The 45,211-nt window shown below is 67.1% G+C and carries 30 protein-coding genes; 19 read left to right on the top strand and 11 right to left on the bottom strand.

The features are described from left to right. Positions 1 to 336 precede the first annotated feature (336 nt). Positions 337 to 897 carry a hypothetical protein gene (locus tag ENSA7_RS04640; RefSeq protein WP_106087979.1) on the bottom strand — a complete coding sequence of 187 codons (561 nt, stop codon included), beginning with the start codon at positions 895 to 897 and terminating at the stop codon, positions 337 to 339. Positions 898 to 1,045: 148 nt separating this feature from the next. On the opposite strand from ENSA7_RS04640, the gene ENSA7_RS04635 reads away from it, so the two are divergent. Next, a complete protein-coding gene (locus ENSA7_RS04635; RefSeq protein WP_106087978.1) occupies positions 1,046 to 1,990 on the top strand; it encodes an STAS domain-containing protein in 945 nt (314 codons plus the stop codon). Here ENSA7_RS04635 and ENSA7_RS04630 read toward each other — a convergent pair. The 3 genes from ENSA7_RS04630 to ENSA7_RS04620 all read right to left on the bottom strand — a co-directional run bounded on the left by ENSA7_RS04630 (position 1,987) and on the right by ENSA7_RS04620 (position 5,228). Continuing rightward, positions 1,987 to 2,865 (bottom strand): poly-gamma-glutamate hydrolase family protein, encoded by an 879-nt coding sequence (locus ENSA7_RS04630; RefSeq protein WP_181233148.1) that lies wholly within the window; start codon positions 2,863 to 2,865, stop codon positions 1,987 to 1,989. The two genes, ENSA7_RS04635 and ENSA7_RS04630, sit on opposite strands and share 4 nt — an antisense overlap. 407 nt (positions 2,866 to 3,272) lie before the next feature. Continuing rightward, positions 3,273 to 4,106, bottom strand: coding sequence for a poly-gamma-glutamate hydrolase family protein (locus ENSA7_RS04625; RefSeq protein ID WP_106087976.1), 834 nt, complete (start codon positions 4,104 to 4,106; stop codon positions 3,273 to 3,275). Positions 4,107 to 4,712: 606 nt separating this feature from the next. Then, positions 4,713 to 5,228, bottom strand: coding sequence for a hypothetical protein (locus ENSA7_RS04620; RefSeq protein ID WP_181233146.1), 516 nt, complete (start codon positions 5,226 to 5,228; stop codon positions 4,713 to 4,715). Between the two features lie 106 nt (positions 5,229 to 5,334). Between ENSA7_RS04620 and ENSA7_RS04615 the strand changes: the two genes are divergently transcribed. The 3 genes from ENSA7_RS04615 to ENSA7_RS04605 all read left to right on the top strand — a co-directional run bounded on the left by ENSA7_RS04615 (position 5,335) and on the right by ENSA7_RS04605 (position 7,333). Further along, positions 5,335 to 6,063, top strand: coding sequence for a hypothetical protein (locus ENSA7_RS04615; protein ID WP_106087974.1), 729 nt, complete (start codon positions 5,335 to 5,337; stop codon positions 6,061 to 6,063). Between the two features lie 18 nt (positions 6,064 to 6,081). Beyond that, positions 6,082 to 6,450 carry a hypothetical protein gene (locus ENSA7_RS43180; protein ID WP_181233144.1) on the top strand — a complete coding sequence of 123 codons (369 nt, stop codon included), beginning with the start codon at positions 6,082 to 6,084 and terminating at the stop codon, positions 6,448 to 6,450. A 76-nt stretch (positions 6,451 to 6,526) separates the two neighbouring features. Then, positions 6,527 to 7,333, top strand: a complete 807-nt coding sequence (locus tag ENSA7_RS04605; RefSeq protein WP_146157330.1) for a HEAT repeat domain-containing protein — start codon at positions 6,527 to 6,529, stop codon at positions 7,331 to 7,333. A gap of 4 nt (positions 7,334 to 7,337) precedes the next feature. Here ENSA7_RS04605 and ENSA7_RS04600 read toward each other — a convergent pair whose 3' ends face one another. Continuing rightward, the gene (locus tag ENSA7_RS04600; RefSeq protein WP_106087972.1) at positions 7,338 to 7,574 is read right to left on the bottom strand and encodes a hypothetical protein; all 237 of its coding nucleotides are present in this window, start codon (positions 7,572 to 7,574) and stop codon (positions 7,338 to 7,340) included. Continuing rightward, positions 7,571 to 8,308 carry a hypothetical protein gene (locus ENSA7_RS04595; RefSeq protein ID WP_181233142.1) on the bottom strand — a complete coding sequence of 246 codons (738 nt, stop codon included), beginning with the start codon at positions 8,306 to 8,308 and terminating at the stop codon, positions 7,571 to 7,573. The genes ENSA7_RS04600 and ENSA7_RS04595 overlap by 4 nt, the downstream gene beginning before the upstream one ends. Positions 8,309 to 8,460: 152 nt before the next feature. Between ENSA7_RS04595 and ENSA7_RS04590 the strand changes: the two genes are divergently transcribed. Both ENSA7_RS04590 and carB read left to right on the top strand, forming a co-directional pair. Next, positions 8,461 to 11,415 carry a M16 family metallopeptidase gene (locus ENSA7_RS04590; protein ID WP_106087971.1) on the top strand — a complete coding sequence of 985 codons (2,955 nt, stop codon included), beginning with the start codon at positions 8,461 to 8,463 and terminating at the stop codon, positions 11,413 to 11,415. Positions 11,416 to 11,506: 91 nt separating this feature from the next. Further along, positions 11,507 to 14,797: a carbamoyl-phosphate synthase large subunit gene (gene carB, locus ENSA7_RS04585; protein WP_106087970.1), complete on the top strand. Its 3,291-nt coding sequence runs from the start codon at positions 11,507 to 11,509 to the stop codon at positions 14,795 to 14,797. 28 nt (positions 14,798 to 14,825) lie between these two features. Here carB and ENSA7_RS04580 read toward each other — a convergent pair whose 3' ends face one another. Continuing rightward, on the bottom strand, positions 14,826 to 16,157 hold the full coding sequence (locus ENSA7_RS04580) for an NAD(P)/FAD-dependent oxidoreductase (protein WP_181233140.1): 1,332 nt from the start codon (positions 16,155 to 16,157) through the stop codon (positions 14,826 to 14,828). A 378-nt stretch (positions 16,158 to 16,535) separates the two neighbouring features. Between ENSA7_RS04580 and ENSA7_RS04575 the strand changes: the two genes are divergently transcribed. From ENSA7_RS04575 to ENSA7_RS42045, 4 genes are all read left to right on the top strand, one after another. Further along, the gene (locus ENSA7_RS04575) at positions 16,536 to 18,152 is read left to right on the top strand and encodes a hypothetical protein (protein WP_106087968.1); all 1,617 of its coding nucleotides are present in this window, start codon (positions 16,536 to 16,538) and stop codon (positions 18,150 to 18,152) included. A gap of 405 nt (positions 18,153 to 18,557) precedes the next feature. Next, entirely contained in the window at positions 18,558 to 19,058 is a 501-nt protein-coding gene (locus ENSA7_RS04570) for a hypothetical protein (protein ID WP_106087967.1), read from the top strand. An 86-nt stretch (positions 19,059 to 19,144) separates the two neighbouring features. Next, a complete protein-coding gene (locus ENSA7_RS04565) occupies positions 19,145 to 19,966 on the top strand; it encodes a hypothetical protein (protein WP_146157329.1) in 822 nt (273 codons plus the stop codon). An 820-nt stretch (positions 19,967 to 20,786) separates the two neighbouring features. Further along, positions 20,787 to 21,182, top strand: coding sequence for a hypothetical protein (locus tag ENSA7_RS42045; protein WP_146157328.1), 396 nt, complete (start codon positions 20,787 to 20,789; stop codon positions 21,180 to 21,182). A gap of 535 nt (positions 21,183 to 21,717) precedes the next feature. Here ENSA7_RS42045 and ENSA7_RS04560 read toward each other — a convergent pair. Beyond that, entirely contained in the window at positions 21,718 to 23,337 is a 1,620-nt protein-coding gene (locus tag ENSA7_RS04560; protein ID WP_106087965.1) for a phytoene desaturase family protein, read from the bottom strand. Between the two features lie 179 nt (positions 23,338 to 23,516). On the opposite strand from ENSA7_RS04560, the gene ENSA7_RS04555 reads away from it, so the two are divergent. The 3 genes from ENSA7_RS04555 to ENSA7_RS04545 all read left to right on the top strand — a co-directional run bounded on the left by ENSA7_RS04555 (position 23,517) and on the right by ENSA7_RS04545 (position 26,883). Continuing rightward, a complete protein-coding gene (locus tag ENSA7_RS04555) occupies positions 23,517 to 24,155 on the top strand; it encodes a DUF2267 domain-containing protein (RefSeq protein ID WP_146157327.1) in 639 nt (212 codons plus the stop codon). A gap of 198 nt (positions 24,156 to 24,353) precedes the next feature. Next, the gene (locus tag ENSA7_RS04550) at positions 24,354 to 26,075 is read left to right on the top strand and encodes a hypothetical protein (RefSeq protein ID WP_146157326.1); all 1,722 of its coding nucleotides are present in this window, start codon (positions 24,354 to 24,356) and stop codon (positions 26,073 to 26,075) included. A 43-nt stretch (positions 26,076 to 26,118) separates the two neighbouring features. Further along, positions 26,119 to 26,883: a hypothetical protein gene (locus ENSA7_RS04545; protein ID WP_106087962.1), complete on the top strand. Its 765-nt coding sequence runs from the start codon at positions 26,119 to 26,121 to the stop codon at positions 26,881 to 26,883. Positions 26,884 to 26,902: 19 nt separating this feature from the next. Here the strand turns inward: ENSA7_RS04545 and ENSA7_RS04540 are convergent, their stop codons facing one another. Beyond that, positions 26,903 to 29,152 (bottom strand): alkaline phosphatase D family protein, encoded by a 2,250-nt coding sequence (locus ENSA7_RS04540; protein WP_106087961.1) that lies wholly within the window; start codon positions 29,150 to 29,152, stop codon positions 26,903 to 26,905. Between the two features lie 201 nt (positions 29,153 to 29,353). Here ENSA7_RS04540 and ENSA7_RS04535 point away from each other — a divergent pair, with 201 nt between their 5' ends. The 5 genes from ENSA7_RS04535 (at position 29,354) to ENSA7_RS04515 (ending at position 39,964) form a co-directional block, all read left to right on the top strand. Then, positions 29,354 to 31,714, top strand: a complete 2,361-nt coding sequence (locus ENSA7_RS04535; RefSeq protein WP_244923712.1) for an FG-GAP-like repeat-containing protein — start codon at positions 29,354 to 29,356, stop codon at positions 31,712 to 31,714. Between the two features lie 86 nt (positions 31,715 to 31,800). After that, complete coding sequence (locus tag ENSA7_RS04530; RefSeq protein ID WP_181233138.1) at positions 31,801 to 32,688, top strand: ion transporter; 888 nt, start codon at positions 31,801 to 31,803, stop codon at positions 32,686 to 32,688. Positions 32,689 to 32,690: 2 nt separating this feature from the next. After that, positions 32,691 to 34,532, top strand: a complete 1,842-nt coding sequence (locus tag ENSA7_RS04525) for a sacsin N-terminal ATP-binding-like domain-containing protein (protein ID WP_106087959.1) — start codon at positions 32,691 to 32,693, stop codon at positions 34,530 to 34,532. Continuing rightward, a complete protein-coding gene (locus tag ENSA7_RS04520; protein ID WP_106087958.1) occupies positions 34,532 to 38,371 on the top strand; it encodes a hypothetical protein in 3,840 nt (1,279 codons plus the stop codon). Before ENSA7_RS04525 ends, ENSA7_RS04520 begins: the two co-directional genes overlap by 1 nt. Before the next feature lie 105 nt (positions 38,372 to 38,476). Continuing rightward, the gene (locus ENSA7_RS04515; protein WP_106087957.1) at positions 38,477 to 39,964 is read left to right on the top strand and encodes a M23 family metallopeptidase; all 1,488 of its coding nucleotides are present in this window, start codon (positions 38,477 to 38,479) and stop codon (positions 39,962 to 39,964) included. Positions 39,965 to 40,002: 38 nt separating this feature from the next. On the opposite strand, the gene ENSA7_RS04510 is transcribed toward ENSA7_RS04515, so the two are convergent. Both ENSA7_RS04510 and ENSA7_RS04505 read right to left on the bottom strand, forming a co-directional pair. Further along, positions 40,003 to 40,326, bottom strand: coding sequence for a hypothetical protein (locus ENSA7_RS04510; protein ID WP_106087956.1), 324 nt, complete (start codon positions 40,324 to 40,326; stop codon positions 40,003 to 40,005). A gap of 134 nt (positions 40,327 to 40,460) precedes the next feature. Next, the gene (locus tag ENSA7_RS04505; protein ID WP_106087955.1) at positions 40,461 to 42,089 is read right to left on the bottom strand and encodes a type IV pilus twitching motility protein PilT; all 1,629 of its coding nucleotides are present in this window, start codon (positions 42,087 to 42,089) and stop codon (positions 40,461 to 40,463) included. Positions 42,090 to 42,826: 737 nt separating this feature from the next. Here ENSA7_RS04505 and ENSA7_RS04500 point away from each other — a divergent pair. Then, positions 42,827 to 44,929: a S8 family serine peptidase gene (locus ENSA7_RS04500; RefSeq protein WP_181233136.1), complete on the top strand. Its 2,103-nt coding sequence runs from the start codon at positions 42,827 to 42,829 to the stop codon at positions 44,927 to 44,929. Positions 44,930 to 45,211: the final 282 nt, after the last annotated feature.

The following is a 45,211-nucleotide window of genomic DNA, read 5'->3' as shown; positions in this document are numbered from 1 at the left end:
GGGTTGGGTTGAATGGGCGGGTTGATCTGAATGGGTATGACGAGAGCTTTTCGGGGGATCTGTTGATCAAGGTTGGGGGGCCTACGCCGCTGTCGAGCTTTGCTTATGAGCTTCATGTGGAGATTCGGAGCTTTGGTGGGGAGGATGAGTGTGAGTGTTAGGTCGGTCGGGCGGAGGGTGGGGTGGTTGTTCGCGGTGGGTGGGGTGTCCGATGTGGCAACGCGCATGGGCTGGAACCTCGTCCAGCCCGTGCGCGTTGCACCGTCGCAGACGCGGACCCCCGCGAACGAACTCGAAGCGCGGCTACACTCCGGCTCTCAATGCAAACATCAGAGTCTAGCCCTGATCGTTCACGTCAACCTCGACCTCATAGTGCCCATCTCCCGTCGGCGTCACACTCACATTGATCTCCCCCTCGACCCCCTGCGCCCGCAGATCATCAACAATCTTCTGCTCCACGGTCTCCGGGTCATCCCCAGGCTCGATCCCCACGTCACTCGGCGAGGGCGCGTCCGCGCTGCCGAGCGCCGCGACCCCAATCTCCGCGTCGGCCAGGTACGCGAACTCCTGGCGCAGCGCGTCGGCGATGTCATCGCCCGGGAGCGTGCCAGCCCACAGCTCGACCGCGAGCACTTGGCCGCCAGCGTCGTCGGCATTCACGATCACCTTGGCCTTGTGCACGTCCTGGCCCTGGGCCTCGACGAACTGCGCGATCGCGTGGAGCTGGTCCTGGGTCAGGGCGGCGCTGGTGGTGATCTGGTAGCTGGCGCCATCGACCACCGCGGCCGCGCGCGTGTCCGGCACGTCCGGGTCGTGGTCGTCGGCCATCAGGCAGGCTCCGAACAGGGTCGTGGTGGCAAACAGGGCGGTGAAGGTGAGGCGCTGAAGCTCGTGCATGGTCGCGGGGCTCTACGAGCGGCCGGGCAGAGTGTGACAGGATCAGCGTACAGCGGACGATCCTGGGCAACGCGCCAGCGGGCGAGCAGTCATGGCGGCGGCGATTTCAAGCCCCGGACCGGGGACGGTATCCTGAGCCCGCAGGGCCATGGCGACATCGGAGGACCAGGGCGTGGCGACAGGCCAGGGAGAGGGCGAGCTCGAGACGCTGCGGCGAGAGCTCGCGGCGAGTCAGGCCCGCGAGCGCGAGCTGCAGGCCGAGGTCGCGCTGTTCAAGGGGGCGCTCGACGCCATCTCCGACTCGATCAACATTCGAAATCTCGACGCCTCTCATCGCTACGCAAACCCGGTCGCGCTGGCGTGGATGAACGTCGCGCAGATCGGGGAGATCGAGCGGGCCGAGCGAAGCTGGCGGTACCTCAGCGAGGATGAGGCGTCGCAGATACAGCTGGACGACACCCCGAGTCGGCGGGTGTTGAACGGCGAGACCGATCCCGCCGCGCTCACGGCGACAGGGCTGCACATCGACGACGCCACGGGAGCTCGGCGCTGGCTCAACGGTACGGCGGCGCCGATCCGGGATCAGTCGGGGACGATGATCGCGGTCGTCAACGTGGTTCGGGACGTGACGATGCAGCGGGCCCATGAGGACGCGCTGGTCCAGCGGACCGAGCAGCTGCGCGAGCGCGACGCCGAGAAGGCGGCGCTGATCCGCGAGCTCGAGGAGCTGGTGCTCGAGCTGTCGGCCCCGGCGCTGGAGGTGTGGGACGGGGTCCTGGTCGTCCCCGTGGTCGGGGCGCTCGATGCTCGACGTGGGCTCGACCTGCTGGAGAGCACGCTGATCGCGGTCCGGCAGTATCGGAGCCGGGTGGTGATCGTGGACTTGACTGGCGCGACGGTCGACAGCGCCGTCTCGGCCCAGCAGCTGGCGCGGCTGACTCGTGCGCTGGCGCTGCTGGGCGCGGAGTGTGTGCTCGCGGGGATCCGCCCCGCGCTCGCGCAATTCCTGATCGAGCGAGACCTGGCGCCGACCGGGGTGCGGGCCTACAGCAACCTGAAGCACGCGCTGCGCGGGTTGGTCTCGACCGGCTAGACGAGCCCGCGGAACACGTCGGCGACGGCCTGCGCGACCGCGAACCAATACTTGCTGCGGATCAGCGGACCTTGCTCGAGATGTACGCCGCCGACGCCACCTGCGGTGATCCAATTGACGACGTTGTCGGGGGAGGTCCCGCCGTTTGGATCGTCGTCGGCGGCGTGCGCGACAGGGTAGTCGCCGACCGCGTGCTTGATCGCCTGTCGCAGCATCTCTTTGAGCTCGAACGGGGCGCTGCCGCCGATGCGGACGCCCGCGTCATTCATTCCATGAAACGCGACGGCATAGGCAAATCCACGATTGGCGATGGTCGCGAGCCCCGGAAAGCTGACGGGGTGGAGCTCGGTCGAGGCCACGTGCCAGCGGGTGTGGGCGCCGCCTTCGGTCGTCCAGCCCGAGCAAATCCAGCAGCTGACGTCGGCGTTGGGGAGCTCGTCCATCACCCACCTCGCCTGGAGATCGGTCTTGACCTCGATGACGCCGCCGTGGGGAGCGAGCACCACCAAGCCATGATTGTTGGGCGAGTCGGCGATCCGCTCGACGAACTCACCGGCGTTCTTGGCCTGGGTGTCGCTCATCAGCTTGGTCGCCAGCGGGGTGTGTAGCGTACCTGAGAACACGTTGGGCGTGCCCACGCGCTCGCGGGCGACGCTGCCCATGCGGACCCGATTGACGGGATCCTGGTAGCGGACGTCGGTGACGGTGTAGACCGCAAACTGATCAACGCTGCGACGCACGCGGACCTGGCTGCCCAGCCCGAATACGTTGGCGATTGCCCCAGAGACCGAGCACGACCACGGGTCGTTGCTCAGCCCCTGATACTGGTAGGGCGAGGTGACCGAGACGGGGATCGAGACGGGGATCGGGACCATCTGAATCTCGGTGGCAGCGCGCGCGGGCGGGGCGTGACCCGTTGCGACCGCAAATCCAGCGGCGCCGATCAATCTCGCACCGAACCCGCGTCGGCTGATGTGGTGAGGGGAACCTGGTAATCCGGTGTATGCTTCATCTTTCATGTCTGCGCTCACGATGCCGCGAACTCCCGCAGTCAACTCAATAGAGGGAGAGGGCACCGAGAGTGTAGGACGCTCGCCCAGTGAAAACACCCGGCCTGCAAAAACAGGGGTTCATGCGGGGTGGTCACCATGTGCATTGCGCTCTAGTGAGCAACGTACCGCGCCTGCGCCCGCGCCGCTGTTTCAGGCGTCGTTGGGGCGCAGGTGCGGCTCTCCTCGCGCCTGGGCACACTCGAGACGTCGAGGTGGCGGGCGGGGCTCGCTCAGATCAAGTCCGCGAAGACGTCGGCGACGGCTTGCGCGACCGGCTTCCAGTATTTCTCGCGGACCTGTGAGCTCTGCTCGATGTGGACACCGCCGCCGCCGCCCGCGGTGATCCAATTGACAACATTGGTCTCCGAGACGCCCGAGTTCTTGCCACCATTGACGACCGTGACCGGGTTGTTGCCGACCTCGGACTTGATCGCCTGGCGGATCAGCTGCTTGAGCTCGTTGGGGGCGCCACCACCGATCAAGACGCCGTTGGCTTTCATGCCATGAAAGGCGACGGCGTAGGCAAAGCCACGATCGGCGATGGTCGCAAGGCCAGGAAAGCTCGCCGGGCTGATGTCGGTGGTGGACACGTGCCAGCGCGAGTGGGTGTTGCCGTTGTCGGTCCGCCAGCCCGAGCAGCACCAGGTGGAGACGTCGCCCCCCGCGAGGGCCTGCGCGACCCACCGCGCCTGCAGATCCGTGTTGAACTCGATCCGACCGCCGTGGGGCGCCATCACCACCAGACCCTGGTGGTCCTTGGCGTCGGCGAGGCGCTCGACGAACGCGCCGGAGCTCTCGGCTTGCGCGTCGGTCATGAGCTTGGTCGAGAGCGGGGTGTGCAAGGTGCCGGAGAATGTGTCGGAGGTGCCAAGTCGCTGGCGGGCGATGCTGCTCATGCGCACCATGTTGGCCGGGTCCTGCTCGCGAATCTCGGCGACGGTGTAGATCGCCATTTGGTCCTTGTTACGCCGGACGCGGAGCTGAGTGCCCACCCCGAATACGTCGCCGATCGCCGCCGAGACCGAGCATGACCAGGGATCCGAGTTGAGCCCCTGAGCCTTCATTGTCGGGGACACCTCTATTGGAATCGACATTGGCAGCGGGACCATCTGAATCTCGGTGGCAGCCTGTGCCGGACTCGCGCGCATGGCCGATATGGCTGCGACACTGGCGAGACCGGCCAATCCTGCCCCGAAACCTCGTCGGCTAATGTGGTGAGCTTGGCCGGGTGATCGGAGGTACATCTTGTGATTCATCGCTGGCTCCTCGAATGCACCGATCCCCGCAATCGACGCAAGGCGGTCGATCGCTGCAAAAGAAGGGACGGTTGCGCTCGATGTTCATAGTCACGGAATCGACGTATCGTGGCAAGCTCAAAATCGCTCTTTCTTGATATGCGCAATTGGCGAGGCTCAATGGAGGCTCTCTCGATGAATCAGGTGCAATGCGCCGGGGGGCGATTTCAACGAATTAGCTCAATGCTGGCCAAACGATCAAATGCAGTGAGTGTCATGATTGCGTATAGTACGAATGCGCGGGTCTCTCGGCGCTGCGCGAATCACAACTGCGCGGATTATGACATCGACGTGGCGCGATCTCGCGCTAGGGGTATTCATATGTAGGTGTTCGGAGCCGCGAACTTCGAGCGCGCCGCGTCGCGTTGCGTCGCGTCAGAAGTTCTCGCGGACGAAGCTCCACTCGCCGAGCCCCTCGGTCGCGACTCCATACCCAAACGACCCGGTCAGCGCGGTGTCCTCACGGTTGATCAACAACCACCCCTTGCCCCGGCTGCCCAGACCATCTTGCCAGGTGAAGGTGACGCGGTTGCTGGGCACCTCGCCGCCGTCCTCCGTGTCGACGTAGGAGTGCTCGAGCAGCAGCGTGTACTCGGTCGCGTTGTCGTGGGTGACGAACGAGCCGAAGAACGAGCGGTCGTCGAGCTCGCCGATGTTGAGCGTGCCGGGGAGGCCGTCGACGTCACCGTCCCACTCGCCGGCGAACTGCGGATCGATCTCGTAGACCGAGGCCGGTGGGTAGCTGGACCGCGGCCCGTTGCTGGCGCCGCCGTTGCCGGACACGGGACAGCCGAGCGAGGGCATGACGAGCGCGCCAAGCAGGACGAGCAACGACACGCGCGCGCCGGGTTTTGACCGGCGTGGGTGGCTGGCGGTGTGCGCAGCGCTCACGGACAGGGGCATAGCATTTGTCCGCCCGACGGACACCAGCGGTGGATCCCCGCGTCGTAGCGGCGGGCTTTGCTGCGCCGCAGCGGACCGCTATTCTCCCGGCCGCATGCCCGTCGCGCCGACCGTGCTCGCCCAGATGATCGCGCTGGCGCTCGTGATCACGACCGCACCCGCGGCCGCGCCCGCGGGCGGACCAGCCGAGCTCGAGCCGGCCGAGTCCGCTGGGCCAAACGATCAGGTCGAGGGCCCGGGGGACGAGCCGGCGGGCGACCCCCCCAGTGAGACCCCCGAGCTCGAGCCCGAGGTCACCGAGGTCGAGCGCGGCGAGGCCCCGAGCGGTGGTGGCGTCGCTGGAGCGATCGTGGACCCCGACGACCCCAACGCCACACGCGCGCAGTCGGACCTCGAGGGTGAGACCCTCGACGCCAACGTCGCGGGCGTGCCCGAGCGCCTGCCCAAGCTGCAGGCCGCCGGCTGGTGGGCGACCTTCGGGGCCGTCGCGCTCGCGACCACTGGTGGGATCTTCGCTGGCGTCGCCGAGACGCGGCAGGACAGGGCCGAGCGCCTCGCCTATGGCTTCGATCTGGACACCGGTCGCACCAACCTCTACGGGCCGGTCGCCAGCGAGTACGAGCAGCTGCTGCGCCAGGGCGAGACCTACCAGTGGCTCGGCCGCGGCTTCATCATTGCCGGGGCCGCGACGCTGGTCGCGGGTGTCACCATCTTCGCGGTCGACGCCACGCGTCGCCGCCGGGCGGCGCGCTCGGGCAGCGCGCGTGCGCGCCTCGGTCCCCGGCTCGATCCCGGGCTCGGGGGCCTGGCTCTGCGGTTTTGATCTGTTTGGTTGCTCGCCATGCCGACACCACGACTCTCGCGCTATCTGCTGGTGCTGCTGCTGGGCTCTGGCCTTGGCGTCGCTGTGAGCTGCTTCGCGCCCCCGTCCGACGACGTGCTGTTCTCGTGCGAGTTCGATGGCGACGACAAGTGTCCGCCGGACTACGCGTGCGAGGCCGACGACTGCTGCCATCGGGTCGGCTCCGAGGTGAAGGTGAACGAGGGCAACTGGGGCAGTTGCGCGCTCGGCGGGAACTCTGGCGGCACCACGACCGGCCCGGGTACCACCGACGAGACCGGATCTGACACACAGACGGGCACGGACACCAGCACGGACACGGGCAGCGAGACAGACACAGGCACGGACACGGGCACAGACGGCCCGTGAGCCCGCTTGCCGCTCGCGGCACTGCGAGGTAAAAGCCCGGGAAATTCGTGGATCCGATCCACGAAGTGAGGCACGCGTGGGACTCAAAGAAATGTTGTTCGGATCTGGGGGCGGCAAAGGGCGCGGCAAGACCCGGATCGATAAGCTCATCAAGCGCGTCGTCAACCAGTACTCGCAGTCCGTGGATCGCTACGGCGCGATGGAAGATCTGTTCAAGATCGGCGCGCAGACCTGGGAGAAGGGCCAAAAGCACCCCGAGGGCTCGCCCGAGCGTCACGAACTCGAGGAGCAGAGCATCGAGGCCTACGTCGCGCTGCTCATGCGCTTCACGATGAACGCGAGCAAGAGCATCGACGACGAGGAAGAGAAGGGCTGGCTGTACAAGCGGCTCTCGGCGCTCGGCAAGCCGATCCTCGAGCCGATCAAGCGGTTCTGCAAGGACGCCGAGGGCATCGCGTGGGCGCTGCGCATCGTCGAAGACGTCGCCAACGAGACCGAAGAGTGGGACATCCTCGACTCGCTGTTGGAGATCCATCCGCCGGTCTACGAGCGGGACACCAGCGCCAAGCTGCAGATGTTGACGCACATCAAGGAGATCGAGGACCCGCGCGTGGGCCCGATCCTGATGAAGTACCTCGAAGATCCCGACGAGGGGGTCCGGTTCTTCTGCATCGAGGCGCTGATCGACAACGCCGAGGAGCAGGCCAAGGCCACGCTCGTGGGCCAGCTCGACAAGCCCGAGGAAGACTCGGTCCGGCTGCGCTCGCGGATCTTCGACGGGCTCGCGGATCTCGGCTGGGATCTGTCGGAGCACGCGGCGGTGATCCGCCAGCAGCTCGGCGACGAGCACCGCTTCGACGGCAAGCTGCTGACCCGCCGCTAGCGCGCTAGCTGCTCCCGGGGTAGGAGCGGCCGCCGAACCGGGGCGAGGCCATGATCGCGTTGGCGAGCTTGTCGCTCGCGCGGCTGCCGTCGCGCTCGTAGGCCAGCGCCTCGTCTTCGGTCAGCCGCACGCGCACCGAGGACATCGCGATGCCCCCGACCACGACCTCGATCACCAGTCCGTCGCCGTCGCGCAGGATCCGGTACATGAGCGGGCTCTGGTAGATGACCTGTTCCGTCATTGGATCGCTCGGACAGTCGCGAGGGCGACCGGGGCGTTGATGACCATCAGCTCGGGCACGCCGCCCGAAGTGTAGCCGCCGAACTTGAAGCAGTCTTTGTCGGCGTCGCTCTCGCACTTCCAGACGCCGGGATCCTCGTCGACTGGCAGGCGCACGCACGACTTGGAGGCGGTGAGGTCGAGCGTCATCATGCGCAGCGGACCCTCGAAATTCTGGGCCGGCAGCCCGAGCGCTTCGCCGAGCACCGCCGCGTCGTGGGTCTCGCCGGTCACCGCCTTCTCGACCGCCGCTTCGATCACCGAGGTCGGCGCCGCGAACAGATAGCAGCCAGCGTCGCTACACCGACCAAAGTTCGTCGCGTTGGTGTCGACCACATAGGTCTGGAACGGGGCCTCTTTCATCAGCCACGAGACCTTCATGTCGGGGAAGTTGGCCTCGAGGTGGGCGAGGATGTTCCACGGGGTGGCGCGCTCGTCGGCCTGCTTGGAGATCTGTGCTTGCTGCTCGTCGCAGTCACCGGTCGAGATCGCAGGCTCGGGCGGCTCGGGCGCGGGTGTTGGCTCGGGCGCGGGTGTTGGCGCGGGCTCGGGTGTTGGCGGCTCCGCCTGCTCGGCGGGCTCGACTTGCTTGGCGGGCTCAGCTTGCTTGGCGGAGTCGGCTTGCTCGGCCGGCTCCGAGGAGCAGGCGCACACCAGGGAAGTGATCAACAGCAGGCTTGGCAAAGTTCGATGCATGATGTTCAGTCTCGAGAAAGGTCTCTACTGTATTCTCGGCTCGTGTTGCAACCTATCAGTGGTCGGGGGCGAATTGCCTGGTCGAACTGGGGCGCGATCGAGCCTGATCCAAGGCTGATCCGAGCGAGATCGGGCATGGTAGAGCTGGGGTCGTGTTCAGCTCCCTGCTCACCCTCGCGACCGCCGTGATCTTGTTTGCGCCGCCCGAGGTGGCCCCACCGATCGAGCCGGCCGAACAGCCGATCGAGCAGGTCGCTCCACGGCCGCCAAGCGTCGAGTTCGAGACCTTCGAGGGCGACCCGATCGGCGTCGAGCAGATCGTGCTCGACAACGGCCTGACCGTGCTGCTCAGCGAGAACCACGAGCGCCCCGAGGTGTTTGGTGCGGTGGTCGTGCGAACCGGCGGCAAGAACGATCCGGCCGACAACACCGGCATGGCGCACTACCTCGAGCACATGCTGTTCAAGGGCACCAAGTCGCTGGGCACCTCCAACTGGGCCGCCGAGGAGCAACTTCAGGCCCAGATCATCGAGCTCTACGAGCAGCACGAGCGGGCCACCACCGACGCGCAGCGGGCCAGGTTGCAAGCCGACATTGGCAAGACCGTGGAGCAGACCTACGCCTACGTGATCCCCAACGAGCTCGATCGCATGCTCGAGGAGATCGGCGGCTCGGGCGTCAACGCGTTCACCACCGAGGACGAGACCGTCTACTACAACACCTTCCCGACCTCGCAGATCGACACGTGGCTGCAGATTTATGCGCATCGGTTCAGCGAGCCCGTGTTCAGGCTGTTCCCGACCGAGCTCGAGGCTGTCTATGAAGAGAAGAACATCTCGCTCGACCGATTCGAGGTCAGGCTCTACGAGACCTTCATTCGCCGGGCGTTCCCCGACCATCCCTATGGCACCCAGTCGGTGCTCGGGGAGATCGAGCACTTGAAGCAGCCCTCGCTGGTCGCGATGCGGGCCTACTTTGACGAGTACTACGTCGCCAACAACATGGCGTTGGTGCTGTCTGGTGACTTTGACGCCCAGGCGATCATGCCTGTAATCGAGGCGCAGTTTGGCGCCTGGCGCCGCGGCCCCGAGCCCGAACCGCGCGGTGGGACGGTCGCGCCGTTCGAGGGGCGCGAGCTGGTCAAGCTCCGGCTCACGCCGGTCCGGGTCGGCGCCTACGGGTTTCGAACAGTGCCCCCGCGGCACCCCGACTACGCGGCGCTGCAGGTCGTGCGCGAGCTGTTGTTCAACGATCAGGGCTCGGGCTACATCGACAATCTGGTCGACGAGGGCAAGATCCTGATCGCGCTGCCCTTCATGCAGGAGTTCGCCGATCATGGCCTCGACATCGTGTTCTTTGCGCCGCGGATCCTGGGCCAGACCTTCAAGAGCGCCGAGCGACAGATCCTCGAGCAATACCGTCGGATCGCGCGCGGTGAGTTCGACGAGCAGCGGATGCTGGCGATCCGCGACGGGCTGCGCCGGGCCGAGGATCGCAAGTGGGAAGACAACGAAGCGCGCGCGCTGGCGCTGGCCGATAGCTTCATTCGCCGGGACAGCTGGGGCGGCTATTTGGACTACCGCGAGCGCCTGGCCACGCTGACCCGGGAGGACGTGATGCGTGTGGCCGCGACCTTGTTCGGTGACGACTACCTGGCGATGCGATCGCGCCTGGGGTTTCCCAAGAAGACGCGCCTGTCCAAGCCCCACTACCCCGCGGTCTCGCCGGTCGCCGGCGCTCACTCGGCGTTCTACGAGCAGGTCATGGCGCAGACGAGCCCCGCGGCCGAGCTGCGCTACGTCGACTTCGAGGCCGACGTCACGACGACCAGCATCGGCGCGGGCGTGGTCCTGCGCACCAACGAGAACCCCTTCAACGACACCTACACGCTGGATCTCCGGTTTGGCGTGGGCACCGACGAGATCCGCGAGATCGGGGTCGCGACCGAGTACATCGATCGCGTCGGTACCCGCGATCACTCACCGACGGAGTTTCGCGAGGCGCTGTCGCTGCTCGGCACGACCTTCACGACGGGCGCGACCCTGGACGAGACGGTGGTCCGGGTGACGGGGCCCGAGCAGCAGCTTCCGGCCGCGCTCGAGCTGCTCGACGCGATGCTGCGTGAGCCAGTCGCGGATCGAAAGCGCAGCAAGGCGCTGCGGCGCGAGCGAGCGGGGTACGAGCGGGTCCAGCGGCGCGATCCGAGCTACGTCGCGGGGGCGCTGCGCGAGTACGTGATGTACGGCGAGCGCTCCGACTATCTGCGCGACTACGGCCGCAAGGGGCTGCGCAAGCTGTCGGACGAGCAGCTGCTCGCGGCGTGGCAGCGGGCCCAGAGCTACGCGCTGGAGATCCGCTACACCGGGCAGCGGGCGCCCGCCGAGGTCGCCGAGCTGCTCGGCGGCGCCCTGCAGCTAGACGGGCCGCGCGAGCCGGCGGTCGAGCATGTCGTGCGGCCGCGGGTGATGCCCGCCAACGACACGGTGTTCTTCTTGCCCCGACGCAAGGCGATCCAGACTCAGCTGGTCTTCTTGGTCGATGGCGAGGCCGTGTCGCGCGATCAGCTGGCCGCGGCCGACGCCTACGACGAGTACATGGGCGGCAGCATGGCCGGGCTGGTGTTCCAGGAGATCCGCGAATTTCGGGCCCTGGCCTACTCGGCCTCGGGTCGGTTCGCGCGCGACGACAACCCCGCGCAGGCCGGCTACTTCGTCGGCGGGATCGGCTGCCAGGCCGACAAGACCGCCGAGGCGATCGCCGTGATGATGGGGCTGATCCGCGAGATGCCGGCCAAGCCCGAGCGGGTCGAGGCGATGCGCTCGTCGCTGTGCCGCGGGCTCGAGACCCAGAGCCCGGGGTTTCGCGAGCTGCAGCGGACCTTGGTCGAGTGGCGGCGGCGCGGCTACGAGGCCGACCCACGCGAGTGGCTGCTCAAAGAGTACGCGCAGCTGAGCTTCGCCGACATCGAGGCGTTTCACGCGGCGCAGGTGGCTGATCGGCCCGTGATGCTGCTGGTGGTCGGGGATCCGCGGCGGGTCGACACGCGTGACCTCGAGCGCTACGGCGAGGTCGTCGAGGTCCACGAACGTCAGCTGTTCGCAAGGTGAGCGCCGCCCCGTCGTCCGCGTCGCCAGCGCGAGGCCGCATCGTTGCGCGGCCTCCCCCGAGCGGGTAAGTAGCGCGCCGGAGCACCCCGCCATGCCTCGCCGCGATGACATCAAGCGAATCTGTGTGTTGGGTTCCGGGCCGATCGTCATCGGTCAGGCCTGCGAATTCGACTACTCCGGCACCCAGGCGATCAAGGCCCTGCGCGAAGAGGGCTACGAGGTCGTGCTGATCAACTCCAACCCGGCGACGATCATGACCGACCCGGAGCTGGCCGACGAGACCTACGTCCGGCCGCTGACGCCCGACGATCTCGACCAGGTCCTGCGCACGTCCAAGCCCGACGCGGTGCTGCCCACGGTCGGCGGCCAGACGGCGCTGAACCTCGCGCTCGAGGCCGGGCGCCGGGGGATCTTCGAGCACCACGGCGTCGAGCTGCTCGGGGCCCCGCTCGACGTGATCGAGAAGGCCGAGGACCGCGATCGCTTCAAGGCCGCGATGCTGAAGATCGGCCTCGACGTCCCACGCTCGTTCTATGTCCACGACATGCTCGAGTCCCGCGCCGCGCTCGACGAGATCGGGTTCCCGGCGATCATTCGGCCGAGCTTCACGATGGGCGGCTCGGGGGCCGCGATCGCCTACAACCGCGAGGAGTTCGAGCACATGGCCGCGCACGCGCTCTCGGAGTCGCTGCGGTCCGAGGCGCTGATCGAGGAGTCGGTGCTGGGCTGGAAAGAGTACGAGCTCGAGGTCATGCGCGACGCGAAGGACAACTTCGTGGTCATCTGCGCGATCGAGAACCTCGACCCGATGGGCGTGCACACCGGTGACTCGATCACCATGGCCCCGGCGCTGACGCTGACCGACAAGGAGTACCAGCTCATGCGCGACGCGGCGCGGGCGGTCGTCACCGAGATCGGCGTGACCACGGGCGGGTGCAACATCCAGTTTGCGATCGATCCAGAGACCGGTCGGATGATCGTGATCGAGATGAACCCTCGGGTCAGTCGGTCGTCGGCGCTGGCGTCGAAGGCGACCGGGTTCCCGATCGCCAAGTTCGCGGCCAAGCTCGCGGTTGGCTACACCCTCGACGAGCTCGACAACGACATCACCAAGGTCACGCCGGCCAGCTTCGAGCCGAGCATCGACTACATCGTCACCAAGATCCCGCGCTTCGCGTTCGAGAAGTTCAAGGGCGCCGACGACACCCTGACGATCCAGATGAAGTCGGTCGGCGAGGCCATGGCGATCGGGCGTACGGTCCGGGAGTCGCTGGGCAAGGCCATGCGCAGCATGGAGACCGACACCTGGGGGTTTGATCTGGACCTGCCCGAGCGCGACCTGGACCGGCTCGAGGCGCTGATCAGCCGGCCGACGCCGCAGCGGCTGTGGTTGATCGCCGAGGCCTTGCGCCTGGGCATGAGCATCGAGACCGTGCACCAGCGGACCTCGATCGATCCATGGTTTCTGCATCACGTGGCCGCGATCATCGAGCTCGAGCAGCGGCTCGCTGCCGGCAAGCGCGGGCAGGTGTGCAGCGTCAGCCTGCTGCACGAGGCCAAGCGGTCGGGCCTGTCCGACCCGCGGATCGCCGCGCTGTGCAACACCTCCGAAGACGCGGTCCGCGAGCGCCGCCTGCAGGCCGGAATTGTGCCGGTCTACAAGACCATCGACACCTGCGCGGGCGAGTTCGCGACCGACACGCCTTACCTCTATTCGACCTACGAGGAAGAGGACGAGTCCAACGTCTCGGATCGCAAGAAAGTCGTGATCCTGGGCGGCGGCCCCAACCGGATCGGCCAGGGGATCGAGTTTGACTATTGCTGCTGCCACGCCTCGTTTGCGCTGCGCGAGGCCGGGTACGAGACCGTCATGGTCAACTGCAACCCGGAGACGGTCTCGACGGACTACGACACTAGCGACCGCCTATACTTCGAGCCGCTGACCCGCGAGAACGTGCTGGACATCCTCGACATCGAGGCCGCGCGCGGTGAGATCGTCGGCGTGCTCGTGCAGTTTGGCGGGCAGACCCCGCTGAAGCTGGCCTCGGCGATCGAGCGGGCCGGTCACAAGCTGCTGGGCACCGCGGCCGACTCGATTGATCGGGCCGAGGATCGCGGCCGGTTTGGTGAGCTGGTCAACCGCCTGGGCCTGCACGCGCCGCGCTGGGGCGTCGCGCGCTCGAGCGAACAGGCGTTCGAGATCGCCCACCAGATCGGGTATCCGGTCATCGTGCGGCCGAGCTACGTGCTCGGCGGCCGGGCCATGGAGATCGTCTATTCCGACGCCCAGCTGAGCAACTATATGTCGCTGGCGGTGCGGGCCTCACCGGATCACCCGGTGCTGATCGATGAATTCCTGGCCAACGCCGTCGAGTTCGACGTCGACGCGGTCGCCGACGGCAAAGACGTGGTGATCGCCGGGGTCATGGAGCACGTCGAAGAGGCGGGGATTCACTCGGGCGACTCGACCTGCTGCATGCCGCCGGTCTCGATCCCACTTGCGATCATTGATGAGATCCGCCGCACGACCACCGCGCTGGCCCGCGAGCTGGGCGTGGTGGGGCTGATGAATGTCCAGTACGCGCTCAAGGGCGAGCGGCTGTACATCATCGAGGTCAACCCTCGCGGGTCGCGAACCGTGCCGTTCGTGTCAAAGGCGACGGGCACCCCGTTCGCCAAGATCGCCGCGCTGGTCGGGGTCGGCAAGACCTTGAGCGAGCTCGGCGTGCGCGAGCGCGTGCCCGAGCATGTCTCGGTCAAGGTCCCCGTCTTTCCATTCATGAAGTTCCCCGGGATCGACGTGCTGCTGTCGCCCGAGATGCGCAGCACCGGTGAGGTCATGGGCATCGCCCGGGACTTTGGCGCGGCGTTTCATGCGGGCATGAGCGGGGCCGGGGTCGAGCTGCCGCAGTCTGGGGTCGTGTTCGTGAGCGTCAGCGACCTCGAGAAGCAGGCGGTGATCCCCGTGGCCAAGCACCTGCGCCGCATGGGCTTCTCGCTGCTGGCCACGCGCGGGACCGCGGCCACGCTGCGGGCGGCCGGGCTCACGTGTGAGACCGTCAACAAGGTGTTGGAGGGGCGGCCGCATATCGTCGATCGGATGGTCAACGGTGAGGTCGCGCTGGTGATCAACACGAGCTCGGGTGAGCAGGCGATTCGCGACTCACTGTCGATCCGGCGCACCGCATTGGTTCAGCACATTCCGTATTTCACGACGATCGCCGGGGCCCACGCGGGGGTCTACGCGATCGAGTCGGTGCGCGTGCACGGGCGGGTGCTGCCTGCGGTCTCGCTGCAAGAGTATCACAAGCGGCCGCAGTTCTCGGCCGGCGAAGAGCCGAGCGAGCGCGAGATCTACCGACCGGCGCCGGGCTCGAGCTGAGCTCCATTCACGGCCTCCTGCTCACAGCTCATGCTGATAGTGGATCGGTGCGGTCGATCCCACCCCGGGCCCTCGCGCGCAGGCGACTCGCCGCGCCCTTGGCCGCCAGACCCAGCAACACCCCCGGCGTCAGGAAGCCCTCGGGTTCCCGGCGGCGCGTGACCAGCTCGCCGAAGCGCTGGGCGTAGTCGGGGTGGGTCAGCACCCAGCGCAGGATCGTCTTGGCCACGAACGGCGGCGGCTCGTCGTAGACCTCGCGCTTGACCCGATCCATGGTCGCCTCGAACATCGGCGCGAGCGCGGCGTGGGCAGCCGCGCCGTAGCTGGCGATCGCCTGGTCCCAGCTCTGGTCCCCCGCGTGCCAGCGGCGTAGCTCCGCGGCCAGGAGCTTGGCCCCGAGCAGGGCGTCGTAAATCCCCTGGGCGTCGAGCGAGTCCTTTTGGTGGTAGGCGTCGCCGACCAGCGCCCAGCCCGGGCCGGCCGGGGCTCGAAACAAGTTGCCGACCCGCTTCATGCCGCTGAGCTCACTGGCCCGGCGGGCGCCCGCGAGCCGGCGCCAGACCGACGGTCGCGCGCGGAGCAGCCGGTCGTAGATCTGCTCGGGGGAGCCGTCGAGCGCGTCCCAGTAGTCGCTGCGGCCCTGGGCCAGGACCATGACCTGGCCGTCGGCGCTGGGCATGAACACGAACGAGAACCCATCGCAGGACGTGTGGATGTGGGCCACGGTCGGGCCGTCCTGGTAAGGCGCGACGTCGTCCCAGTGCGCGTAGTAGATGGTCGTGTCGACGTCGCGGCGCTCGGCGGTGACCTTGGCGTCGACGCTGCGGGCGACCAGGCTGTGGCGGCCGTCGGCACCGATCACGGCGCGGGCGCGGACGCTGCGGGGTTGGTCCTGGTCGGCCAGCGCGACCCGAACCCCGACCACGCGATCGGCCTCGCGGATCAGCTCGGTCACGCGGGCCCGCTCGATCGCCGTGACCCCGGGGACCCGGTCGAGCTTTCGCCACAAGCAGTGATCGAAGCGAGCCCGGTCGACCGCGTAGACGTAGTCGCGGCCCGCGAGCGGCTCAAAGCCGATCCAGGCCCGAAAGTAGCCGGCGAACTCGAGCACGAACTCGTGCATGCGGGGCGCGTCGGCGGCGTACTCGGCCTCGTCGAGCTCGAGCTCGTCGAGCAGCGCCATCGTGTGCGGCAGCACGAAGGGCGCGGACACGGGCGGGCGGCTGGGGAAGCTCGCCTTGTCGAGGACAAGCACGCGCAGGCCCTGGCTGCCGAGGCGCGCGGCCAGGCTGGCTCCCGCGGGCCGACCTCCGACGATGATGAGGTCGAAGTCTCGATCGAGCTCGCTGGCCTCGCTCACGCGGGGACGATCGCACGCCCTCGACCGCGCTGTCACTCACGCGCGAATCATGAGCCCACAGACCTTGGCGCTGCGCCGACCGCAGCACCTGCTAGATTGGGGCGATGGTGCGTCCTGACGAACGGGGAGCGCGGCTGGCGAAAGCCAGGCGAGTTTGTCGTTCACGCTGCACCGCTCCAGCGGGTTCGAGTCCCGTCTCGGAGAGGCCACTGGTAAGCCGTGTGCGGGAAAATCGCACGCACGGTTTGAACGGGGGCCCTACCGGCATCCCACATTTTTCTGTTGGAGAAAGGTAGGGTCTACCAATGCGGATCGTGGACGGGGGGTCATGGGTGTTGGGGGTGCCTCGTCGCTGCGCTGGCCTGCGGTCCCGAGGGCGTGGCGAGCTCTGGCGGTGACGATGGGAGCGCGAGCGAGACCCACAGCTCAGACGGCGAGACCGGAAAAGACGGAGACGGCGACGCAGCGGGCCCGCCCCGGATCCTGGTCGCCGTCGAGCGTCCTGTCGCGAGCTCGCCCACCCCACCGAGTCAGGTCGACATTTATGCCGTCGACTTCGACGCGCCGGACCCGACAGCGGAGCTGGTCACGGAGCTCGGTTCGGGCTACTGGGTCGGCTACGCGAAGTGGTTCGAGGGCCACGGCCAAGTCCTGCAGGCGGACTCACAGGCGAAGCTCGTGCGCTGGGATGACGGGGAGTTCGTCGCTACCCCGCTCGCGCCAGACAGCGCCTTGGGGCGTGTCAAGAACCTCGCCTTCGCGGATGATGGGAGCGCGGCGTTGATCCAGCTCTCGTCGAACTTCGAGCTCGTCCCCGAGGAGCCCGTGTCCTGCTCGCTGTTGTGGGTCGGCTACGACGACGTCCGTCAACCCGTGGCCTCGGTGGAGCTCCAGCCCGAGCTCGATACTTGCTACGAGACGCAGCGACTGCCCGAGAGCGTGCTCGCGCCGACCGGCGAGCTGGCGGCCTGGCTGGTGCGCTTCAATGATCAAGTGGAGCTTCGGGTGGCCACGATCGAAGGCAGCCCTGGCCCCGTCGAGATCCTCGCCGTCGGTACGTCGGGCGAGGGTCTGTTCCTCGACGCCGACAAGCTCGGCGTGAGCCTCGACCTCGACGACGACGGCAGCACCGAGCTGCTCATCTTCGATCCGGACAACCTCGACGCCGGGCCCACGGTCTACCCCTTCCAGGGCCCGTCGACCTACGCCCGATGGTCTGCCGCGCGAGACTGGGCCGTATACCGCCACGACGCGGGGTCGCTGTACATGGGCTTCGCGGGCGTCGTCGCTTCGGAGCCCGTCCCGCTCGTGGGTCCGGAGGTCGCCGAGGGCTACGGCGAGTGGATCACCGGTGATGGCGACGTTCGAATTGTCTACGCCGCGCCCGCCGTCGAGCCCGGCGGCGACCCGATCCCGAATCGCGGCCTCGCCGACATTGAGATCGGCCCTGACGGGCCGGGGCCCGCGACACCCGTGACCGTCCCGCTCGCCGACGACGACGCGATCCGGAGCGCGACCCACCGCGACGCGACCGCCGCCAGCATCTACGAGCTGCGGCCCGAGCCCCCGTCCACCGGACCCCTCGTCATCGCCGTACTCGACAGCGGCCCCGAGCCCCTCGACGCGCGCGTGTACGAGATCGACTCGCTCCAGCACAACTACGTCGACTGGGCCCCGGGCGCGTCGCGTCGGTTCCTCGTCATCGAGCTTCAGCCCCACTATCGCGTCTCGGTCGTCGACGTCGATGCGGCCGAGCCCTGGGGAGACGTCCTCGCCGAGCTCAGCGTCGATGGGCTCGAGATCACCGGCGCAGGCTGGAGCGCGGGTGGTGAGCATGCCCTGCTGCGGGTTCGGGGACACGCGGGTCCGGGTGGTGGCGGCGGCATGGACTCGATCGCGCGGGTTCCTGTCGGTGGTGGTGAGGCCGAGGTCGTGTTTGGGATCGAGGGGACGTACATTGATAGTTGGTGGACGGTGTACGCGGACGCGCCGTGAGGGGGCGCGCGGTAGCAAAATCCTTCCGCACGTCGTACGTCCCATGGACACGGGAAAGTGTGTTCAGAGCCCCTTCCTACGGGGCCACACATACCCCACGCACAGGGCCGACGAGCCGCACGCGGTCGCTAGCCGACGGCTGGCCCCACGCGCCAACCTGCGCGAACATCTAGGCGTGCCCAAAGCTGAGTTGGTCAAGGGTCGGCAGAACGGGTCGCGTTGAGAGCGCACTCTCGGTGCGCACGCCGAGTTGCTATGCCCACGCGAGGTAGGCTCCGAAGTCCGTCCATCGCTCGCTGCACTCGCTCACTGGCCCAGAATGGGCCGATTTTTCACACATCCCCACTGCTAGCGATCGGGAGCATCGGTTTACCTGCGACGACCATTTCGTGATATCGATGGGTAATGGCGAAGAATAATGCCGTCGTGCTCGCTTGCGGGCTCGCACTGCTGGCGCTACCAAGCCAAGCGCTGGCCGAGAACCACCGAGTCTGTGTGACGTGGGTCTGGCTTGCCGGAGAGTTCGGCTACACGGACGCTTCTCCGCGGCCCGCTGTCGTCGAAGGCAACGGAGACTTCGGTGGTTCGGACGACGGCGTGTTGGAGCCCGACTGGGAAAATTTCGGTGAGACCGAAGGCGTGGATGCCGACGATGCATATGGCCGACGTGATGCCCCCGAAGAGTTCACCGCCAGGGAGATGCTCGTTCGTGTTCGAGCGCCCGCGGGAGTGCTGTGGGGCTGGAAACCGCTAGACGAAGACGGGTGCACCGAAATATTCGATACTTCCGAGGGGACGGTCGCGCTCGACTGGGTTTCGTGGACCGTCGGAAGCGCCCACATCGTTGCGCTGGAGTGTGACACGCTGTTTTTGATTGCAGGCTTCCCACCTCCACAGAGATGCTAACTGTGGAGTTGGGAGTTACAGACATCGAGTACGCTCCAGATCCGCTTCTCCAAACCCATCGATCCGCGATCGCCATGCTCTGGGCGATGACCTTCGCGGAGGGGCGTCGTAGCTACTGGACTGGGGTCACTGCCTATGGTGCCCACTGGAACGAAGCGGTCGAGATCCCCGCCGCCATCACGAATCTCGCCATTGCGAACCGACCCACCGTCAACACCAGGGCGGAGGCTGAACTCCCAAAATACACGATGGCGCACGAGTACGGGCACGTTCAAACGCTCCTGCCGCTCCTACCAATCTGGCAGGAGATAGCTCCATTGTTCAACTACTGTGCGCCGTGCTCATGCGACCAGGAGGTCTCCACGCTCGGTCATGACCGCGATTCGGTGGAGTGGCAAGCGGCGGCGGTCATCGAGGGCTTCGCGCACTTCTACGCGATGTCCGTGTGGAATGAGTTGACCGACGTTGGTGTCCTTGCCCAGCAAGGACCTCAAATTTGGGAGGTCGTCGCTAACAAATCAACAGACACTTACACCAACAGTACGGACACGTACGATAGCCTCCTGCAATTCAAGACCACGGATTCTTGCACGATGATGAATGCGGAACCCTGCCCGGAGTGCGTCTGCGACATGGGTCTGTGGACCAACTGCGACTGTAGTAGCATGGCCATCGAACTCGACTGGAGCTTCTTCCTTTGGGATCTTCTGGGCGGCTCCCCAGCCCTCAGCATCGATACCGTGATGAAGCTTTTGAGCTTGTCGTATACTCTAGACAGTGATTGGCCTGAAGCTGGCGACCCAGACTGGTGGTCCGAGTTCCAGAGTGATGCTCAGACGCAGTTCGGGACGATGACGGAGCAGAGTCGGATCAGTGACGCGGCCGCGAACCGAGGGATCGACCAATGACTCGAGCAAGCTGCCTGGTGGCTCTCGTCCTCGTCGCGTGCGGGCCGGGTGGAGTGGATGATGCAGGTGATTCCATTCCGACGACCACGACAACTGGGGAAGACCCAACAAGCGCGGAGACGACAGCCGAGGTCGAGTGCGAGAAGGGTTGGGAATGGTGCGATGGTGAGTGTCGTGTATTGGGCTGGGATGAGCAGAACTGCGGTGAGTGTCATCACCAATGTGACACGCGAGCGGGTACCGGTGATTGTGTGCAAGGCTACTGCACACCCCTGGCGGGACCATGCCTCAGCGTCGATGATGGCTTTAAGACGTGCGGCGAGTATTGCGCGTCAATTGGCGAGCAATGTGCCGAAGCTCTGGACATCACGGGAAATCAATGCTACGGACGAATTTTGCTAGGGGAAAACTCGACGTGTTTGAATACGACCGGATATGTTCTTGATACGACGGAGATTTGTGATTGGCCGATTCCGTTCGGAGGATCTGTCTACGATGGTCTGTTTCCAGTCAACGGTGTGGTCTGTTGTTGCACACAGGATAGCGGCGGATGAATCGAATTTACAATACACACCTTTGGATTTTTAGCGTCGTATTCACAGGTTGCCAATACCCATCCCCGCCAGGAACGGGAACGGGAACGGGAGACGAAACTGGCATTGTGATCAACGATGACTGCGAGGAGCACTCGGACTGCTACCACCCCGGCTTGGCTCAGTGCATAGCTGGTGAGTGTGTCCCTTGCGATGTAGGCGAGGGTTACTGCCCCACCGGGTATACGTGTGATATGGGTTCGAGCACGTGCGCACTTGCGTGCCCCATGGATGGCGTGGACCCCGGTGACGATCCTGCTGAGGACAATGACTCACCGGGAACTGCGGCGACAATCAGTGAACTCGACGATCTTTCCCTATGGCTGTGTCCAGGTGACGTCGACTACTTCGAGTTCACGGTTCCCGGAGGCGGAGCGTCCGCGTACGTCAGCATCATCACAAATGCAGAACCATATGATGGTGACCTCGATCTCCTACTGACAGGCCCTTCAATTTTCTCGACGATTTCCGACTCCAGGTGGTACGGGCAGCATCACCCTCGGTCAGTTGAGGCGATCCACACCAAGTTGTCTGGCGGAACTTACACACTGAAGGCTCACCTGGTCAACGGAGAGGGCGGTCTTCCCTATCGAATCCAGGTTCGAATTCTCATCGGAAACTGACCTGACCTCGAGGTTGTCAACGCGAAGATCCAGGTACTCGAGAAGCGAGCCGGAATTAAGCTCGCTTTCGCAACTCGATCTTGTTCCACTGCGGCGGCCTCGATCTCTATCCGAGCTCTCTTGCCTCCGTCTGAAGCACGAATCTCGGCGGCGACTGTAGGCTTTCGGTGAGAGCAGATCTCGACAGCTCAGCAGGTCAGGCCGCGCGGTCGGCGGCTCAGCCAGCTACAGAACAGCAAGGAAGCTTGGACTGGACATGCGTCTGAGCGAGATTTTCGTCGAGTACGAGCGCTGAGCACGGGGTCGGCAGCCGTCTCCAGTATGTCTCCAAAAACAGGGCGGAACCCCGCGGACCCAAGAGGACTCCGCCCTCGCCTCAGAACCTGACTTTTCGTGTGCCTGACGAAGATCCGCCGTCATGTCGCGGTGTTGTGGTGTGGGGTCCGAAGGCCAAACGGCCCCGAGGAGCGAAGCGACCAGACGCGCCAGCGGCTGCAGTCGGCGAAGTGCCAAGGTCTCTGTGGGGGTCATTTACCTACCTACCCACGGCCACACGCCGGCGCGCGGGCTCGACATCGGGCGACTCCGCCTGCCAAACCTGCAGCGGGCGCTCGCCCTCGCGGAGCAGCTCGTCGATCGGACACGCCAGCGCCGCGGCGGCGGCCGCCAGCCCCGAGCGGGTCACGGCGTGGATCCCCGGCGCCAGCGTGCTCGAGCCGCACTGAAACAACCCCGGGATGCGGGTCTGAATCGGGAGTCGAAACGGGCCAATGTTGAACAGCGAGAGCTCGGGTCCATACACGGCGCCCCGCGTCGCGCGGGTATAGCGGGCGTTGGTCAATGGCGTGCCGACGGCGCTGAACACGATGTGATCGCGCAGCCCCGGGATCAGGCGTTCGAGCGTGTCCACGATCCGCTGACGCAGCATCTCCTTTTTGGCCTCATACGCGGCCGGCCGTTGGTCGGGGTCGGTGGTTTGCCAGCGCGAGAACGCGTCCCACGAGGCAAAGAAGATCGCCTCGCCGGTGTGCAATTTGTCCTTGCGCAGCGTTGGATCCTTGAGCGTCGTGATGCTCAGGAACAGCCCTGGCAGCGCCCCAACGTCGGCGAATTCGCGCCGCTCCCCCAGCTCATAGGTCGCGTCGATGTTGGGGGTGCGGCTGTACCAAATGTTGCCGGAGTCGAGGCCGGCCGCGCGCAGATCCATGTTGGTGGCAAAGAACAGGCAGGCCGTCGAGTGTGAGAGCGGCAGTGAGCGAATGCGCCGACGGATCAACGGGTGCACGTGCTGCGGGCGGATCATCCGGCCCCACAGCTGGACGGGATCGACGTTGCTCACCACGATGTTGGCCCGAACCTGCACGCCGTCGCTCAGCTCGACGCCGATCGCTCGCCCGTTCTCGATCAGCACCCGCTCGACGGGGGTCCGCAGGTGGACCTCGCCGCGATGAGCCTGAACCTGCTTGCGGAGCGCGTCGGGGATCGCGTGAGCACCACCGCGCGGGTACCAGCCGCCGTCCATGTAGTAGCGCTGCAGCCCCGCGTGCACGATCGCGGGCGCGCGAGACGGCGCCATGCCGTGGTCCCCGGCCTGAATCGTGAGGATCGCCCGCAGCAGCGGATTTTGGGTAAAGCGATCCAGGAAGCGCGAGAGCGGGAGCAGGCCGCAGCGCAAGGTCATGGGCATGCGCGCGACCATCGCGAGCTTGCCGACCAGCGAGTCTGGCATCGTCGGTCGCAGCTCCGCGGCCATGCGATCCACGGTGTCGAGGTAGCCGTCGATCCCCGCCGCCTCGGCCGGAAACCGACTTTTGAGGCGCTCGCGGAGCGGCTCCATGCCCTTGGGCATGTCAAAGCGCTCGTCGCCGATGACGATGTGCTCGAACCCGTCGGGGTTGAGCTCGAAGAAGCCAAGATCGCCGCCGAGGCCCAGACCCTCATACATGCGGCGCAGCCCCCCGCCGGGCCCGAGATCCCCGACATAGTGGACACCCGGGCTGAACCGAAAGCCCTCGAGCGGGAAGGTCTGGCTGTAGCCGCCGATCAGGTAGTGCTGCTCGAACACCACGACTCGCTTGCCTGCGCGGGCGAGCGCAGCGGCGGCGGTCATGCCTCCGGTACCCGAGCCAATCACGATCGCGTCGAAGTCGGACATGAGCGCAAGCTATAGCGCGGCGCATGCACTACCTCGTTCAGCGGCCGCCGATTGCGTCGGCTATGTTTGCCATAGGCCAGTGTCTCTTCGAGCGCCGGCACAATGTGCCGACGTCGCGCTCGCGATTTTTGCGGTCCAAAATGGGCATCGGCGCTGGACCACGGCGTTAAGCTGCATCCGTGGACGAAGAAGAACTCCTGCGACGGATACGTCAGCGGACCGGACTCGACATGGGGCGCGCGAGCCAGGCCGTGACCGCCACGTTTGCGGCGATCGGCCGGTGCCTCGACGCCCGCGAGCCGCTCGCGCTGGTCGACGTCGCGGCGATGCTCCCGCCGCGGTTTGCGACGCTCATCCGCGAGGGCGCCAGGGCCGGCGGCCCCGCGAGCTTTTTGCAGGCGGTCGCCGAGCACGAGCGCGTGACCGTGGGCTTTGCGAAGGAGCACGCGCAGGTCGTGTGCGAGACCTTCGCCGGGATGCTCGATGAGCGTCGGCTGATCGCGCTGCGCGAGCGACTGCCGCCCGAGGTCAGCAACCTCCTGCAGCCCGCGCCACGCCCCGTCACGCGTCCCCCGACGCCCCCGTCGCCGCCGACTGGCCACACCCTCGCCAACGGCCGGCCCGGCAGCACCCACCCGCTGAGCACCGCCGCGCCCCGAGCCGGGCAAGCGCACTCGATTGCGACGAGCGATGACCCCCACGCTGACACCAAGCTGTCGAGCACCAAGGGGCTGTCTCCCGAGCGCAAGCGCGAGACGTTGGCGGACGGCAAGCCCGGCGGTGGACGTGCTGCGAACTCGAAGCCTGGTCCAAATTAGCTGCGGCGCCGGGCCTCGAATCTTGCGCATTTTGCGGTTGCGCGTGATCATTCACCAGGTAGCGTTGGCCTCGTGCAAGCCAAGCATGCGGTATCGATCGCTGCTGTATTCGGTCTGATTGGTCTCGTAGGTTGTCAGGATGACTCGAGTAACCCAATTGGCCCAACCGCGAGTACGGCGGGCACAGACGACGGGATCGTGATCCCGGAGCCGCCGGGCGGGGATTGTCCGCTCGACGTGTTCGACCCCAATGATTCGCCGGAGGCGGCCACGCCGATCAAATCGACGGCCACCCACACCGCGACGCTGTGCGCATGGGGTGACGAGGCTGACTGGTGGACCTTCACATTGTCCGATAGGAGCTACGTTGGCGTCGAGGTGCGGTTCGCCGAGCGGGCCCAGGACGTCGCGCTGGAGCTGTGGGATCAGGGCACCAGCGCGATGATCGATCGCGCGGAAGGTGGCGCCGAAATTCAGGCGATCCATGAGCTGCTCGAGCGTGGCACCTACAGGATTTTCGTCGAGAGAATCGCGGGCGACCCCACATACACGCTCGAGACGTACGCACTCTCGACCGCGACGCCAGCTCCGCCGCAGGGGGGGGACGCCACGCGGGTGCTCTGTCCGCGCTTCGATCTCGATGGTGACTACAAGGACGCAGCCCCGCAAGCGGGCGTGTATGAAGACTTTGGCGCAGACGACTCCCCGGATCGGTGGGAGCCCAAGGCCATGCTGGTGCGCGTGCTCGATGCGGGGGGCGCTGTTCGCCTCGGCTGGGGTCCCCTCGACGCCACCGGGTGCACGCCTCCGATCTCGACGCCGTCGCCGGGCGACACCGAGTTCGTCATGCAGTACGCGCTGTGGTCTCACTTCGTGCGCCCGCCCCAGCCCGACACATTCGTGCTGGTGTACGACTGTGAGGAGCTGCAGCCCTGCACCCTGCCGCGACCCTATGTCGGCTGGACGACGGCGCAGGGCTCGGCGGTGCAAGAGACGGGGTTCATCGCGTCGGCCGACGTGGGCCAGGAGTTCCGCGAGGAGCTGCTCGTGTACTGGGCCAGCGCGTTCGCGGAGTCGCGGATCTCGATGGGGGTGGAGGCGCATGTCTATGCTCGGGTGCTGGGCGCGGCTGACCTCGGAGGAGGTCAGGTCTTGGCTTGCCCGGACGGGTATTGTCCGAATGGCACCTCGTGCGAAAAGAAGGCCGCGGCCGCCTCGTACGACCACTGCCGACCCAAGACAGGCGGCACCACCAACGTGGGCGGGCATCCGACCCTCGACATTGCAGCTAGCGCCGTCGACGGCGCCGAGTTCAGCGGTGCTCCCGAGAAGAAATTCACGATCGTTCACGAGTTGGGGCACGTGCAGACAATCTGGGTAGCTGGCTCCAACACGACGATGGTGGACACCAGCTACGACTGGTGCTCCTTCGTCAACGGGGGCAGCAGCACTCACACCGTCGACTCCCCCGAGTGGCAGAGCGCCGCGATTCTCGAGGGATTTGCGGACTTCTACGCAGTAGCTGCGTTCAACCAACTCGAGGATGGAGCCTGGTTCATCACGGAAGATGTCGAGAATGACACCATGCGCTACCAGGCGCAGTGCCAGGCCAGTCTACAAAAGCTGATGGACGCCGGAAGGTGCGCGCAACCAGGGGACGCGACGATGTGCTCAGACGCCGGCGGCAGCAATGAGATCGACTGGGCTGGGACACTCTGGGACTTCACCAAGGTCGTGGGGCAACCCCAGCTCCCAGCCGTGCTAAGGTTGCTTAGCGATGCTGGCATGTCCGGCGGCTGGGACCCGGGATCCACGACACTCAACGCGTACAACAACATCTCGCAGGTCGCTAGCCAACGGTTTCCCAACAATGGAGCAGACTTCGATGCAGCCGCACAAGCCAACGGAACGAATCGTTGATCCCACGCCTTCGCTCGGCGCAGTGACCGTGATAGGGGTGTGCATGCTCTTGTTGGGTTGTTCACGCCCGCACGCCACCGAGGACAACGCAGACTCCCAAGACCTGCCCGACCTCCCCACCGATCTTCCGATCGAGCCACCTGAGTACGCGGGCGTGCTCGTGGGGCTGGCCTACGAATTCCAGGCAACTCAATTTCAGGAGTGTGAATCGGGCGAGATGTTCGAAATATCCTATCCGGGTTGGGACAGCGTCTTGAAGGGCTCGTGCTGGGGTGTGTACACCCGCATTCGGGGTCGGCTCGATCGCAGCTTTGACCCGCCACGGCTATTTCTCGAAGAGACCCTCGAGGCGCGCTGGTGTGAGCCAGAAGGTTGCGCAGGCCCCTGCACCCCGGTGCACGACAGCTGCTACGCCGAGACAGAGACATACCCCTGCCAGCCCGTCCTCGGCGCCGGGCTCCACTGTGGCGACACCAGCTACTGCAAGCCGGTCCGGTTCGCCGCTACACAGACCGCAGGATGGATGCACCACACCTGCCGACCGCCCGTGGGCCATGGTGTCGAGGGCGACGCCTGCGACTACCCGGCCGACCCCGGCGACGTCGACACCTGCGCCTACGGCTATGGCTGCTGGAACCCACAAGGCGACATCGCCGCCCCGGGCACCTGCGTACCCTACTGCGACGTCACCGGTGAGTGGGGCCCCGCGTGCGAGGGCACCTGCGTCCGGTGCAGCTCGAGCGAGGAGTGGGGCCTGTGCATGACCGGTTGCTCCGGCGACGACTGCAACGTCGACGAGTTTTGCTGACGCCGACGGGCGCGAGGCGTCAGACCCACGAGAGCGAGGTCCGATCCCACCGCTTCCACTCCCCGCCAAAGTCCCGATAGAGCTCCCGCTCGCCCGCGTTCACGCGGAACCGCTCGGTCGCAAAGGCCCCCAGCAACGCATTGAGGTTGTCGCTGTAGTCCGTGAACAGGTAGTCGCGCCCGATCTGATGATAGGTCGCGTCGAGCTTCGCGCCGTCGAGCTCGATCATCACAAACCCATAGAGATCGCTGTTCGCGTAGCCAAAGTGTGGGTTGGTCTTCAGCGAGGCCGAGGTCAACAGACTATCGAGCGCCTCGACCAGCAGCGCGGCCTCGGCGAAGCCTGCCAGGGCGGGGTTGGTCGCCACAATACCAGCCAGGATCTCCTTGAAGCTCTGGGTGGTGACCGAGCTGGTGGTGAGCTCGATGATCCGCTGCTCGGGGTCGCCCTCGACAAACGGCGTGGTCGCGAAGAAAGCGTGAATGTCCCCGGTCACGGCGACCATGTTCTCAATGCCCGCGAGCTGGCCGAGCACCGTGTCACGCCGGTTGCGGTGGCCATCCCACAGATCCAGGCTCAAGTAGTAGAGCTGGTTGAACGGCGCGGGCGCGAGATCGCGGACGTCGATCGCAATCTGGCTGACGGAGAACTCGTTGCCCCAGACCTTCCATGTGCGATCCGAGCCGCTCAGGGTGTCGATCAGCCAGGCCTCTTGCACCTCGCCGAGCACCTGCTCACTCGCGCCGCCGCTCGCCTGGAACTGCTGCCGCGTCCACAGATCATAGGCCGGCTTGACGACCAGCGCGCGCGAGCCAAAGCTGCCGTAGAAGCTGGTCTTGCCCATGCTCACGTAGGAGACCCCGCGCGGCATCATCTGGATCTCGGCGTCGGAGATCGCCGTCAGCGTGGCCCCACCGGGATCGATGATCTCGATCAACCCATTGACGAATTCCGCGTCGAGATCACCGGTGATCCACGCGGGGTCGTAGCCAATGTCCCCGGCCGCGGCGACCAGGGCGTCGCGCAAGCTGCCGCCGTCCCAGGTGTCGACGTCGAAGTAGGGCCGGGCATAGGCCGGCAGCTCGCCGAGCTCGGCCAGGACCGTGGCCTCGTCGACCACGACCGTGGCTGGAAACGCGTCCTCGCGGATCGGGTGATCGCTGCGCCAGGTTCGCTCGTCGGTCATGGCCAAGTGCAGGTGTTGCCCCCACACGAAGTCCCGATAAATGACGAGATCACCCGGAAACGCGGCGCTCGGGTCATAGTCGAACTCGGGGTCATCCTGGACGTCGATCGGCATGTACTCGAACCACGCCTGGTTCGCAGCTTTGCGGCGCGCGACGTCGGACTCGTCGACGGTCCCCCCAAAATAGGTGCCGGTCGATCCGTGGCAGTCGTTGGAGAACTCGTGGTCGTCCCAGGTCACGATCATCGGCCCACGCTCGTGCACGCTCTGCAGGGCCCGATCGCCGCGATAGGCTCGATATAGCTGCCGGTAGTTGTCGAGCGAGGCCGCCGCGAAGTACTCGCCAGATTCGCCCACGTTGAACCCGATCGCCCCGGCCTTGTCGTCGAACTCGATCGTGCGACCGGGGATCGCGGCCTGAAAGTCGGGGTCTCCGGTGGTCTCGTAGATGTAGTCGCCAAGGTGCACGACAAAGTCGAACTCCTGCTCGGCGATCGCCAGATACACGTTGTACCAGCGGCTGAAGTCCTGGCAGGACACGACGGCGAACCGGGCGGGGACGTCGTCCTCGGGCGCGGGCGCGGTCCGGGCCTGGCCGACGCGGCTGGCCAGCCAGGTGTCGTCCTTGGCGTAGACGAAGCGATAATAGAATTGCTGGCCGGCGCCGAGATCGGTGAGCCGGACCTTGACGCAGTGATCGTGGGCCGCGGTCGCCGTCACGGTTGCGAGCTGGCCGATCACGTCGCTGAACTCGGGGTCGGTCGCGAGCTCGAGCTCGAGCTCGAGATCGGCATCGGGCGCGTCGGGATCTTCGACGCGGGTCCACAAGATCACGCTGCCCGGTCGCGGATCACCCGACGCGACCGACTGCGGGAAGTACTCGAAGCCATCGACGACGACCCGCGACTCGCCGCCGGTCTCGGTGCCCGTCTCGGTGTCGGTGCCCCCGCTGCCCGTGTCCTCGCCTTCGCCGGGCTTGCACGCGCCGAGCAACACGCCCGCGGCCGAGACCAGCGTGGCGCGAAGAAAGCCGCGGCGAGCGAGGCCGGCGTCAGATCGTGGGGAGCGAGGAAGGCGTGCCATGCCAAGCATGCGAAGCGAAACCGGGCCAAGTTACAAGTGATGTTTTGATGGCGTGACCGCGATCACCGGTGCGCGCTCACCGAGCAGGGGGGAGATCGGGGGGCAGGCGCCAGATCGGTCGAGATCTGGCCTTGGCAGCCCGAGGCGCCCCCGTCGCAGATGTTGGCGACGGCACCGAAGCTAGCGAGTAGGCTCTCGGTCATGCGATCGCATGGCTTGACCTCCAGCCTACTGTCGACTCTCGGTGTGGCCCTCGCGTGCAGCGTGGCCGGGTGTGGCGACGACACCTCCCGACCCGAAGCCGGCGACGAAGAGACGGGCCTGACCACGATCGGGATGACCGCGGGCACCGACGACGAGACCAGCGACGACGGCAGCAGCGACACCAACGAGGACGACACCTCGGGGCCGATGTGCACCGACGAGCAGATCGAGTGTGGCGGCGACTGCTGCGAGGGCTCGCAGGTGTGCTTCAACGACGCCTGCGCAGACGACTGCGGCGGGGTCCCGGCGTGCGGGGCCGAGCAGCTGTGCTGTGGCGGTGACGAGGTCTGCTACCTCGGCGAGTGCGTGGTCCCGGACGGCGCCTGCCAGGAGTTCTCGTGCGCGACCAAGCCCGATCAGTCGACCTGCGACCCGGGCTACACCTGCGACGGCGATCTAGGCCTGTGCGTGCCCTCGCAGGCCGACCCCAACTGCAAGTACGAGCCGCCGGCCAACCAGTTCGCGCCGCGGCCCGAGTTCACCTGGGGCGAGCGCAAGCAGGTCGCCTGCATGGACGACAGCGAGTGTCAGACCGCCGAGGTGTGCATGGGAGGGTTCTGCACGGTGACCTGGCCGCACCTCGAGCCGGCCGACGCCGCGACCAATGTCCAGGTCTCGTCGATCCCGGTCGTCGCCGATCTCGACGGCGACTGCGTGCCCGAGATCGTCTTCAATAGCTACATCAGCGGCAACATCACGTCGCAGGGGGTGGTCCGGGCGATCAACGGAGACACCGGCGTGCAGCTGTGGTCGATGACCGATCCAACCTACCAGAGCAACTCGACAGCGAACCCGGCGGTCGGCGACATCGACCAGGACGGGCTGCCCGAGGTGGTCGTGCAAGGCGCGGGCAAGGTCCTGGTCGCGATCGACAGCGACGGCTCGCCGCTGTGGGTGTCGGACGCGTTCTCGGGCGGCCACGGCAGCGGCTCGGTTGCGATCGCCAACATGGACGGCATCGGCGCGCCCGAGATCGTGTTTGGCGCGGCGGTGTACTCGAACGACGGCGCGCTGCTGTGGGAGGGCAACGGCGGGATCGGCATTGATGGTCAGGGCCCGATCTCGTGTATCGCCGATCTCGACGGCGACTTCCGGCCCGAGCTGATCGGCGGCAACACGGCCTACAAGACCTCGGGGACGGTGCAGGGCGGCGACTTCACGGGCATGACCTGGTGGACGGCGCCGATCGGTGACGGCCGCTGCGGGGTCGCCGACTTCGACGCTGACGGCATGCCCGAGGTCATCCTGGTCCGCGGCGGCCAGATCTACGCGCTCGACGGCCAGACCGGGGCGATCATCGATCAGATCAACATCCCCGGCTCCTCCGATCGCGGCGGCGCGCCCAACATCGCCGATTTCAACGGCGACGGGCAGCCCGACGTCGCAACCGCGGGCTCGACCTTCTACGTCGTCGTGGAGTTCGACGGCCTGACCTTCAGCGAGCTGTGGCGGGCCGCGACCGAGGACGACTCGTCGCGGGTGACCGGCTCCTCGGTGTTCGACTTCGACGGCGACGGCCGCAACGAGGTCATCTACGGCGACGAAAAATTCATCCGCATCTACCCCGGCGTCGAGCCCGACTGCGAGCTCGACCCGGTCGGGCCGAACTGCGACGGAATCATGGACGACACCGAGGTGCTGTTCATCGACCCGAACACCTCGCGGACCCGGACCGAGTACCCGGTCGTCGCCGACGTCGACGGCGACTTCAAGGCCGAGCTGGTGTTCTCGAACAACAACGACGTCAACTGGGGGATCGACGCAGGCATCGAGGTCTGGGGCGACGCGCTCGACAACTGGGTCAGCACCCGCCCAGTCTGGAATCAGCACAGCTATCACATCACCAATGTCGGCGTGGACGGCTCGATCCCAACCCAAGAGGAGAGCTCGTGGCTGTTCCCCATGGGCGCTCCCTTCAACTCGTATCGCCGCAATGTCCAGGGCGCCTCGGACTTCTGCGCGCCCAACCTCGTCCTGTTTGATCTGCGCCCGGACTTCATGGCGTGCCCGACCCTGGTGCTCACGGTCGACGTCGTGAACCTCGGCTGCCTGGGGGTCGGCGCGGGCGTGCAGGTCTCGTTCTACGAGGAGAACCTGGGCTACCTCGGGACCGTGCTGACCAAGAATCAGCTGCCGGCCGGCGCCAAGGAGACCGTGACCCTGGAGACCATGCAGATGCTCGAGAGCGCGAGCGTGTGGGCCGTCGTCGACGACGACGGGATGGGCAACGGCATGCTCAACGAGTGTGACGAGGCCAACGAATCCGAGAAGCAGCTGGTCTGCGTCCCGATCGGCTGAGCGCCCCCAGCAGCCCCGACTCGGCGCTCTCGGCCGCCGCGCCTGCCGCTCACCCTCGCCGCGAGAACCCCTGTACAATCCCGCGCGTGCGCTTCTTCGATCCCGAGAGCCGACCCAAGGACGGCTGGCGTGCGCGGGTTTACTCGGTCGTGTTCGAGACCGACACGCCCGCGGGGCTGCTGTTCGACGTGTTGCTGCTGATCGCGATCCTGATCAGCATCACGGTGATCAGCCTCGAGACAGTGACCTTCTTCGAGGCCCGCAACCGCTCGGCGCTGCGCGTGATCGAGTGGATCCTGACCGGCCTGTTCACGATCGAGTACATCGTGCGGCTGGTCATCGTCCGCGAGCCCAAGCGCTACATCTTCTCGTTCATGGGTCTGGTCGACCTGCTCTCGCTGCTGCCAACCTACCTGAGCGTGTTCTTTAGCGACACGCAGGCGCTGCAGATCATCCGCGCGCTGCGGCTGCTGCGGGTGTTTCGGATCTTCCAGATCGGCAAGCTGCAGTCCGAGGGCGGGAGCCTGATGCGCGCGCTCATGATGTCGCGCTACAAGATCGCGGTGTTCCTGGGCACCGTGCTGATCATCGTGGTGATCCAGGGGGCCCTGCTCTACTACCTCGAGCACGGGGTCAACGAGGGCTTCAGCAGCATCCCGCGCTCGGTGTATTGGGCGATCGTCACCCTGACCACCGTCGGCTATGGCGACATCTCGCCGGTCACGGTGGGCGGGCAGTTCATCGCGTCGCTGCTGATGTTGTTCGGCTATGGGATCATCGCGGTCCCAACCGGCATCGTCGGCGCCGAGGTTGCGATCAACGAGTTCAACGCTCGAATTGATGCGCGCCTGTCCGAGCGGGTGGTCATCCACGAGCACAACGAGGACTGCTGCGCGGGCTCGATCCCGGCGTCCTCGATCATCGAGGGGCCGCCCCACGCGGGGGCCACGACCCGCTCGGAGCGGAAGGGTTGAGCATGGACGTCACCAGTCAGGCGGTCGAGAACCTCGTCACGCAGTTCTCGTCCGCCCTCGATTTCTATCGTGAGCTGGTCCAGAACAGCATCGACGCGGGCAGCGGCGCGATCGAGATCTGGCTGGACTTCCTGCCCGACGAGGCCGGCGGCACGGGCGGCGTGATCGAGATCCACGTCGACGACGCTGGCGAGGGCATGAACGAGGCGGTGATCGACGAGCAGCTGACCACGCTGTTCTCGTCCAGCAAGGAGCACGACCAGACCAAGATCGGCAAGTTCGGGATCGGCTTCGTCTCGGTGTTCGCGCTCAACCCCAAGGGCGTGCTGGTCCAGACCGGTCGCGGCGGCGAGTACTGGGAGGTGTTCTTCGACGCGGATCGCAGCTACTTCAAGTCGCGGCTGCAGACCCCGGTCGAGGGCACGCAGATCACCTTGTTCATCGAGGGCGACCGGGCCCGCTACACCGAGCTGGTCGCGCGCAGCCTCACGACGATCGACCACTGGTGCCGCCACAGCGAGGCCGAGATCAACTTTGAAGATCGGGCCTCGGTCGGGGGCGAGTCCGTGCAGATCAACAAGCCGTTCGCGGTCAGCGGCGAGTGCCTGACCGCGGTCGAGCGCGAGGGCGCGCACATGGTGCTGGCCTACTCGGCGAGCCCAGTCTGGGGCTTCTACAACAAGGGGCTCGCGCTCGCGGTCGTCAGCGGCAAGACCGACATGGTCCCGCCCGCGCTCGCCCACGTCGCGTTTCGGATCAAGTCGCGCTACCTCGAGCACACGCTCTCGCGCGAGACGGTGATGCGTGACGAGAACTACGACAAGGCGATGGCGTGGCTGGTCGCGGCCGCCAGCGGGCCCCTGCGCGCGCGCCTGTTCGAGGAGATCGGCGCGCTGGTGGCCGCGAGCACGGCGGGCCGGCGGTGGACGGCGAGCGAGCGCACGCGCTACTTCGAGCTGATGGGCTACCTCGCGCTCGACGGCCCCGACGCGCTCGAGGGCCGCGGAGGCCTGCCGATCTTCCTGGGCCTCGACGGCCGCGCCTACTCGATCAATCAGCTGTGCGCGCGGGCGGCCGCCGATGGTCGCGTGTACGTCGAGTGCGAGGCCTCGTCCCTGGTCGAGCAGCTGATCGCCCAGGGCACACCCGTGATCCTGGTCGAGAGCCTGAGCGGGCGCGGTCGCGTCGCGGGCGGCACGCTCGATCCGGTCAGCCGGGTGCTGGCCAACGGGCTCGCCCGCGAGTTCTTCACCAGCAGGGTGCTGACGCGCATGCTCGACAAGCTGCGAGGTGAGCCGGGCCCGGGGCCGTGGGCTCAGGCGGCCGAGATGATCACCCGCCCCGTCGACGTGCTGGTTGGCGTCGAGCTCGTCACGGATCAACCCGCGGCCGCAGCCCTGGTCGCGCGGGCCTGGACGATCCTCGCGCGCGGGCTGGGTCCGGCGCCCGGGTTGCTGTCGCGCGCGGTCACCCGGCTTCGCGGGCTCGAGCAGCGGATCAGCTATGGCGCGCTGGTGCCCGCGCGCTTGCAGGGCCGTCCAGGTACGAGCCTGCCGCTGTTCGTGGTCGCCCACGAGATCGCGCCGTTGATGGCGATCCCCACCGAGGACCGCATGCTCAATCATCGAACCGAGCGGCCGGAGGCGGCCGTCAACTGCGAGCACAGCCAGTTCCGCGCGCTGCTTCGGCTCGCGGGTCAAGGCCACGACAGCGGCGACGCGCAGGACATGCACGACATCGCCGCCTACTGTCTGGCCAAGGCGCTGCTGCTCGACGCCGACCGCGGGCTCTCGCTCGATCCGCTATTGATCGGCGCCGCGCTCGAGACCCGGAGCGCGAGCTGATGGCGTCGATCGATCAGGTCATCGCGCGCGCGCGCCAGGGCGACGTCGGGTTCTCCGAGCGCAAGCAATTCAAGCTCGCCCGCCGCCGCGCGATCGAGAAGCTGCGCCGCTTCGCCCTGGCCGATCCCTACTTTTACGTGCTCGAGCTGGTCCAGGCCGCGGTCGCGGGTGGGGCCGACTATGTCGACATCTCGTGCAGCGACGACGACGTGCTGATCTCGTGGACCGGCGGCTCGCTGCGGTCCGACGAGCTCGCCCAGCTGTTCGACTTCTTGTTTGCCTCGAAGGAGCGGCTCGATCTCGCCTACGTGCGATCGCTGGCCCTGGGCGTCAACGCCTTGATGCTGTTCGAGCCCGAGCAGGTGGTGATCGAGTCCGGCGACGGGACCGAGCACGGGACCACGCGCATGGTCGTGCGTGGCGGCGCGGATCAGGTCGAGGTCGGCACCGCGCAGGGCAGCTTCGAGGGCACCTACGTGCGCGCGACCAAGCTTCGGCGGGACAAGGTCGGCAAGTCGACCGGCCGCGTCGGCGGTGAGCACGGCTCGCTCGAGTACGCGACCGTCGAGTCGCGCTGCCTCGCGGCTCCGGTCCCGCTGGTGTTCAACGGCCAGCCCCTGTTTGGTTGGGCCCGCCAGCGGGTGCCCAACCTGTTCGGCTACAAGAAGGTCAGCAGCATCGACGAGGGCGACCTCTACGGCACGATCGGCCTCAACCCGAGCGGCGGTGAGCCAGGCTTTCAGATCCTCACCCACGGGGTCTGGGTCCAGAGCTACCAGTACGATCTGATCAAGGGTCAGCGCCTGGGCGGGATCATCTGCTTCGATCGCCTGCACAAGACCGTCGATCACTCGGGCTTCGTCCGCGATGATCGCTTCGAAGAGATGTGGCTGCGGCTGCGCCCCTACGCCGAGGCGCTGGTCGGTGGCCGGGTCAGCTCGGCGCACGCGAAGATCACCAGCGCCGAGGGCCTCGCCTACACGCCGAACGAGCTGCGCGAGCTGCTGCGCAAGCAACCGCGGGTGGTGATCGCGGCGCCAGAGTCATTTCTCGGGGACGACGAAGACGCGCAGCGCGAGCGCAGCCGGCGGGGCAAGAGCATCGCGGGGATGCTCGACGCCCAGCTGCTTCGGGTCCCGCCGACGCAGGTCGACGCCGTGCGGGTGCTCGGCGGGCGCGAGGTGTTGATCTGGCGGCCGAACCTGGACAGCGACGACGAGCAGTTCTTCTACAATGATCCCGAGCTCGCGCCCCCAGCCGCGCCCCATCTGTTGCCGCCGATCGAGCTCGAGCTGCCCAGCCTCGACGCGCTCGTCGAGCAGCTCAGCGAGGCCATCCACGGCCCGGCACAGCGGGCCAAGCTCGACGCCCAGCTGCGCACCGAAGGCTTCGAGGGCACCGACGAGCGCGCGGCCGAGCTGCGAGAGCGCCTCGTCGAGCCGCTGCGGAGCATGATCGGCGAGACCGGGAGTCTCCGCGCAACGCTCTACAGCCCTGGAGATCCAGGCGCGGCCGCCCGCGGGTTGTTGGTGCGTGTCACCGCGAGCGGGCGGCTGCTCGACCAGACCCTGTTCGCGTCGGCGTACCCCGGGCGGATCGTCCACGTCGATCTGCCGACCGGGCAGGTCTCGACTCTGCGCGCGCAGCAGGTGTCCGCACGGATCGCCGAGCTGACCGCCGCGCTGGCCCTGCCGCGGCTGCGCGAGCAAGATCAGCGCGCGCTCGCGGGGCTCGGCGTCGGCAAGATCGAGCCCGGCAGCGCGGCCGCCCAGCTGGCCTTGCAGGTGCTCTCGCGGGTCACGGTGACCCGGCTGCGCGCCGCTCGACCGGGCCGCCTGGCGCCGGGTCTGAGCTTCTCGTTGGCCGGCTCGTCCGCTGGGTTCGATCCGTTCTCGCTCCCGCTGCTGCGTACCGTCAGCGGTCGGGCGCTCAGCCTGCGGGAGCTCGCGCTGCTCAGCGACGAGACCGCTGGACTGGTCTACGCCACGATCCCCGAGGTCAGCCCAGATCTCGACGGCCTCGACCTCGATCGGATCCTGGCGCTCGACGCCGGGAGCGAGCGCACATTGATCGGCATGCTCGGCGAGGCCGGCTACGTGCGGGTCGACGCCCGCGACGTGCTGACCGAGCACCAGGGCGTGCGCGTCCGCGACATGGCGCTGGGCCTGCGCAGCTATCCAGAGTTTGCGCTGCCGATCGAAGGCCACCTCGACCAGCTGCACGACCTCGATCAACCCGCTCAGGCCAAGCTGCTGCGGACCCTGCTCGAGGGCTTGCAGCGACGCATGCTCGGCCAGTCTGACGAAGCCGGCGCCGACCCCCTCGAGCTCGAAGAGCATCGCCGTCAGGCCGTGCGGCAGCTGCAGCGCTACGTCTGCCAGGCGCTCGCGCGCAGCGAGCTCGAGCTGCTCGAGGCGCTGGGCCTGCTCGACTTCCCGCTGTTCTTGGATCTCGACGGTGAAGTCTGGGGTCTGCGCCAGGTCCACGCCGCGCTGCGATCGCCCGAAGGGGTGCTGGTCCACTACGCGCACGTGCTCGGCGCGGCCGAGCTCGGCGCGCTGACCGACGCCGCCGTCACCGGTCGGGCGTCGCCGGCTGGCCGTCCGAGCTCGCTCGCGGTCTCGGCGTTCAGCTATCGGTTGTTGGTCCCGCTGGGTCGCGTGCGCCTGGCCTTCGATTTTGATCTCGACGACGTCGAGGCGGCTGGCAACCCGCTTACTGGCGGCGTGGCGTTTCTGGTCCGCGAGTCGTTCGAGCGCGGCTGGGGCACGGGCGTGCTCGGGATTCCGGCCGGGCGGCTGGCGGAGTGTCGGATCCAGCTGCGCGCGCGCGGGCGTGGCTCGGTCGCCGCGCTCGACGAGCTCGCGCACTCGTACGGGGTCGTTGGCTCGATCCAGATCGACGATCAAAGCTGGGACGCCAGCACCCCGGAGCTGGTCCACGCCGAGATCGCCGAGTGGGCCGCCGCGCTGCTCGAGCGCCTGATCGCCGAGCTGCCGGGGCTCGCCGATGACCCCAAGCGCTACGAGGCCGGCCTGCGCGTGCTGCTGCGCCACGCGGGCGAGCAGCTCACCTTGATCGCGGGGCCGGTCGGCCTGTCCGCCAGCGTGGGCACTGCGCTCGCGCAGCGGATCCTGGGCCTGCCCATGTTCGACACCGGCCGGGCCACGCTGGTGTCGGGGCACCAGATCATCGAGCTGTTTCGCCGCTACTTCGAGCAGCACCACGCCGCCGGGCGCGACATCCCGCGGCTCGACTGGTCGCGGGTGCTCGCCGCTGGCGGGGCCGCCCATGACCAGCTGCATGCCTGGCTGAACGCGCACCTGCAGCCTGCGCGGGTCGTGATGCCTGCGTCGTCCAGCCACGCCCACCCGGCCGCCGTCAGCGACGGCGCCGTCGGCCCCGTGCGCGCCAGCTGGGACCCCGCCGAGCGACTGCCGAGCGACGTGCTCGCCTGGAACCTCGAGCACTGGCTGGACCAGCTGCGGCCCGATCCGCGGACGGCCGACTCGCGCCCGCGGGCGCCCACGCGGGTGTGGGTCTCCCCCGACGAGCTCGCTGACGGCGGGCCAACCGGCATGATCGAGGGCGCCGACAGCCGGCTGGATCTCTACGCCGACCACCCGCTCGTCGTGCGCGTGTTGCTGGCGCCGACGCCGATCAATTTCGCGTGGCTGATGTTGGCGGTCTACGCTCACCTGAACTGGGCGAGCGGGGTGATCACCAATGATCACGAGTCGCGGTTTCAGTTGATCTTGGGTGACGCGCTCGCGTGTGGGCGGCTGCGGGTGCTCACGCCTGCGCGTGGGGAGCTGTTCAACACGGCCGGCCGGGCCTGACCCTGCGCGGCCGTCCAGGTGTGTACAGGGCGATTTCTTGCGCACCAGCGCCTCGCTCTGATAGCGCCGAAGACGGTGTCCAAGCAGCGTCCATCACGGCGGCCCGTGTCCCGCTCCGGTGCCTTCAAGCGCGCTGGTGCCGGGCAAAAGCCCCGCGCCAAGCCCAAGCGCGGCGGCGGCAAGCCGGCGAGCAAGCCGGCGCGGCGCTCCAACGCCAACCGCCGCGTCGATCCGACCAAGCGCGAGGGCAAGGGGCGCAAGCCTCGCTACCCCAAGGAGTTCAAGGCCCGCAACCGCACGATCTTGCTGCTGCTGGTGCTCGCGTTCATCAACGCGTGGATCTTCGTGTGGCGCGACGAGGGCGGGCTCGACTCGTTCGATGCCAAGGCCGCCGTGATCGGTGGCGCCGACTCAGGCTCCGGCTTCGCGGCCCCGCTCGAGGCTGCGTGTGGGGGTGACCCCGTCCAGATCTTCGCCAACCTCGATGATCGCCTGCGGCTCGACACCAAGCTGACCGAGGGTCGAACGCTGCGACTCGCGCTGCTCGAGCTCGGCCTCAATCCCAAGGACGTCGACGAGGTCGAGGCCGAGGTTCGCCGGACCATGGACCTGGGCATGTTGACCGGCAGCGGCGCGCCCGTGCGGATCGCAGGTGATCGAGACGGCGGGCTGCAGGCCCTGGAGATCGAGGTCTCCGAGGGGCACCTGATCCAGGCGTGCCGGACCCCAACCGGGTTGGACGTCCGCAACATCCAGCACCCGCTGCGCGTGGACGTGGCCGTGATCGCCCTCGAGCTGCCCGACAACGGAAACCTGCTCGAGGCGGTGATCGAGGCCGAGCAGACCACCGACCTCGCGCGGATGATCGCCGACACCCTGGCCAGCGACGTCGACTTCACCGCCGACTCCCGGCCGGGGGACCAGCTGCAGGTGCTGGTCGAGAAGCGCTACCTCGGTCGGAATTTTCACCGCTACGGCAAGCTGCTGGCGATTCGCTACGTCGGTCACGCCGGGCGGCTCGGCTTTTATCGGTACAAGCCCAAGGGCGGCGACGAGGGGTTCTTCGACTACGAAGGCAAGCCCATGCGCCGCGAGCTGCTGCGGACGCCCTTTGCTTGGCACCCCAGTGATCCGGATGCTCGCGCCACGATGGCGCCTGCGATTGAATTCATCGACGGGCGAATGGGTGCGGTGTATCGCCGGCCGCTCGGGGTGCCGGTGGTGGCGGTGGCGGATGGGGTGCTGCGCGAGGTTGGGCTGGCCGGGGATGATGGGCTGAGCGTCGAGCTCGAGCTGGCCGATGGTCGGCGGGTTCGCTACGCGAACTTGATGCGGACGATCGGGGACCGTGCGCCGGGCGACAGCGTGACGCAGGGCGAGGTGCTGGCGCTGGTCGGGCAGACCGGGAAGACGCCCGTGCCGCGGTTGCGGGTGGAGTTGATCGATCGCGCGGGGGAGCGGCTGGATCCGAACGTGCTCGGTGAGCGCGGGCGGCCCGAGCGGGTCGGGGAGCCGATTCCGGGGGATCAGATCGAGCGGTTTGAGCAGGACATTCAGAGCTGGCGCCGAGCGATGCGCAAGGCGGCTGAGTAGGACCCGCTGGCGCATCGGGCCGTCGATCGGCGCGTGCCTCAGCCGTCCGGGTACTCCGCCAGCTCGGGCCAGTCATACATGGCCTGGCAGCGATCCTCGAACGCGGTGATCAGCACCTTGCGCAACGTCGCGCGCACGCCCTCGTCCACGTCGGGCGCGTCGGGCTGGCCGGCGAGGGCCTTGGCCGCTTCGTCGAGGTCGCGGTCCACGACCTTGCGGGCTGCGGCCTCGACCTGGTCCCAGGTCGGCTTGACGCCGGTCGTGCTGCAGTGGTCGTTGAAGAAGTCCAGAGCGGCGTCGACCGCAAACGCTGTCTGGACCCACTCGCGGTGACCGTCGTCGAAATCGTCGTAGCTGGGCATGGGTGCTCCCGATCGTGCGCAGTGTCGAAGCTGCGTCCACCGGCTGCTCAGCCGGGCCGTGGTGCGTGTCTTGTTGTACGCCGAGCCGATCTCGAACACCACCGCGGGCTCCAGCAGCTCGCCGCCCTACCGCGCTATCGCTGCCGCAGATACTCGTCGAGCAGGCGCGGATCGTGGACGTAGGCACGGGCGACCTCGTCGGTCACCTTTCGGTCACGCAGCAATCGAGCGACCGTCAGCTCGAGCGGGACCATGCCCTCCGCCCGTCCTTTTTGGATCTCGCTGCGCAGCTGATGGCCCCGGTGCTCGCGGATCTTGGCCGCGACCGGCACGTTCACCCGCATCAGCTCGTAGGCGGCGACCCGTGGTGCTCGCACGCCGGGCAGCAACATCTGGGTCATCACGGCGCGCAGGGAGCTGGCCAGCTGCTCGCGGACCTGACGTTGCTGGTGCTCGGGGAACACGTCCACGATGCGGTTGACGGCCGATCCAGCGTCGCCGCAGTGCAAGGTCGAGAGCACCAAGTGCCCGGTCTCGGCAGCCGTGAGCGCCGCGCTGATCGTCTCGCGGTCGCGCATCTCGCCGACCAAGATGATGTCTGGTGACTCGCGCAGCGCCGCTCGCAGGCCCGCCCCGAAGCTGTCGACGTGGACCCCGAGCTCACGCTGGTGGATCAGCGCCCGGCCGCGCGGATACACGTACTCGATCGGATCTTCGATGGTGATGATATGCCGCGAGCTGGTTCGGTTGAGCCGCTCGAGCAACGCGACGAGGGTGGTTGATTTGCCCGAGCCGGCCTGGCCGGTCATCAGCACCAGGCCGGTGCGGAATTTGGTCAGCGAGTCGAGTTCCTCGTCCAGGCCGAGGCTGTGCAGCGTGGGCGGGGTCTGGCGGATCGGCCGAAAGGCGGCCGACAAGCCCGTGTACTGGCGAAATAGATTGACGCGAAAGCGGGCGGCCTGGGGCCCAGATCCGACGATTACGGCAAAGTCGACGCTGCCAGTGCGCGCGAGCTCGGGCTCGAGGCGCGGCCACATTGGCGCGAAGTAGTGGGCGAGGTTGTCCACGTCGATGCCGGTGTCGGGGAGCTCGATCAGATCCTGACCAATGCGCACGTGGGCGCCGACGCCCGGCGAGATGAACAGGTCCGACGCACCTTGCAGCACGGCCCGCTCGAGCAAGCTGTCGAGCGCGGGGTCGGTGATCGTGGTGGGCGCGGCGTCGCTCAGGCGGGATGTGGGCGCGACGACCGAGACCACGCTCGCCGCCGGCGCAGACGCCTGGGCCGCCGCCCCGGGCAGGCCTGGCGCCGGGGTGCTCACGGCGACGGGGGCGGCCGGCGTGGCCGCTGGCTTGACCGTGGCCTTGGCCATGCGAAACAGCATGCGGACACTCGCGCCCAGGCCACGGATCGAGACCGTGAACTCGACGTCGGAGCGGGTGCGGTGCTTGGTCTCGAGCTCGCCAGTCTCTTTCAACCGGGCCCGGTCGAGCTCGCTGGTGACCTCGTCGATGATGTCCTCGATCATTTGCAGGTCGAGGCCCGGCATCGACAGCGGCATCGGCTGTCCGGCCCGCGAGATCACCGGGGGCTTGCCGGGCTCGAGGATCAACGCGTCGGCGCGCTGCTGCGGGAGAAAGTCGAGGAGCGCATCGACGAGCACGTCGTCCAGCATCGCAGGGCGCGCGGCCCGGCGCCAGTCAGATGTGGTGACCATGCAGGTGTTGTCGCACGCGAGCATCTGCGCGACGTGGTTGGGCACTGTCGTCCGCGGGCGTGAGCTGGGAGGCGGGGCTTCCGCGGAAGCCTGCGGGGAGGCTTCCGCGGAAGCCTGTGGGAAGCCCCCGCGGAAGCCTGGCCGGCCTTCGCCGACTGGCCTTCCACACCAGCGCGGCCTCCTCGGGGTGTCACCTGCATCTCGATGCGGACCATCCCGCCGAGCGTCGGCGACGGCTATCAGGATATCTCTACACTGTACTTACTCAGCTGTTCGGAGCAATGCAATTGTGTGACTTCCGAGTGTGTCTTTAGGGTCGGCTTCGATTCATTGCCGCGGATAGCAACGCCACTTTGACCTCGCGGCCGACTCACCCGGCCGGCCGGCTTGTCGGCGAGACAGCCGATCACCGTGACCAGCCGAAGGAGGACATGATGCCGATTGTCCATGTCACCTATGCCGTAGACTAATCACGAGGTCGGCAGCCCAAGATGGCTGCGTTGGTCCCGACTGAAGATACGGTTGCTTCTCAGGGCGAAAATTAAATATGCAGATTTAATCGCCGGCCGACTTGAGTCGCTCGGGCCGGTCGTGGTAGGTGCCTCATGCGCGCCATCGCGCTGCCGTCGATCCGGAACCCGCTCATGGGGTGGCTGGCCGGCTGTTGGGGGCGACCCAAGCCATTGACGGCGTGGCGGTGACGCGATCAGGACCCTTGGTAGAAAGCGAGTCACACGATGTTGAATCAACCCAAAAAATCATCACTCTTTGTTCTCGCCACGTTGGCAGCATTAGCGATTCCTGCGGTCGGATGTGAGAGCTCAGGAGGCGACGACGACCTCGATGGTGCGGTCGGCGAGTCGCTCGAGCAGGACCTGAGCGCGGAGCTCGATGGCCCAAGCAGCACGGGGGACAACAACGGCGATCCGGGCTCCGGCGCGGCGGTCGAGTCCTACGGTGAGGGGGTCATGGATCTCGGTGAGGGCATGGTCGCGTTCACCCCCGAGCTGCGGATCAACGACAACCCCGAGCTCGACCCCGATCTGGTCGACCGGCCCCGCGGTCAGCACAGCCGGACCGCGCCCGAGCGCGATGCGGCCCAGGCCCGGATCAACACCGACGCGGTCCTGGCCGCGGCCGATCAACGCGGTGCGGACATGATCTACTTCATGGTCAACCTGCCCGAGCCCGGCTTCGACTTCACCAGGCTCGCGGTCGATGACGACGACGAGCGTCGGGCTCGGGCGCTGGCCGAGCGCAAGGCTCAGCTCGAGCCCGGCCAGAAGCTCGCTACCAAGCAGATCGAGGGACTGGGAGCCAGGGTCGTCGGTACCTATTGGGTGGTCAACTCGATCGGTGTCGAAGCGCGCGGCGACCAGGTCGCGGAGATCCTCGCGCTCGCCGAGGTCGAGTCTCTGAGCCTCGCGGAGATCGACGTGACCCCCGGGGCCAAGTACGACGGTACCGACACCCGAACCGCGGTTCGGTCCGAGGCCATGAACAGCCTCGGCTATGAGGGCAGCTTCAACGGCCGCACCAACTCGCCCAACTCCAACATCAAGGTCGGGGTCTACGACGTCGATCCGCTCAACGCCAACCACGTCGGCTGGCTCGACTGGGCCGGCGGGCCCTCACGGGTCGCGGCCAAGAAGCTGTGTTCGGGCTCGAGCTGCGTGGCCTCGACCACTGCGGCGACCGGCTCGTCCAACCATGGCACCCGGGTTGCGTCGGTCGCGGTTGGCAGCATCGATCAGGGACAGGACTCGAACTTTCCCGGGACCGGCACCACGGCGCAGCGCGAGCGCAGCTGGTCGGCCCAGGAAGCCGACCTCTATTACTACTGGGGCGACGCGATCAAGGGGGTCGAGACCGCGATCGCCGATGGGGTCGACGTGCTCAACATGTCGGTGGCGCTGTCGTGCAGCGGCCCCGGCAACTTCGTCTGCTCGCCGACCTACGACTGCGGCAACCTCAACAACATCCTTCGCAACGGCCTCGATGCCGGGATGTTGACCCTGGCCTGCGCCGGCAACGGAAGCCAGGGGGGGACCGGCAGCTGCGATCTGTGGTGGCCCGGGTACCGACCCGAGACCATCGCCGTCAACGCCCTCAACACCAGTAACGACGCCGTCGCCTACCACGACACGGTGTTCACCTCCTACGCGACCACCGGGCCGATCCCGATCGTCTCCGAGGGCGGAGCCTCGAGCACCACGCCCGGGGTCGACCTTCTGGCCCCCGGCGAGGTCCGCTACGCCTACGGCAACGCGACCAACACCTACTTCGACATGAACGGCTGCTCCAACGCGACCCCGGTCGCGACGGGGGCGCTCGCCGTGCTCCGCGAGGCCTTCAAGGACCTCGGCTGGCTCGGCAACGACGCCCGCGCGTTGATGGTCAACGCCTTCGTCCTGGCCGACGCATCCGATGGAACCGCCAACGGTGAGTCCAACACCAGGGTCCATGAGAGCGCCGGCTTCGGCCGGCTCCACGGGCACATTCCCTCGTCCAGCGACCTGACCGGGCCGTGGGGTTGGGGCTGGCGCGCCGTCCGGATCTACGACGGCCAGGAGCTGAGCTACTCGGTCTGGGACGCGGGCCCCGAGAGCCCCAGCGTGACCGAGTGGAAGATGGCTCTGACCTGGGACGCGCCGGACCTCCAGGACGTGCCCGACATCGTGGTCAAGGTCGTCGACACCTGCGCGGGCGGGGTGACCGTGGCCCAGGACTACAGCTATGCCCTGCGCAAGCGCCTGCACCTGAACAACAGCCAGATCGCCAACAAGTGCCTCGAGATGCGGGTCCGGGCCTGGGACGTGCCGCCCGAGGGCACCGTGGTCTACATGGCCGACTACTTCCACGGCGGTAGCACGACGATCCACTGATCCCCGTTCGGGCGTCGGGCCCGAGTCGTCGATCACGAACGCCGGGGGCCGAGCGCCCCCGGCTGCTTGCGTTCACGGCTGGGTCGAGAAATTCTGCGAGGGCCAGCACGAACCTCGGCTCAACCGGACATCCACGGGCATGACGAAACCACATATTCGCGCCGTGCTCGTGCTTTGCTGTGTGTCCATTGCGGCCGTCTCGTGCACGGCTGACCCAGCAGCGGGGGACGCACTGACCTACGTCGGTGACAATACGAGCGGCGACGGGGATGGGGATGGGGA

This window comes from Enhygromyxa salina (genome assembly GCF_002994635.1).
Taxonomy (GTDB): domain Bacteria; phylum Myxococcota_A; class Polyangia; order Nannocystales; family Nannocystaceae; genus Plesiocystis; species Plesiocystis salina_B.
The sequence above is the reverse complement of the archived record's forward strand: the minus strand, read 5'-3'. Positions and strand labels throughout refer to the sequence as shown.

Bases quoted from the DNA above. Each gene is read 5' to 3' on its own strand.
- ENSA7_RS04625 (WP_106087976.1), bottom strand. From the start codon at position 4,106: ATGAAGGCTCAGGGGCTCAACTCGGATCCCTGGTCATGCTCGGTCTCG.
- ENSA7_RS04570 (WP_106087967.1), top strand. From the start codon at position 18,558: ATGGCGAAGAATAATGCCGTCGTGCTCGCTTGCGGGCTCGCACTGCTG.
- carB (WP_106087970.1), top strand. From the start codon at position 11,507: ATGCCTCGCCGCGATGACATCAAGCGAATCTGTGTGTTGGGTTCCGGG.
- ENSA7_RS43180 (WP_181233144.1), top strand. From the start codon at position 6,082: ATGCCGACACCACGACTCTCGCGCTATCTGCTGGTGCTGCTGCTGGGC.
- ENSA7_RS04510 (WP_106087956.1), bottom strand. From the start codon at position 40,326: ATGCCCAGCTACGACGATTTCGACGACGGTCACCGCGAGTGGGTCCAG.
- ENSA7_RS04525 (WP_106087959.1), top strand. From the start codon at position 32,691: ATGGACGTCACCAGTCAGGCGGTCGAGAACCTCGTCACGCAGTTCTCG.
- ENSA7_RS04560 (WP_106087965.1), bottom strand. From the start codon at position 23,337: ATGTCCGACTTCGACGCGATCGTGATTGGCTCGGGTACCGGAGGCATG.
- ENSA7_RS04535 (WP_244923712.1), top strand. From the start codon at position 29,354: ATGCGATCGCATGGCTTGACCTCCAGCCTACTGTCGACTCTCGGTGTG.
- ENSA7_RS04640 (WP_106087979.1), bottom strand. From the start codon at position 897: ATGCACGAGCTTCAGCGCCTCACCTTCACCGCCCTGTTTGCCACCACG.
- ENSA7_RS04630 (WP_181233148.1), bottom strand. From the start codon at position 2,865: ATGGTCCCGATCCCCGTCTCGATCCCCGTCTCGGTCACCTCGCCCTAC.
- ENSA7_RS04635 (WP_106087978.1), top strand. From the start codon at position 1,046: ATGGCGACATCGGAGGACCAGGGCGTGGCGACAGGCCAGGGAGAGGGC.
- ENSA7_RS04600 (WP_106087972.1), bottom strand. From the start codon at position 7,574: ATGACGGAACAGGTCATCTACCAGAGCCCGCTCATGTACCGGATCCTG.
- ENSA7_RS04540 (WP_106087961.1), bottom strand. From the start codon at position 29,152: ATGGCACGCCTTCCTCGCTCCCCACGATCTGACGCCGGCCTCGCTCGC.
- ENSA7_RS04565 (WP_146157329.1), top strand. From the start codon at position 19,145: ATGACCTTCGCGGAGGGGCGTCGTAGCTACTGGACTGGGGTCACTGCC.
- ENSA7_RS04520 (WP_106087958.1), top strand. From the start codon at position 34,532: ATGGCGTCGATCGATCAGGTCATCGCGCGCGCGCGCCAGGGCGACGTC.
- ENSA7_RS04545 (WP_106087962.1), top strand. From the start codon at position 26,119: ATGCTCTTGTTGGGTTGTTCACGCCCGCACGCCACCGAGGACAACGCA.
- ENSA7_RS04615 (WP_106087974.1), top strand. From the start codon at position 5,335: ATGCCCGTCGCGCCGACCGTGCTCGCCCAGATGATCGCGCTGGCGCTC.
- ENSA7_RS04595 (WP_181233142.1), bottom strand. From the start codon at position 8,308: ATGCATCGAACTTTGCCAAGCCTGCTGTTGATCACTTCCCTGGTGTGC.
- ENSA7_RS42045 (WP_146157328.1), top strand. From the start codon at position 20,787: ATGGATGGCGTGGACCCCGGTGACGATCCTGCTGAGGACAATGACTCA.